Origin of the sequence: Actinoplanes flavus (genome assembly GCF_017592555.1) — a bacterium.
Taxonomy (GTDB): Bacteria; Actinomycetota; Actinomycetes; order Mycobacteriales; family Micromonosporaceae; genus Actinoplanes; species Actinoplanes flavus.
Window position 1 is genome coordinate 289,152 of record NZ_JAGFNS010000004.1, and the last position, 56,327, is coordinate 345,478.

Sequence of the window (56,327 nt, forward strand, 5' to 3'; positions counted from 1 at the left end):
CAACGTGCCGGACGGGCGGGTCGACGTGACGACCGGCACCGAGGACGGCCGCGGCTTCCTGAAGGTGACCAACACCGGGCCACCGGTCCCGCCGGAGATGGTGGACCGGCTGCTCACCCCGTTCCAGCGGCTCCACCGGACCGCCGACGACGGCCACCACGGCCTGGGCCTGTCCATCGTGGCGGCCATCGCGGCCGCCCACACCGCCGACCTCTCGGTGCGTGCCCGGCCCGAAGGCGGGTTCGCCGTCACCATCCGTTTCCCGCCGGAGGATGTGCCCGTCGTGTGACCGGCCGGTGCGTAGAAATCCCGGCATGACGAACACCAGAAGGACCCGGACGGCCGCCGCGCTCCTGTGCGTGACACTGCTCTCCGGCTGCGGCGGGGTGCTGGGCGGAGCGGACGAGGACAAATTCCAGCAGGCGATGGACTACGCGAAATGCCTGCGGGAGAACGGCATCCCGAACGTGCCCGACCCGGTGCGGGAGGACCGCGGCCTCAGTCAGGAACTGCCGAAGGTCGACGACGCGGTGCTGCGCAAGGCGCAGGAGGCCTGCCGCGACAAGCAACCCCAGGGCGAGGACGACGGCGGCGGCACCGTCGATCCGGCGAAGGTCACCGCCTGGACGACATGCATGCGCGGAAAGCTGCCGAAGTTCCCCGATCCCGAGGTCGAGGGCGACACCATCAAAATCGTTCTCACCGGTACGGGCATCGAGCCCGACTCCGCGCCGTTCAAGGACGCCCGGGAAGCCTGCGACTCCCAAGACCCGGGCGGCAACACGCACTTCGAGGACCTGGACTGATGGCCTCGAAACGAACCCTGCTCGTGCTGCCGGCACTGGGTGTCACGGTGATCGCCGTCGCCGCCGGCACCGGGATGCTGGGCGGCGCCGACGACACGGCCGACGTGGCGCTCGCCGGGCCACCGGCCACCGCCACCGTGCAGAAGCGCACCCTGACCCGTACCGAGAAGGTCGGCGGCGACCTCGGCTTCGGCGACACCACCGACGTGCCGGCGCCGCTGACCGGCGGCGGCATGGTCACCTGGCTGCCCGGCGACGGTGACGTCCTCGAACGCGGCGACACCGTCTACCGCCTCGACCAGCGCAGAGTCCCGCTGCTCTACGGCACGATCCCGCTCTACCGCACCCTGTCCGCCGGCAGCGAGGGCGCCGACGTCCGGCAGCTCGAACGCAACCTGCGGGCCCTCGGCTACACCGGATTCACGGTCGACGCCGACTACACCTCGTCGACGGCGGCAGCCGTCCGCGACTGGCAGGACGACCTCGGCCGCACCGAAACCGGCCGGGTCGGACTGGGCGACGCCGTGGTGTCATCGGGGGCACGTCGCGTCGCCGAGGTCACCACCCAGACCGGCGCCGCCGCGTCCGGCGTGCTGCTGCGCTGGACCGGCACCACCCGTGTCGTCACCGTCGACCTGGACACCGACTACGCCGACCTGGTCCGCGACGGCGTCACGGCGACCGTCGAACTGCCCGACGGCGCCACCGTCCCCGCGACGGTCACCGACATCGGCACGCCCACCTCGCGGGAGAAGGGCGGCGCCACCCTGCCGGTCGAGCTCGCCGTCGCCGAGCAGCAGCGGCTGGGCCGCTACCAAGTGGCGACGGTGCAGGTCGTTCTCGCCGCCGAGACCCGCGAGGACGTGCTCGCCGTGCCGGTCACCGCGCTGGTCGCCCGGCCGGGCGGCGGTTATGCCGTGACGACCGGCGGCGACTATCTGCCGGTCACCACCGGGCTGTTCTCCGGCGGCTACGTGGAGATCTCCGGCGACGGCGTCACCGAGGGCCTCCCGGTGGGGGTGCCGGAATGACTACGCCCGTAGTCGAGTTGTCCGGAGTCTCCAAACGGTACGGTGACGTGCTCGCCCTCGACGACGCCGACCTGCGCATCGAGCGTGGGGAGCTGCTCGCCGTCGTCGGCCCGTCGGGATCCGGCAAATCGACCCTGCTGCACATCATGGGCACCCTCGACCGGCCCACCACCGGGACCCTGCACATCGACGGGTACGACGTCGGCGCGCTCAGCGACCGCGAGCTCTCGGTGCTGCGCGCCCGTGCCATCGGCTTCGTCTTCCAGCAGTTCCACCTGGCCCGTGGGGTGCCGGCGATCGACATCGTCGCCGACGGCCTGCTCTACACCGGCCGGTCACGCGCCCACCGGCGGCAGGCGGCCGAGCAGGCGCTGCACCGCGTCGGCCTCGGCCACCGGATGAAACACCTGCCGCATCAGCTGTCCGGCGGCGAACAGCAGCGGGTCGCCATCGCCCGCGCCGTCCTCGGCGATCCGCCGCTGCTCATGGCCGACGAGCCGACCGGCGCCCTCGACTCACACTCCGGAGAGACCGTGATGGCGCTGCTGCGCGACCTCAACGACGCCGGCACTACGATCGTTGTGATCACCCACGACCGCGACATCGCGGCCTCGCTGCCGCGACAGGTCCGGCTCAAAGACGGCAAGATCATTTCTGGGGTACGGGCGTGAGCGCCCCGCCGCTGGTCCCGGCCCGGATGCCGGTCGCCGACGTCATCCGGGTCGGCGGGCACGGCCTGCGCTCACGTCCCCTCCGGGTGTTCCTGTCCGCGCTGGGCATCGCGATCGGCATCGCCGCGATGGTCGGGGTCATGGGCATCTCCGCGTCCTCGACCCACGAACTGGACCGGCGGCTCAGCTCGTTCGGCACCAACCTGCTGACCGTCACGGCAGAGCCGGAGTCGCACCTGCCGACCACGGCGGTCAGCATGATCGGCGCGCTGCCCGCCGTCGACACCGTCTCGGCCGTCGGGCGCACCGGCGCGCGGGTCTACCGCAACGACCACATCCCGACCGAGCGCACCGGCGGTATCGTGGTCTACGCGGCCCGAACCGACCTGCCCACGGTGGTCGGCGCCCGTACCGTCGCCGGGTCCTGGCTCACCGACGCGTACACCGCCTACCCGGCCGTGGTGCTCGGCTGGACCGCCGCGCGATCCCTGGCCGTCTACGAGACCGGCCCCGGCCAGCTGGTCTGGCTCGGCGGCCGATGGTTCACCGTGGTCGGCATCCTGGCCCCCAACGACCTGCTCACCGACCTCGACTACGGCGCCTTCGTCGGCTGGCCGGTGGCCGAACGTGAACTCGGCTTCGACGGCTACCCGACCACCGTCTACACCCGTCCACAGCAGAGCGCGGTCACCGGCGTACAGCCGCTGCTCGGCGCCGCCGCCAACCCGGAGAACCCCGGCGAGGCCACCGTCTCCCGCCCGTCCGAGGTGCTGAAAGCCCAGCTGGAGACCCGCCGTACGCTCAACGCCCTGCTGCTCGGCCTGGGCGCGGTGGCCCTGCTGGTCGGCGGCATCGGCGTGGCCAACACGATGGTCATCTCGGTCCTGGAACGCCGCTCCGAGATCGGCCTGCGCCGCTCCCTGGGCGCCACCCGAGGCCAGATCCGCACCCAGTTCCTGGCCGAGGCGCTGCTGCTGTCCCTGCTCGGCGGCGCCGGCGGTGTCGCCCTCGGCATCGGCATCACGGCCGCCTTCGCCGCCACCCAGGGCTGGGCCGCCGTCGTACCGCCGTGGGCGATGGCCGGCGGCATGGCAGCCACCCTGCTGATCGGCGGTCTGGCCGGTTTCTACCCGGCCGTGCGCGCCGCCCGTCTTCCACCCACCGAGGCCCTGGCCAACCCTTGAGGGCCGGGCGCGGCGGTCGGGCGGGTGTGAGATCGCCGCGCCGCCCCCCTGTCGCTCACCGAGGTTTCGCCAGCTCTTGGGGGTCGGGTGTGGCGGTGGGGCGTGTGTGGGAGGTCGTCTCGCCGGGTGGCTGCGGTGCCGTCGGTGTCGCTCACCGAGGTTTCGCCAGCCCTTGGGGGTCGGGTGTGGCGGTGGGGCGTGTGTGGGAGGTCGTCTCGCCGGGTGGCTGCGGTGCCGTCGGTGTCGCTCACCGAGGTTTCGCCAGCCCTTGCGGGCCGGGCGTGGCGGTCAGGTGGCGTGGGTGGTCGCCTCAGCGGGTGGTTACCGCGCCGACCTTTCCCGTCAGCCGTTTACCCGGTGACGCGGGCGGGTAGGCGATCTTCACAGAATCGGGCGAAATCGTAAGGAGGTCACCCGATGCCTATGGCAAGTATCCCGTCGAACCCTGACAAATATCCGCCCCTCGACCCGGGCGCGCCGATCCCCGACGACCCGGGCGAACTGTCTCCCGACAGCCCCGACCCGTTGCCCCCGCCGCCGCCCGATCCGGTCCCGGCCATACCGGTGCCCGCGCCGCCGGCCCCGGACGAGCCCGAAGCTGTCCCGGAGCCCGCCTGACCGCTCCGGCTCAGCGGGCCGCGGCCGAATCCAGGAAACGGGTGACGGTGTCCGTCCAGCTCTGGCGGGCCGCGTCGGCGGACTCGGGAGAGGGCAGGCCCGTCGCCGTGGCCACCAGCGCCGCCTTGCCGTTCGGTTTGGGCTCGCTGGTGACGGCGACCGCCGTACCGTCCAGGGTCTTGACCCGCCAGGTGATCCGCCGCTCGGTGCCGCTCACCCGGGGTGGGGCGGCGAGGAGCCCGGCGGTGTACGGGTCCGCCGCAGCGAACCCGGTCCACGCGTCCATCAACGCGGCCATGCCGAGACGGGTGGACCGGCTCACGCTCACCTCGAACGTGCCGTCCGCGCGCTCGCCGGGCCGCCGTCGGCCGATGTACTGCTCGTACGCCACCGTCACCGATTGCGCCCACCAGCCGGGCGAGTCGATTCCGGTGGCGTCCAGCTCCTTGTGCACCTTCGCCGCGATGGCGCGGTGGCACAGGTCCTCCGCGCCGATGCCAGCCATGAACGTCAGCCAGCCGTCCCAGCTGCGGCCCGTGGCGGTTTCGATCGGCTTGATCCGGGCGTTCGTCGCCATCTTGCCATGATGCCAGCCCGGACGGTCACTGACAGTGGCGCTGCACCGGGGCCAGCCATTCGGTCAGGTTCTGGGCCATCGTCTTGTTGACGTCCTCGGGCGTCTTGATGGTCTTGAAGAACGTGGCGTCGGCCGACTTGGTGCGCAGCTGCTCGGCGGCCTTCTTGCCGTCGGTACGCAGTTCGGCGTCCTCGCTGCCCTTCGTGGCGTCGTCGACCGCGGTGGCGAAACTGGCCAGGGCCTGCTGGGCCTTGGCCACCGCCTTGGGGTCGGAGACCGATTCGGTGAGCGCCTTGGCGAACGGCGCCATGTTGGCCCCGTATGCTGCGGCGAGCGCCTGACACCCGGACGCGACGCCCGGGGCCACGGCTGGCGCGCTGCCGGCTGGCGCGGCGGTGTCGGCGGCGGTGCCGCATGCCGTCGCGGTGAGCAGGATCCCGCCGGCGAGCAGGATGATGGCGTTGCGCATGAAAACCTCCATGGGGATGGGGGAGTGGGAGCGCTCCCATGCCGCGAGCACCATAACCTCTCCATGCGAGGCTGTCGATTCCTTAAGGCGATCTTCAGGCAGGCCGCGGGCGGAGAGCGGGCGCGGCCATCGACCGACTCCGTTCTCGTCCGGTCGGGCGAATGACAGAAATGCTATGGCGTGATGTCCACTCCGTACCGATAGCCTGTTGCGGTGAGCAGTGACTTCGCGTTCTGGAAGGCCGGTAGCGGCAACCCGGCGGAGATTTACGACGCCTTGGCCGAGGGGGTCGCCGACGCGCTCGAGCCGCATCCCGACGTCGCCACCTTTCGGAGCGAGCTTCTCGAGCGCTGGCCCGACCTGGCCGACGTGCTCGAGCCGGGCGACGGCCCCGGCGATCGGTACGTGCTGCTGACCCTGCCACTGCGGATGCTCAGCTACCTCGACGGCATCTTCGAGCTGGCCGGGAAGTACGAGCTGCATGGCTACAGCGGCGTGGCCGGCGAGCCGTTCTGACCCGGCCTCACCCTCTGGTGTGCGCAGCAGCAGCCAGGCGTCCGTGGGGAAGAGCCGGCCGGTGAGCCGTTCTGGCCCGGTGTCACCCTTCGGTGTGGTGCAGCAGCGGCCAAGGCGTCCGTGGGGAAGAGTTGGCCGGTGAGTGTCTGACCCGGCCTCACTCTTCGGTGTGGTGCAGCAGCAGCCAGGCGTCCGTGGGGAAGAGCCGGCTGGCGAGCCGTTCTGACCCGGCAACCAGGCGTCCGTGGGGAGGAGCGGGCCGGCGAGCCGTTCTGACCCGGCCTCACCCTTCGGTGCGGTGCAGCAGCAGCCAGGCGTCCGCGGGGAAGAGCCGGCCGGCGATCGCCCAGGCGGTGCGGGTGTAGTAGGGGCGCGCCTCGACGGCGTCGATGATCCGGGGATCCGTCATCGGGTGGTCGGCGCCCTTCCAGCGGATCACGCAGCCGCCGGCGGCGATCACGTTGCGGACCCAGTTGGTGCCGGCGCCCCACGGCAGGTTGATCACGAAGCCGTCCGGGGTGGTGGTGATGGCGATCGGCACCCGCAGGTCGCGGCCGCTCTTACGGCCCCGGTGATGCACCACCGCCCAGAGTGGAATGAGGCGCCGGCCGGCGAGCACCCGGACGGCGGGAGCGGTGGCACGCGCGAAACGCCAGGACGTCGTAGAGGTCGTCATGTCGTTGATCGTCCGCCGCGGAAGGGTGGTTTCGCGTCCCGGTGACCCGTCAGCCGGGATGACGGAATTCCGTCATGCGTAGCGCGTAGGCGACCGCGTCGGTGCGGCCGCGGGCGCCGATCTTGCGGTAGAGGTTGGCGAGATGGCGTTCCACGGTGTGCACCGCGATGCCCAGTTGCCCGGCGATCTCCGGGTTCGAGTCACCCGCCGCCAGCAGTCGTAACACGTCGGTCTCGCGGGGCGTCAGAGTGGCGGGAACGGTGGACGGGCGATGGATCCGGCCATGCGTCACGAAATCGGTGACCAGTTTCAGGTCGGCCGCCGGGTTCTCGACGAACAGCGTCGGGGTGGATCCGGGCAGTTCCACCAGCCGGGCGTCCGGCAGGGCCGCGGTCATCCGGCGGGCCACCTCGACCGGAATCTGCTCGGCACTCTGCCGGTGCAGGACCAGGGTGGGCGCCCGGACCCGGGCCAGTTCCGCGGTCACGTCGATCTGCCGGGCCGCCTCGAACCAGGCCTTCGCGACGGGCGCGCTGGTGGCCGTACGAAATGCCTCTGCCGTGAAACGGCCGGAAGGCGCGGCATCCCAGCCGAGCCAGGCCGTGGCCGCGGCGTCCGCGAACAGGCTCCAGTCCTGCTCGACCAGCGACAACAGCGCCTGGGTCTGCGCCGGGAGCATCGCCTCCCGCATGCGTGGCGCCCCGCCGAACAGCACCAGCCGCTCGACCCGCTCGGGTTCGCGGGCGGCGAACGCGATCGCGGTCGCCACCGAGTGGTAGTAGCCGAGCAGGGTGGCCCGCCGGATGCCCGTGTGATCGAGGACGGCCCGCAGATCCCGTAGGTGCGCGCCGACGCCGAGATCGTCGAGGTCGACGCGGCGGTCGGAACTGCCGGTGCCGCGACCGTCGTAGAGGACGACGGTCAGGTGCTTGGCCAGGCCGAGGTAGGCGGCCCGCACCGCCGGGATGCGCCACTGGGCGAGAATGTTGCTCAGCGACGGCATCCAGACAAGTGCGGGCCCCTGCCCGAAGACCTGAAAACCCAACGTCACACCATCATCGGTACGGGCGAAGCGCAGGTCCTCCACGCGCTCAGTATCACTCGCCGTCCACGCGAGCCTGAATGGACTCGGCGATCCGCTTGATGCGCTGGAGCCGGGCGTCCCATGCCGATCCGACCGCCGCGAGCTGCGCCACGGCCCTGGCGAGCTGGACGTCGTCCACCCGGTATCGCCGCTCCCGGCCCTCGGCGATGCCGTGGACCAGCCCGGCCCGGTCGAGGACGGCCAGATGTTTGGCGACCGCCTGGCGGGTGACCGGAATTCGCCGGCTCAGCGTCGTCGCGGTGCCGGCGCCGTCGGCCAGCAGCAGGTCGAGCATCCGGCGGCGGGTGGGGTCACCGATCGCCGCCCACAGGTCGTCGTCGACGGTCGCGGTGCTCACGGACTCACCCGCAGCGTGGCGACGTAGGGGGCGATCCGCGGCAGGAAGTGGCTCCAGCCGGAGACGTGGTCGTCGTACTCGTGCTGGAGGACGGCCTCCGACCAGCCCATCTCCCGGAAGCCGGTCTCGGTCATCCGCAGCAGGGTGCCGTCGCCGGAGGCGGTCAGGTCGAAGGTGACCAGCAGTGAGTTGCCGGCCGTGGCGGTCTCGCCGGCCGGGTGGATCCAGCGGAACGAGAACAGTTCCGGCGGCCGGGCGTCGACGACGGTGAACTGGACGGTCGTCCCGCCGGCGTTGCAGTCACCGAAGACGATGTGCCCGGTGGACCCCGGCGCCGGGTCGTAGCGGGCGTCGTCGGGCCACCACTGCTTGAGGTGATTCGGGCTGCTCACCACGTCGAAGACGATCTCGGGCGCGGCCTCGATGAAGATCTCGCGTTCGATGGTTCCGTACTCCATGACATCCTCCTGCAACCATTGGTTGCGTGTCACGCTACTCCCGGCCGAGTGAACTCGCAACCGATGGTTGCGCTTCGCGGACCGTGCGGCGGGCGTCGCGCCAGGTGATCAGCGCGGTACGCCAGCGGGGCGAGACGACCGGCGACCCCCGGCGCCGGGCCCGGAGGTGCGCGATGAGCCAAGGCGGCGCGGCGGCCTGCTCGATCGCCGCGCTCTTGGTGAGGAGGGTGCCGGTCCGCAGCGCGTGACGGCCCCGGGCCATCGAGGTGAGACCGAGGTCGGCGATGACCGGATCGCACCACAGCCACGGCCGGCGTGCCGCCCACGCCCAGTAGCCGGTCAGCTCGTCGCGCGCGGCGGCCCGTACCGCGTCGTCGGACATCGGCGGGAACACCTCCCGCGGCGGCCGGCCGAAGACCGTGAACCCGTGGCGTACCAGCTCCGCCCTGGTGATCCCGGACAGGACGCGCCGGACCGACAGCCCGTGGGTCCAGGTCGGATGCCGCACGTCCACGGCGGTGAGCCGCTCCACGTCGACGTAGACACACCCGAGGTTCGTGCCGCCGAAGGCCGCGTCGACCTGCCGGTGCAGGGCGGTGAGCGCCGCATCGCGCGCATCGGTCACCGGCCCGTCGACCGCGGCGACCAGATCCAGGTCGCTGACGCCGGGCCGGTAGTCGCCGGTCGCCAGCGATCCCGCCACGTACAGGCCGGTGACCCAGTCCAGCCGGGCCAGCAGCCGCCCGAATTCCGCCAGCGCGGGAACCTCGCTGATCGCGGCGGCCACCTGCCCGGGCGGGGGAATGGCGTCGACCCGTAGCCGAGGGGTTCCGGCCGGAATCAGGGCGCGTCGCCGGTGATAGTCGCTCAGCCGCCGGGCCACCGTCTCCGGGGAGTCGTCCGGGCGGCGGATCGCCTCGCCGCCGCAGCCGGGACAGACCTCGAACCGCCCGGGCCGCCCGCACGCCCGGCACATTCGGCTGCTCGTCAGGCGGTCCGTGGCCGTGGCGTCGTCCAGGATCAGCTCGACTACGTGGCAGCCCATCGCCAGCAGCGCGCCGAGGACCGGCGGGCTGGGCGACTCGGTCCAGTAAACGAATCCGGCGGCGGTGTCCGGTTCGTGCAGGCGGCGTGTCAGGGCGCCGGCCATCTGCTCCTCGGACGGCGTACCGGTCATGAAGCGGGTGGCCTCACGCGCGGAGACGCAGACCGACCCGCGACGGCTTGCCAGCACATCGGCGGTCTCCGCGGTGGCCGCGCCGGGTGGTCCGAAAAGCGCGAACCCGGTGGCCGCGCCGGGTGGTCCGAAGGGCGCGAATCCGGTTGCCGGCGGTTGATGCATGCCCCGATGATGCCGGAATGGTCGATGACGAGGTGTTCGCGGGCGGCGTCAACCAGGTGGTGCGGGTCGGTGACACGGTGTACCGGCCGACCGGGCCGTGGTCGCCGCGGGTCCACGACCTGCTGCGACATCTCGCCGATGGCGGATTCTCGGGCGCTCCACGGGTTCATGCGGTGACCGCGGACGGGTTCGAGGTGCTCGACTTCCTGCCGGGGGAGGTGTCCGACTATCCGGCCACGCCGGCGGCCGCCTCCGAGGAGGCCCTGATCAGCGCGGCGGAGCTGTTGCGCTCCTATCACGACGCCACCGCGGTGTACGCCCGGACGGCGCCGCGAGCGGGCTGGCAGGAACCGGTCGTCGAGCCGGTCGAGGTCATCTGTCACGGCGATTTCGCGCCGCACAACTGCGTTCTCGCCGGCAACCGGGTGACCGGCATGATCGATTTCGACCATGCCCGTCCCGGGCCCCGGATGTGGGACGTCGCCTACGCGGCCTACCGGTGGGTGCCGCTGACCGCGCCCACCAACGCGGACGGCTTCGGAACCACCGCCCAGCAGGCGGCCCGCCTGCGGCTGTTCTGCGACCGGTACGGCCTGGGCCGCGCCGACCGCACCCGCCTGATCGACATGGTGGCGGCGCGGCTGCACGCTCTCGTCGACTTCATGCGCACGCGGGCGGCCGCCGGAGACGAGGCGTTCGCCGGCCATCTCGCCGACGGCCACCATCTTCTCTACCTGGGTGACGCCGCCTACGTGCGCGAGCGGCGATCGATGCTGGAGGCCGACCTCCGCCGTTGACCGGCGTGACGGAGGACCGGAGTGGGTCGCGCGGCCGGATCGACCTGATCAGCGAGGGAGATCGGCTGGGCGTGGCGGGGGACGGGATTGGGTCGGGCGGCTGGATCGACCTGATCAGCGGGGGAGACCGGCTGGGCGTGACGGAGGACCGGAGTGGCCGCGGCTGGATCGACCCGATCGGCGGGGGACCCGCTGGGCGTGACGGGAACGGGAGTGGGCCACGCGCCCGGATCGACGGGAAGACCGGCCAGTCGATCCACAGGTGGCGTGGTGCGTCCCGGAAGCCGGGCCGGTGGGTGCCTCGCCGGAGGAGCGTCAGCTCTCCGCGGGACGAGTGGGTGGCCAGACCAGGACCTCGTCCGGGATTTCGGTGCGGCACAGCGCCCGCGGATCGCGACCGGGGATGCGCCGGCTCGCGGCGACGACCAGGCGGGCGACCTCGATCGCGCCATGGGCCTGGAAGTGGGTGTTGTCGGCGACCCCGTCCGGGTAGTGGGGTGACTCGCCCGCGTCCAGCCACAGGAAGTGGTCCTTGGTCGCCTCCGGGCCCAGCTCTCCCCACAGGGCGAACGACAGGTCGGTCAGGTCGATCAGCGGGGTACGGGTGGTGGTGGCGAGATCCCGCATGGCGGCCGGGTATTCGCCGTGGGACAGGTACGGCGTCCCCTCCGCGGTGAACCGGCGCCGTTCCACCGGGGTGACCAGGATCGGGGTGGCCCGGGCCGCGCGTGCCCCGTCCAGGTAGAGCCGCAGGTGGTCCTGGAAGGTGGTCCACGGCTCGGTGTACCTGGCCGGATCCGCCGTCTTGGAGTCGTTGTGACCGAACGAGACGAGCAGGACGTCGCCCGGGCCGATCGCGGCGAGGATGCGGTCCAGCCGTCCCAGGTCCACGAAGCTCTTCGAGCTGGCGCCGGAGAGCGCCTCGTTCACCACCCGGATGTCGTAACGCAGGAACACCGGCAGGGCCTGGCCCCAGCCGGCCCGGGGGTGGTCGGCGACCGCATAGGTCGCGGCCGTCGAGTCGCCGGCCACGAACACGGTGGGGCGCGGGCGCCCGGCGGCGGCCGGTGCGGCGAGTCCGAGGGCGCCGGTGATCGCGCCGCCTGCGGTGGCGCGGAGCAACGTTCTGCGATCGATCGTCATGGCGCCACATTCAATCAACCACAATCGATCTAGGCAAGCGCTTTCCCGCAGGTCGAAGCTATGAATATGCGGGGGTCGAGGGCCGGGGCAGCGGCTGTGCGCCGAATTTGGCAAGATCCGCCGGGTGATTCGTGTCTATTCGTTGTTCGCCCTGATAAATCTGATCCTCATCGTCGTCGCGCTGATCGACTGCCTGTCCTCCGACGAGGCGCTGATCCGGGCGCTGCCCCGGGTCGTCTGGGTGCTGCTCATCCTGCTGTTCTCGCCGATCGGCGCGATCGTCTGGTTCGTCGCCGGCCGCCCGCCGAGCCCGGTTCGGCTGAGCAACGGCACCACCTGGCGTCCCGGCAGCGGTTTCCCGGAGAGCGAGCGCCCGCGGCGTTCGACGGCTCCTGACGACGACCCCGCGTTCCTTCGCGATCTCGCCGCCCGGCACGCCAGGGAGAAGGCCGAGGATCAGAAACTGATGAAGGACTGGGAGGCCGATCTGCGCCGCCGTGAGGAGGATCTGCGCCGTCGTGAGGATGGCGAGAAGGAGGGCTGACCCGGCGTCGGCGCCCGCCGGTTCCCGGTGTGACGCGTCCGGCGGGCGGCAGAGTGGATTCCGCGCGCCCGCCGGTCCGGTCGTGGGGCGTCTGCGCGATTCAGGCGCAGAACCAGTCGACGCAGGCGAGCGAGCGCAGCCGGGGAACGTTCGCGAAGGCGAGGGCCCGGCTGGCCGTGGGGAGCACGCCCGTGTCGTACCCGTACTTCACGCGGGCGGCGCCGGCCTGCGGGCCGGAGGCGGCCTGCGGGCCGTAGTTCTGCGGGCCGGAGGCGGTGCTGCCCTGCTGTGCGGGCGGCGGCGGGGACGCCAGCGCCGGGCTCGCCGCGAGCGCTCCCCCCGCCATGGCGAGAACGATCAGGCCGCCTCGAATCGTGCCTCGGGTGCTCATCGTGTGCCACCTTTCATAGCCGGTCGGCTGCCGCGGACTTCGCGGCGCTCCGGCCATTCTGCGCGTAATGTCCCAGAAAGTGCAAAACGGGCATAAAACGCCGCATGGCGAGAATCCGGCGGTCACGTACGGCCGAGACGCTCCTGGGCCTCCCGCAGCGACCTCTCGTAGGGCACCCAATCGGCCAGCCGTACCGGGAATCCGTCCCGTTTCAGCCGGGTGACCACCGCCGGATCGTCGTCGACGACCAGCGCGATCGTGGCCGCGGCCGCCAGTCGCCGCAGACGGTCGCTCTTGTAGTCGCGGGCCGGCCGGCGATCCGTCTCCGGGCGCATCAGTAACCGCCCCTCCGGCAGGCCGTGCTCGGCGAACCACCGCTCGGTCACCACCCGCAGATGCTCGGGGCGCCCGGTCAGCCACACGAGATCATGGTCGTGGGCGTACTCGTGAACCAGATCGACGCCGGGCGCGAGTGGCCGGTCCCGGCCGGCGGCCGCGAAGAAGGCCGCCCAGTTCTTCGGCCGGCGGGCCACATGGCGCAGCCGGTGCCGCACGTCGGCGACCACCCCGTCCACGTCGAAGACCGCCAGCGGCCGCACCCCGTGCCCAACCATCCGGGCATGCTACGTCAGGCCGGGATCGGCACAGCGAATACTGTGGCGTGTCATCAATCGGCGCCCGTGGAGGCGTTTCCCTGCCGTGACGTTCGAAGAGTTCGTATCCGCCCGCCTCGGCGCCCTGGTGCGCTACGCGACCGTGGTCACGTGGGATCCGCACCTGGCCGAGGACATCACCCAGAACGTGCTGGTCCGCGCGCAGGCCCGCTGGGCGCGAATCAGCCGCATGGACGCGCCGGAACTCTACGTGAAACGCATGGTGGTCAACGAGTTCCTGTCCTGGCGGCGGCGCCGGGCGGCTCAGTCGATCCCGCTCGCCACCGACACGCTGGCCGGGCACCTGCCCGAGGCGCCCGACCCCAGTGTGCAACGTGACGAGAGGGACGCCATGTTGCGCCTGATCGCCACCCTGCCACCCCGGCAGCGTGCGGTCATCGCGCTGCGCTTCTACGAGGACCTGGCGGTCGACCAGATCGCGGAGGTGCTCGGATGCCGAACGGTCACCGTCCGTACCCATCTCATGCGTGCGCTGGCCGCGTTGCAGAACGCCCTGCCCGCGCCGCTCGTGCCCACGGGGGAGAAGCCGTGACCAGGGACATCGAGGAACTCATCCGGGCCGCGCAGGAACTGCGCGCCGACCAGGCCCCACCGGCCGACCGCGTCCGCGCGGCGTTGCCGCGGCGCACGGCCCGGATCCGCAAACAGCGACGGTACGGCCTGGCCGGCGCGATCGTGGCGGCCGCTGCCGTTGTCGCCGCCGTCACCGTGCCGTCGCTGGCCCTGCGCGACGACACCGGGATCGCGGCCACCGTGCAACCGGCCGCCCCGGGCACCGCGCCCACCAGCGCCCCGGCGTCCCCGGGTGTTCCCCCGCAGGAGCCCGTGCCCGCCGAGGTCGGCCTCGGCTTCCGGCCCACCTGGGCGCCGCCGGGATTCGCCGAGCACATCCGGATGGCCAGTGCCGCCGACCCCGGCGACGGCTTCGGTCCCGTGCTGCGCCGGGTCTGGAAACAGAACGTCGGCACCGGCGACCCGTGGACCGGCGCCGAGCTGTCGCTGTCGGTCTTCTCCGAGATGACCGGCGCCGACATCGACCGCAGTGGTCAGCGGGTCGACGTGAACGGCGTGCCGGGCTACTACTCGCCGTCGCACAACGACCGCAAGTCGTCGGTGGTCTGGCATCCCGCCCAGAACACCGTCCTGCTGTTGAGCGCCGGCAAGCTGGACATCAGCAAGAACGACCTGCTGCGGATGGCCCGCTCGGTGCGGCCGGACACCGGGGTCACCGGCGCCCCGGCCCGCCTGAACTGGCTGCCCGACGGATGGATCACCACCAGCGCGACCGTCAGCGGACCGTCGCCGTCGCAGTGGCGGGCGGAGTTCTCCGCGGTCAAGAACCAGCTGGTCACCGACACGGAGAAGCAGCGGAAGGAGAGCAAGGACGGACACCTCCAGGCGACCGGGCAGCTCTCCGTCGTGGTCGGCCTCACCACCGACGCGCCGTCCGGTGGCACCGAACTGACCGTCGGCGGCCGCCCCGCCCGGATCCCGGTGCGCACCGACGAGGCCGGAAAGGACCTGCTCTACCTGGTCGTGGATCTCGGCGGGAACCGCCTGCTCACCCTCGTGGGCAGCGGCGCCGGGCTCACCACCGGCGACCTCCGGAGGATCGCCGAACAGGTCGAGATCGATCCGGCCGGCCTGGACTGGCTCGGCCGGTAGCACCGTCGCACGGCGGCGGGTCTCGCCACGGGGGAGGCCCGCCGCCGGCTTCGGGGAGCGTCAGCGCGCCGCGACGGCATCGACCGGAACCGGCCGGTGTTGCGGCTGTGGCGACTGGGCACCGCCGGGCCGACGGAATCCGTCGTTTCCCAGGTCAGAGCACCTAAGCGGGTCCATCCTCGGAAGGTGAGTCTGCTGGCGGCGGCCCGGCAGACCTCCCGCCACCGACCGAGGGATCCGATCATGACCAACACCGAGCAGAGTGCCCCCTCCGACGTTTCGATCATGGTGGACGCGCTGGTCACCGCCGGGCTGAAGGCACTTACCGACTACGAGGGCTTCGACCAGGAGCGCATCGATCACATCGTCAAGAAGGCATCGGTAGCCGCTCTCGACAAGCACGGCGCGCTCGCGAGATTCGCCGTCGAGGAGACCGGGCGCGGCGTCTTCGAGGACAAGGCGGTCAAGAACATCTTCGCCTGCGAGCACGTCACGAACAGCATGGCGAAGCTGCGTACGGTGGGCGTGATCAGCGAAGACGACATTACCGGCCTGATCGAGATCGCCGACCCGGTCGGCGTGGTCGCCGGCATCACCCCGGTCACCAACCCGACGTCGACGGCGATCTTCAAGGCGCTGCTGGCCCTCAAGACCCGCAATCCGATCGTGTTCGCGTTCCATCCGGCGGCCCAGCGGTGCAGCGTCGAGGCCGCGCGGATCGTCCGGGACACGGCGGTGGCCGCGGGCGCGCCGGAGAACTGCATCCAATGGATCGACCGGCCGTCGGTGGAGGCGACGACCGCGCTCATGCACCACCCGGGGATCGCCACGATCCTGGCCACCGGTGGCAACAACATGGTGCGGGCGGCGTACTCGACCGGCAAGCCCGCCCTGGGTGTCGGCGCCGGCAACGTGCCGGCCTGGATCGAGTCGTCGGCGAAGCTGAAGCGGGCGGTCAACGACATCGTGCTGTCGAAGTCGTTCGACAACGGCATGATCTGCGCCTCCGAGCAGGCCGCCATCGTCGACGACGAGATCTACGACGCCGCGCTCGACGAGTTCCGGGCGCTGCACGCCTATCTGGCCTCGCCGGACGAGAAGCGGATGCTGGAGGAGTTCATCTTCGGCGTGACCGCCTACGGTACGGCGTGCAGCGGCGCCCGCCTGAACGCGGACGTGGTGGGCAAGTCGCCGGCGTGGATCGCCGAGCGGGCCGGTTTCAAGGTGCCGCCGACGACGTCGATCATTCTCACCGAGGTCGGCGAGGTGGGCCCGAACGAACCGCTGACCAGGGAGAAGCTGTGCCCGGTACTGGCCCTGATCCGGGTCGGCTCCCGGGAGGAGGGCCTGCGGGCGGCCACCGAGATGGTGGAGTTCCACGGGCTCGGGCACAGCGCCGCCATCCACACCGAGGACCGGGATCTGGTCGTGGAGTTCGGCAAGCGGGTCAAAGCGGTGCGGGTGATCTGGAACTCGCCGTCGTCGCAGGGCGGCATCGGCGACATGTACAACGCGTTCGTACCGTCGCTGACGCTGGGCTGCGGCAGTTACGGCAGCAACTCGGTGTCGAACAACGTGTCGGCGGTCAACCTGATCAACATCAAGCGGATCGGGCGGCGCAACAACAACATGCAGTGGTTCAAGGTGCCGTCGAAGATCTACTTCGAGCCGTACGCGATCCGCTATCTCGCCGACATGCCGGACGTGAACCGGGTGACCGTGGTGACCGACGCGACGATGACCCGGCTGGGCTTCGTCGACCGGATCAGCCGGGTGCTCCAGCGGCGATCGAACCAGGCGGTTCTCCAGATCATCGACGACGTGGAGCCGGAGCCCCGGATGACCACCGTCGACCGCGGCGCCGAGTTGATGCGCTCGTTCCGGCCGGACACGATCATCGCGCTCGGCGGCGGCTCGGCCATGGACGCGGCGAAGGTGATGTGGCTCAAGTACGAGCACCCGGAGATCAACTTCTCGGACATGCGGGAGAAGTTCTTCGACATCCGCAAGCGGGCGTTCCGGTTCCCGACGCTGGGCGAGAAGGCCCGCCTGGTGTGCGTGCCGACCACCTCGGGCACCGGGGCGGAGGTCACCCCGTTCGCGGTCATCACCGACCACCGCACCGGCAAGAAGTACCCGCTGGCCGACTACGCGCTCACCCCGACGGTCGCGATCGTCGACCCGGCGCTGACGGCCAGCATGCCGCGGTCGATCGCCGCCGACAGCGGCTTCGACGCGCTCACCCACGCGATCGAGGCGTACGTGTCGGTGTACGCCAACGACTTCACCGACGGTCTCGCCCTGCACGCCATCCGCCTGATCTTCGCCAACATCGAGAAGTCGGTGATGCACGGCGATCCGGACGCCCGCGAGCGGATGCACAACGCGGGCACGATCGCCGGCATGGCGTTCGGCAGCGCGTTCCTCGGGATCGTGCACGCCATGTCGCACACGCTGGGCGCCACCTTCCACATCGCACACGGCCGTACCAATGCGGTGTTGTTGCCGCACGTGATCCGGTACAACGGCAGCGCCCCGTCGAAGCTGTCCGGCTGGCCGAAGTACGAGAACTACCGGGCGCCGCAGCGGCTCGCCGAGATCGCCGCGATGCTCGGGCTGTCGGACGGTGACCCGGATGCGGACGCGGCGGTGGAGGCACTGGCCTCCGCGGTCGAGCGGCTGCGCTCCAAGGTCGGTATCGAGCCGTCGTTCGCCCGGCTCGGCGTCGACGAGCAGGCGTTCCTGGCCGCGATGCCACAGCAGGCGCTCAACGCGTACGAGGACCAGTGCGCCCCGGCCAATCCGCGGATGCCGATGCTCGACGACATGCAGGAACTGATGCGGGCCGCCTACTACCAGCAGGACTGAGCCCCGCGAATCCGAGTCGTGGGCTCAGGGCGGTGCGGTCCCCGCCGAATGTCGTTAATGAGGACCGCACGGAGAGGGGGACTCGAGATGAGCACAACCGTGACCGGCCTCGACGCGTGGCGGGGATTCGCCGGTGACACCTGGCGCGCCGGTGTCGCCGTGCGTGACTTCATTCAGGCCAACTACGAGCCGTACACCGGTGACTCCTCGTTCCTGTCCGGTGCGACCGACCGTACCCGGGGCATCTGGCAGCGGCTGACCGCGATGTTCCCGGCCGAGCGCGAGCGGGGGATCTACGACGTCGACGCGGTCACCCCGTCGACGATCACCAGCCACAAACCGGGCTACATCGACGAGGCCAACGAGCTGATCGTCGGGTTGCAGACCGACGCCCCGCTGCGCCGCGCGATCATCCCGAACGGCGGCTGGCGGATGGTGGAGGGCGGCCTCAAGGCGTACGGGTACGCGCCCGACCCGCGGGTGGCGGAGATCTTCACCAAGTACCGCAAGACCCACAACGCCGGCGTGTTCGACGCCTACACCCCGAACATCCTGGCGGCCCGCCGCTCGCACATCATCACCGGCCTGCCCGATGCGTACGGCCGTGGCCGGATCATCGGTGACTACCGGCGGGTCGCCCTCTACGGCGTGGACATGCTGATCGCCGCGAAGCAGGCCGACAAGGACGCGTGCGCCGGCGGGGCGATGACCGAGGAGACGATCCGCCGCCGTGAGGAGCTGTCCGAGCAGATCCGTGCCCTCGGCGAGTTGAAGGAGATGGCCGCCGGCTACGGCTACGACATCTCCGGCCCGGCCACCACCGGCCGTGAGGCGATCCAGTGGCTGTACTTCGCCTACCTGGCCGCGGTGAAGGAGCAGAACGGCGCGGCCATGTCGCTCGGCCGCACCGCCACGTTCGTCGACATCTACCTGGAGCGCGACATCGCCGAGGGGATCCTGACCGAACAGCAGGCCCAGGAACTGGTCGACGACTTCGTCATCAAGCTGCGCATCGTCCGGTTCCTGCGCACGCCGGAGTACGACGAGCTGTTCTCCGGCGACCCGACCTGGGTGACCGAGTCGATCGGCGGGATCGGCACCGACGGGCGGCCGCTGGTGACCCGGACCAGCTTCCGCTACCTGCAGACGCTCTACAACCTGGGCCCGGCGCCGGAGCCGAACCTGACCGTGTTCTGGTCACCGAAGCTGCCGCAGGGCTTCAAGGACTTCTGCACGCAGGTCTCCATCGACACCAGTGCCATCCAGTACGAGAACGACGAGCTGATGCGACCCCAGTTCGGCGACGACACCGCGATCGCCTGTTGCGTGTCGGCGATGGCGGTCGGCAAGCAGATGCAGTTCTTCGGCGCCCGCGTCAATCTGGCCAAGACCCTGCTGTACGCGATCAACGGCGGCCGTGACGAGATCTCCGGCGCCCAGGTCGGCCCGCAGTTGCCGCCGCTGGACGGTGACGTGCTCGACTACGGGCAGGTGGCCGAGCGGTTCGACGTGATGATGGAGTGGCTGGCCGCCACCTACGTCAACGCGCTCAACATCATCCACTACATGCACGACCGGTACGCGTACGAGCGCATCGAGATGGCGCTGCACGACACCGACGTCCTGCGCACCCTGGCGTGCGGCATCGCCGGCCTGTCGGTGGCCGCCGACTCGCTGTCGGCGATCAAGCACGCGACCGTCCGGCCGGTCCGCGACGAGCGTGGCCTGATCGTGGACTACACCGTCGAGGGCGAGTTCCCGACGTACGGCAACAACGACGACCGGGCCGACCTGATCGCCGCGGGCCTGGTCGAGACGTTCATGGCGAAGATCCGCAAGCACCCGACGTACCGCGGGGCGGTGCACACCCAGTCGGTCCTGACGATCACCTCGAACGTCGTGTACGGCAAGCACACCGGCAACACCCCGGACGGGCGGCGGGCCGGGCAGCCGTTCGCCCCCGGCGCGAACCCGATGAACAGCCGGGACTCGCACGGCATGGTCGCGGCCGCGCTGTCGGTGGCGAAACTGCCGTACGGGGACGCCCTGGACGGCATCTCGCTGACCACGACGGTCACCCCGAACGGCCTCGGCAACAGCCGCGAGGAGCGGGTCCGCAACCTGGTCGGCGTGCTGGACGGCTACTCGACGGTGGACGGTTTCCACATGAACGTCAACGTGCTGAACCGGGACACCCTGGAGGACGCGATGGCGCATCCGGAGAACTACCCGCAGCTGACCATCCGGGTCTCCGGGTACGCGGTCAACTTCGTGCGGCTCACCGAGGAGCAGCAGCGCGACGTCATCTCCCGTACCTTCCACGGCGCGCTGTGACCGGAAAGGTCGTCATCCAGCGCCCTGACCTGGGCATCACCCCGGTCGGGGCGCATCCGACGGCCGGAGAGCCGGTCGCGTCGGTGCACTCGTGGGACGTCGTCACCGCGGCGGACGGCCCGGGCACCCGGTTCGTCACGTTCTTCGCCGGCTGCCACCTGCGCTGCCTGTACTGCCACAACCCGGACACCTGGGAGGGCCGCAACGGTCAGCAGGTGACGCTCAGCGCCCTGGTCGCCAAGATGCTGTCGTTCCGGGGGTTCATCCAGGCGGCCGGCGGCGGGGTGACGGTCTCCGGTGGGGAGCCGCTGCTGCAGAACCGGTTCGTCGAGGCGTACCTGCACCGCTGCAAGGAGGAGGGGATGCACACGGCGCTGGACACCGCCGGGTTCCTCGGCGCCCGCGCCACCGACGAGCTGCTCGACGACACCGACCTGGTGCTGCTGGACGTCAAGTCCAGCGACCCGAACACGTACCGCAAGCTCACCGGCGTCGCCCTGCATCCGACCATCGTCTTCGGCGACCGGTTGGCCGCCCGCGGCAACCGCGCCCGGATCCGGTTCGTGCTGGTGCCGGGGCTGACCGACGACCCGGCCAACATCGAGGGCGTCGCCGAATACGCGGCCCGCTGGGGTTCGGTGGACGACGGCGGCATCATCGAGCAGGTCGACATCCTCAGCTACCACCGGCTCGGCGTCGCCAAATACCGCGAGCTGGGGTTGCGTTACCCGCTGCCGGACACCGTCCCGCCGACCGCGGAGCAACTGGCCGCGGCGGCCGAACACTTCACCCGCCGCGGGTTGTGGGTGACCACCGCCTGAGAGAACCGTCCCGGCCGGGCGGCACCCGGCCGGGACATCGGCGTCTCAGTAGCCGTAGCGGCTCTTCAGGTGCCGCCACCAGTCACGCAGCATCCACGCGTCGAACTCGGTGATCGAGGTGGAGCTGCCGGCGCGCATGATGAAGTTGCTGACGCCGGACGGGGTCCAGTCGTAGAAGTCGTCCAGGCCCCAGGTATGGCCGATCTCGTGCAGCAGGATGTGCATGTTCGCCGCGTTGATGTTGTTCATGAAGTACTCGCGGCCCATCCGCTGGCCCCAGTCGCCGCCCGCGCCGCCGCCGAAGCCGTCGGTCAGCCACAGCGACTGGTCGTAGTGGCGGGCGTAGCCGCCGGGACAGTTCGGGTACTGGCCGTTCTGGTTGAAGAACCGCCCGCACGGCACCGAGCACTGCGGGGCGTTCTCGCGGATGTCGCCCACGTAGACGGCCACGCTCGTGTCGGTCCACTGCAACTGCGAGCGGTTGCGCACGGCCCAGCCGACGACGCGGACCGGCACGTCACCGTACGGCCAGGCGTTGTGCCCGACCAGCTCGTCCATCCACTTCTTGTGCTGCCGGGCGAGAGCGGCGTGGATCTGGTCGCGCTGGGCGGCGGTGACGGTCGCCGACGAGTCCCAGCGGACGCAGTAGTTGATGTAGCCACGGTTGGCCATGATCTGGTCCCAGCCGTAGTTTCGGAACCCGTACAGATTGCCGTTGTTGTAGGTCTGCTCCTGGTGCTGCCAAACCTGGGCCAGCGGCGTGACCAGGTTGGCGGGCGGGCTCCAGGTCGGGGGAGCGGCTTGCGCCGACGTGGGTACGAGGATGATCGCCAGCAGTGCGGCGACCAGTGTGACCAGGCGTTTCGTTCGCACGGAACCTCCACGACAGTAGTTCCTGAGGATGGGTTTTCGTCCGGTCGGCTCCGTGCATGGGACATCACCGGACGGACCACACGCATCAGCCCCAATCGATGCGTATCGTCTCCGGCACAGGCTGCCTTACGAAAACGTTTTCGGCAAGACGTGCGCGTGACCGGCGTTACTGAATCCCTCGAGCCGGAAGATCCGCGCAGCGGCGCGACTTGTCGCAGAAGTGCCTGTGACCCCGCCTCGAAGCCGCTTCCGCATCGTTCTCGTACTCGGACTTCTCTCCGCGCTCGGGCCGCTGACCATCGACATGTACCTGCCGTCGCTTCCGGCCATCACCGACGACCTGCACACCACCGCCGCCGCCGTGCAGCTCACCCTCACCGGCACCCTGGCCGGCCTGGCGTTCGGCCAGTTGCTGATCGGCCCGCTCTCTGACGCGTTCGGCCGCCGCCGCCCACTTCTCGCCGGCACCGCCGTGCACGTGATCTCGTCGGCGCTCTGCGTCGTCGCCCCCGGCGTGATCTCCCTCGGGATCCTGCGGGTGCTCCAGGGCCTGGGCGCCGCCGCCGCGTCGGTGGTGGCGATGGCCATGGTGCGCGACCTGTTCTCCGAGCGTGACGCGGCGCGGATCTTCTCCCGGCTCATGCTGGTCATCGGCGTGGCCCCGGTGCTCGCGCCGACCATCGGCGGCCTGGTCCTGAACTGGACGTCGTGGCGCGGCGTGTTCGTGGTGCTGGCCCTCGCCGGTGTCGCGATCATGGCGGTGTCCGCGTGGGTGCTGCCGGAGACGCTGCCGGTCGCCAGGCGCCGCAACGAGGGGCTGATCGGCACGGCCCGCGACTACGGGCGGCTGCTCACCGACCGGGTGTACGTGGGGCTGATCCTGGTGGCGGGGCTCGCGTTCGCGGCGCTGTTCGCCTACGTGAGCGGGTCCTCGTACGTGTTCCAGGACGGCTACCACCTCAGCGAGCAGCAGTTCGCGCTGATCTTCGCGGGTGGCGCGATCGGCCTGATCGGGGCGACCCAGGTCAACGTACGGCTGCTGCTGCGCTGGACACCGCAGCAGATCATGAGAGTCGCGCTGCTCGCCGGCGTCGGATTCGGCGCGGTGCTGGTGCTGACCGCGGTCACCGGGTTCGGTGGTCTGGCCGGCATTCTCGTCCCGCTCGGCCTGGTTCTCGCCATGGTCGGCCTGGCCATGCCGAACGCCCCGGCGCTGGCCCTGTCCCGGCACGGTGAGGCGGCCGGCACGGCGGCCGCCCTGCTCGGCGCGGTCCAGTTCGGCGTGGGCGCGCTGGCCGCGCCGGTGGTCGGGCTGCTCGGCGCCGGCGCGGTCGCGATGGCCGTCGTCGTGGCCGGCGGGATGGTGGCCGCCACCGCGGTGTTCTTCCTGGTGGTGCGACCCCACCAGCTTCCGGTCACCGACCCGGAGCCGGTGGCGGCCCTGGTGCACTAGAAATCCTTCGTGGCCGAGGTCCGCGTTCCGTTCCTTTCCTGGTACGCGTGTCCTCGTCCCGCGTTTTCAGGGCCGTCCCGTCCGGTCGGCGCGTGCTCGCTGCCCACTGCGGCCTGTGCCGCGCCCGCCGGGCTGAGATCGGTGCCCGGGCAGGCCGGCCGCCCGTCACCTCCGCAGGTGCCGCCGGTTACGGTCGCCCGCATTCCGGCCAGGCCTGGCGCGAGTGGCGTGGTGGCCGAGATCAGCACTCCGGTTTCTTGGCGGGCACGACCGCAAGCAACCGCTTGGCGCGAGTGGCGTGGTGGCCGGGATCAGCACTCCGGTTGCTTGGCGGGCGCGACCGCAAGCAACCGCTTGGCGCGAGTGGCGTGGTGCCGGGATTGGCGTCGCGGTTGCCTGGGCGAGCACTACCGCAACCATCGGCCTGGCGCGAGTGGCGTGGTGGCCGGGATCAGCGCCCCGGTTGCCTGGCAGTCACCACCCACCCGGCGCGAGGGGTGGCACGCGCGGGGTATCCAACCGATCTACGCCCGGCGGGCGCGGCACGGGCCGGAGCGGGCAGTGAGCACGCGCCGACCGGACGGGACGGGGTGGATGCGACGGGAGCGAGGAACACCCGTACCGGAAAAGGAGCCGGAACCGGGACGCGGACCTCGGCCACACCGGTTTTACAGCGCCTGCCTCGGACGGGACGGCCGTCCGAGACAGGCGCTGGATCATTCGGCCCGGACGTGGTCGATGTCGACGGTGCCCGGGTTGATGTAGATCCACAGGATCCGGACGTCGGCCAGCGCCGTGCTGTCACACGACATCGCGGACAGCAGGTCGATGGTCGCTGTCGTGGTCGAGTCCTGGTTGACCCAGGTGAAGTTCGACTGGCACCAGGCGAGCCCGGAACCGGTCTGCACCGCGATCGCCGCGTTGGTGCCGGCCGTCGGGCTCGTCCGCAGGTCGTACTTGAGCGCGGTACGGGTGGACAGGTCGATCGGCTCGGCGAAGGTGACGCCGAACCACCCGCCGTCGGCCGCGTTCACCCGCAGCCCGTGGGTGCCGTGCGTGGCGAACGCGGTGGTCTGCTCGACCGTGCCGCCGTTGGCCTGCCACGGCGCGGACGCCCACCCCTCGGTGCCGGTCTCGAACGAGGCGAGCACCGCCACCGCGGCCGGATCGGGTTTCACGGTCACCGTCACGGTCGCCACGTTCGACGTGCGGCCGGCCTGGTCCTTGACCGTGTAGGAGACGGCCGCGCGTCCCACGTACCCCGGATCGGGGGTGAAGGTGAGGTCGCCGGAGGCGGCCGCCGCGAACGTCCCGCCGGGGACCGTCCGGGTCGTCTGGCGCTGCGGTGTGGCCGGATCCAGGTCGATGCTGGCCGGCTGCACCTTGGTGCGGTAGGCGATGTCGTTCGCGGCCGGCCGCAGCGTGACCGGGGTGTCGAACTCGGTCACCGCGGTGTCGTGGTCGGCGACCGGTGGCAGCGATCGCTGCCCTGACGCGATCTCGTGGGAGGCGTTGGTGATGGTCGTGCACACCGGGCTCGGGCAGTAGACGGTGAAGCCGTCGTAGTCCGGGTACAGGGTGCCGTCGTCCTGCGATCCGGACAGGATCCAATACAGGAAACCACTTCCACCGGTACGGGTGAAGTCGCTCATCCACTGCTGGTAGACGGGGTTGCGGGTGCTCTTGTTCTTCCAGCCGAACTCGCCGAGCATCGAGGCCTTGCCCAGTTCGCGGGCCGCCCGGTTGTGCCGGGTGATGTAGTCGGAGCCCCACTGCGCGGTGCGGTTGCCCCAGCCGTCCGGGTAGAGGTGGTACGACATCACGTCGATGGCCGGCAATCTGGTCAGCGCGATGGTGTCGATGCCCTCGCCGCAGTTGTCGATCCAGTCCGGGGCGTCCGGCCCGTCGCAGAAGAAGCCCTCGTCGCCCACGCTGGCCAGGTGCTTCGTGTCGATGCTCTTGATGTGCCGGGACATCTCGTCGGCCCACGCGGTGATCGTCTGTGTGGTGCATCCGGTGCTCTGCGGGTAGACGCCCGAGCCCTTGCAGCGCGGCTCGTTGCCCAGCTCCCACGTCATGATCGTCGGGTCGTCCCTGTACTTGACCCCGGTGATCGTGTTGACGCGGTTCAACACGTGATCGATGTAGTCGCGGTACCAGCCCTTGATGACGGGATCCGTGTAGAAGTCGTCATGATATTGACCGCCGCGCCAGCGTACATATTGATCGATGCCGCCGAAGTCGGACCAGTTGTTGGTGAGCGGCAGCACGAGCTTGATGCCGTGGCGGCGGGCCGCGTCGATGACGTAGTCCAGCCGTTCGAGGCCGTTCGGGCCGTCGTTGAAGGCGGGCTTCTCGCCGTCCCAGTACTGGAAGTAGACGCCCTCGGGGGCCGGCGCCACCGAGTTGCTGCCGTCGGCGTTGCCGATCAGGCCGAACGCCCAGGTGCGCAGCACGGTGAAGTCGGCGGCCCGGGCGTCGGCGAACACGTCGTCGACCATCGCCCGGCTCTTGTAGAACAGGTAGTAGTTGTTCGTCCCGCCGAACCGGAACGACTTCCCGTTCAGCTCGAGCCGGTGGCCGTCCCGCACCACGAACCCGGCCGACGGCGATGGCGTTTCCGGCGCCGCGACGGCCGGTGCGGTCGCGGCGAGCGAACCGAGCACGGCCGCCAGCACGGCGACGATGCGACTCCTCATGCGCGTTCTCCTGGCTACATCGAGTGTGATCGATGTCACCGTATGGCCGCGCTCCCAGCGGGTCAACCAGCAAAGTTAGCGAGTTTAAGAAACGCAGGATAGATGACGATCACGCAATTCGGCCAGAATCGGCACCATGAGTGACCATGCCGCGACAGTGCAGGACTACGACCCGTTCACTCCCGAGGCGATGGCGAACCCCACCGGCTACCTGCGCCGGATCCAGACCGAAAGCCCGCTCGCCTGGCTGCCCCCGCTCGACGCCTACCTGCTCACCCGGTACGCCGACGTCAACGCGGCCCTGCGGGACAAACGCATGGACAGCGCCAACATGGCCCGCGCCCTCCAGCACGAGGAACTCGGCCCGGCCCGCCGTGCTGTCGAGATGTGGATGGGCCACACCGTTCCCGCCGACCACGTCCGCTTCCAGCAGCTGCTCAAGCGCTACTTCACCCCGGCGATGGTCGACCGCCTCCGGCCGCGGGTGCGCGAGTTCACCCACGAACTGCTCGACGCCGTCGCCGCGAAGGGCCAGATGGACGTGGTCCACGATCTGGCCTACCCGCTGCCCGCCAACGTGATCGCCGAACTGCTCGGCATGCCGGTCAGCGACCGCGAGCAGCTCCAGGCCTGGTCCCGCGACCTCCTGCCGATCTTCGGCAACGGCGACCTGCAACAACTGCGCGAGACGCAGCGCAGCATGCTCGAATTCCACGACTACCTGCGGGACCTCGCCGCCGACCGGCGCCGCGCGCCTCGCGAGGACGTGCTCAGCATGTTCATGGCCGCCGAGGCCGAGGGCGTCCTCACCGAGGAGGAGGCGGTCGCCAACTGCGTCCTGCTGCTCTTCGCCGGCCACGAGACCACCGCCAACCTGATCGCCAACGGGCTCCTGCTGCTCTTCGACCACCCGGACCAGTTCGACCGGCTCCGCCGGAATCCGGACCTGATGCCCTCCGCCGTCGAGGAGATGCTGCGCTGCGGCGGCCCGGCCGGCGTCATCGGCCGCATCACCAGGGAACCCGTCGAACTGGCCGGCCAGACCGTGCCGGCCGGGCAGCACATCTACCTCGCGCTGACGGCCGCCAACCGCGACCCCGCCGTCTTCGCGGACCCGGACGTCTTCGACATCACCCGCGAACGCAATCGGCACCTCTCCTTCGGCATGGGCACCTATTACTGCCTGGGCGCTGCACTCGCCCGCATGGAGACCGACGAGTGCCTGCGGATCCTGCTCGACCGCTGCCCGGACCTGCGCCCCGCCTACCGGACCCCGGACCGGCAACCGACCCCGCCGTTCGGTCACCGGCTCCTCTCCCTGCAGGTGGCCTTCTGACCCGGTCTATCGAAGGCATATCGAAAATCGCATACGGCACCGCAACAGGCGTACGTCTTGAGTGGACACATGGATACTTCGAGACGTGGCATCGACCGGCGGCGCGTGATGACCTGGGCCGGTGTGGCGGCCGGCGCGCCGTTCGTGAGCACGGGATCCGCCCAGGCCGAACCCGCGGGGCGGATCCCGCCGGACACCCGGCCCGGCGGAGCCTACGACCGGTACGTGGCCGGGCTGGCCGCCGAGGGCAAATTCTCCGGTGTGGTGCTGCTGTCGTACCGGGGCCGGACCTTGCTGTCGCGCGCCTACGGTTGGGCCGACCAGGAACGGGGCATCCGCAACCACGAGGGGACCGCGTTCAGCCTCAGTTCGGCGGGCAAGCCGTTCCATGCGGTGGCCATCCTGCAACTGGCGCAGCAGGGGCGGCTGCAACTCACCGATCCGGTCGGCAAGCACCTGACCGGCTTCGCCGCGGACGTCGCCGAGAAGGTGCGCATCCACCACCTGCTGTCCGGCGCCTCCGGACTGGACATGCCGGCCGAGGAGGTGGACCGGGTCTTCGGCAGCCGTGACGAGGTGCGCCGCTACCACGAGCAGCGGGTCCGGCAGGCGAGGCTGGCCGGCGTACCGGGGGTGCCCGGCACCACCCACGCGGAGGCCGAGACCACCATTCCGGCGCTGATCGTGGAGGCGGTGAGCGGCCGGACCTACTGGGACTACGTCGAGGAGAACATCTTCCGGCGGTGCGGGATGACCGGGGCGGCGTTCCACACCCGGCCGCGGTGGCTGACCCGGGCCGACGTCGCCCATCCGTACATGCGGGTGGAGGGTGGGCGGGTGGTGGACGCCCTGCGCCATCTGGAACTCGGCAGCTCGTACCCCTATGTGGCCGGAAAGAACCCGGGCCGTGCCTTCATCGACGCCCCCGGTGACGGTGGCTTCGCCACCGCGCCGGATCTGGTCCGGTTCGCGCGGGGTCTCTACGACGGTACGGTGCTCGACCGGCCGTGGGCCGGCGTGTTCACCTCGGCGAAGATCCCGCACGGGCCGTCGTCGTTCGGGGCCTACGGGACGGTGATCGACATCCTCGGTGGCCAGCAGTCGTTGCAGCGGGCCGGCGGCAATCCGGGGGTCGGCGCCAACTGGAGCATCTATCCGGACACCGGCTGGGTGGGCGTGATCCTCGTGAACCGCGACGCCGACGGTGTGTCGCTGATGGACCTCATCGCCGAGGAGACGCGGGCGATCACCGGTGTCGCGCCCGGCGGCGGTGCGGGCGGTTGAGTTCACCGCGGCGGGGGGGGGGGGGGGGGGGGGGGGGCGCGCGGGGCCGGGGGGGGGGCCGGGCCCCCCCCCCCCCCCCCCCCCCCGCGACACTACTTCTTCTTGCTCTTCTTACCCTTTTTATCCTTCTTGTCCTTCTTCTTGTCCTTCGCCATGACGCCTCCCATCCAGCGCAATGCTCACGGAAAGTGAGCGGTCCGACACTCGGTGAACCGGTTGCGAGACTAGGGGACAAGAGTGAACGGATTGTCCAGTGTCGAACCGGCGGTGGCGCCATGGGTGGCTGTGACCTGGGCTAATGGATGGCGAAAGCGTTGCTTTGAGATGTACGTCACACAAACGGAAGGTATACTCGGGTGACCGAAGCCTCAACCGGTGGGGGCCTTGACCCCAGCTTCACATCGGGGAGGCCAGTATCGCCCGGATGGGGAACACGAGGACTATTCGTGCGATAACCGCGGCCGGCATGGCCGCGCTACTGGCCGCCTGTTCCACCGGCCTGACCCCGCCGGTCATGCCGTCCTCAGCGCCCGCCGCCCTCACCGCGTCGCCGGCGAGCGCCGCACCCACCCTCGAGTCCACCCGGTCGGCCCAGCGCGCACGCTACGGCATCCCCGACTTCGCGCCCGCCCCGGAACCGCAGCCCATCACCCTGCCGTCCGGTGACAAGGTGGAGTACCTGCGGCGCATCCCCACCACCCAGAAGGTCGCCTTCCTGACCATCGACGACGGCTACCTCAAACTGCCCGAGGGCCAGGAGCTGATCGCGGCCGCGGGCGTGCCGGTCACGCTCTTCCTGACGACCGACGCCGTCAAGGACGACCCCGGCTACTTCAAGCCCATGCTCGACGCCGGGGCCACCATCGAGGCGCACACCGTCACCCACGCCAGCCTGCGCGGCCGCTCCTACGACTTCCAGCGCCGCGAGATCTGCGGCTCGGCCGACCGGCTGGGCGCCTGGTTCGGAAAACGGCCGACCCTGTTCCGGCCGCCCTTCGGCAACAAGGACGGCACCACACTGCGGGCGGCCAAGGACTGCGGCATGACGGCCGCGTTCATGTGGACCGAAACCGTGCACAAAGGCAAGGTCCGCTACCAGGAGGGCAAGCGCGTCCAGCCGGGCGACATCATCCTGATGCACTTCCGCGAGGCCTTCCGCGACGACTTCGTCTCCGCGCTCAAGGCCATCCACCGGGCGGGCCTCACCCCGGCCCTGCTCGAGGACTACATGCCGGCGGGGCCCGCGCAGTCCGCCTCCCCATCCGCGCCGCTCGGCGCCCCCATTCACCCTGTCCGGAAAGACCCGTTCCGGTACGGCAGTGAGCACCCGTAGCACCTTCCCCGCCGACCGAGCTCGTTCCGCAACCCCCGCCGCGGGGTCTGGCCCGCTTCCTGCGGCGGCCCGCTGACGCGCCGATCCGATGGGCCCGGGCCACCACCGCACCGGCCGGATAACGCTGTGTGACAGCCGCAGGGGGCGCGGTTTCGTCCACTCAAATAGTGTTCGCCGGGTGCGGCCCAGTCGTGAACAATCGTGAACCCGGGGCGGAATATTGCCGTTACCAGAGATCTTTCGCCCGCACGGAGAGCGCGACTAAAAGCGGCCAGGACCCGACGGTTTCCAGCCGCATTTCCTTGATTCCGTAACCCTGTGGCATCCGCCGTATAGAGTTTCGCCGCAGCTACTATCCGAACCGGTGGTAATCGTTCGAAAAAGAATCGGCGACCCGGACAGGCGATTCCGATTGCGCGGGCGAGTTTCCGAGTCGCGGCCCTCCGATGGGCCGCGCCGACGAACGGAACGGCGGCGGGGTCGCATTTGAGGGAGTGTTGGCGCGGCGTCGGCGGTCGCGGTGTTTCGGTCTTTGCGGTTGGTTTCTGGGTCGGGGTTTCCCTTTGGGTCGTGTCGGCGTAGGGAGGGTTGGCTGTGTTGCGTTTGAGGGCGTGTTGGCGCGGGGTCGGCGGTCGCGGTGTTTCCGGTCTCCGCGGCTGGTTATCGGGCGGGATTTTCCGTTGGGCCGCGCCGGCACAGGGACGGTTGGCGGTGTCACGTTTGCTGGCGGACGGTGCGGGCCTGTAGTCGCGGTGCTTCCGATCTCCGCCGAACTGGCGGCTGGAATCCAGCGGCCGGCATGAGTCTTCCAGTGTCGGCGGTCGCTGGGCTGAGGTTGATCTTCCCGAGTGTCTGGGTCGGCATGGGTGCGATTGCGGTGGTTGTCGCCGGTCGCAGCGCCGGGATTGCTCCTCCCCGGGGCCGCCGGGCGGACGTGTGATTTCGTGACGGCGACTGCCCTCGGGTGATCCAGCGGTGTGGGCGACCGCCCCACCTGCGGCGATGAGTCAGGCGCTGTCGGTGGGCCTGGCGAAGTCGCGACGGTGCGGCAGTTTTCAGCCATGGGAACGGCTGCCGTGCCTGCGAGGTGCGCCGGACAGGACGTGCGGGGTGCGGGGCGGGAGTCACAGGCTGTGGGGCGGGTGCTGTCGGCTGTGGGGCGGGAGCTGCCGACTGTGGGGCGGGTGTCGTCGGCAGTGGGGCGCGCGCTGCCGGCTGTGGGGCGGGTGCCGCGGGCTGTGGGGCGGGAGCCACAGGCTGTGGGGCGGGAGCTGCCGGCTGCGGGGCAGGCTTTGTGGGGTGGACCGGATCGCGCACGTCTTGGGTGCCGGTGCTGTTGTCCTGCAGCCGGCGAAGCTTTTCGGCGTGGCGGCGCTCGAGCCCGAAAGCGCGACGCCGTTGCTGGCCGCGACGGAATTCCTCACGAGCCGGTGAATGGTTGCGCGACCTGGTCGGATCGCGCATATCGGCAATCATCCTCCGACTGAACAATGCCCCTTGTGCCATGCATTAATACTTCCGCACCCCGGCTCCGAAGTGTAAGCGGATGATCATGCCAGATCATATTTTACAATCCCCTTGCAGGGCGCGGGTGCCGGTTCGGACTGATCACCGCGAGGGTGGAATAGGCCCCCGAACTGAGCCGGTCAAGATGGGTTCAATGCTTCCGGCTGTCGCCTCATGTTCACCGGAATGGAGGAGACCGGATGGTTGGTTCCTTTGATCTTCGGTTGAAGACGACGAGCTACTGGATGAGCTCGGAGTCCATCCACCTGTGGGCTTCGGGCTACATCGCGTAGTCAGAGGGAGTTGAGCAGTCTCCGGCTTCGCCGGGCAGGCAGGAACGACTTTGCGCCGCCGAGGATCAGTTCCAGCAGGAGGTGGTGCAACCGGGACACGATCTCGGTGCGGTGCGGTGCGGTGCGGTGCGGTGCGGTGCGGTGCGGTGCGGTGCGGTGCGGTGCGGTGCGGTGCGGTGCGGTGCGGTGCGGTGCGGTGCGGTGCGGTGCGGTGCGGTGCGGTGCGGTGCGGTGGAGGCAGATACCGGTGGTTGTGGAGCGCGGTAGAGGCGGAGGTAGGTGCCGACGGGTGGTGGGGGTGTACCGGTCGCGGCGGTGGAGGTTGGGGTGCCGGTGGCGGCGCGGTGAAGGTGGACGTAAGTGGCAGTGGTCGCAGTGGCGTTTGGGGTGCCGGTGGCGAGGTGGTGGGTGCCGGCCAGGTGCCGGCGCGGGTGCGTTTGTGGGTGTGCCCGTGTTGGTTGCGTCGGTTGACCAGCAGCCGCTACGCCGCCGTGGTGTCGTCGACGGTTACCTGCCGCTGGTCCGGGGTTTGCAGAGGGACGACGGGATCGGCTCGCGGCTTTCACGGAGGAGAACGCCCGGGACGGCGGACAATCTCGCGGCCACGTCCACGATGGTCTTGCCGGCGGCGACCAGACGCTGGGCGGCCGGTGCCGTCGCGGCCCTCGGCCCCTCGGATCCGGTGGCAGCTGTGCCGGCTGGGGTCGGTGGTGGAACGCCGAACCGGCAGCGAGTCCGGCCTCGGTGAGGCCGGACTCGCTGCATGGCGGGGTCAGGAGGCGGCCAGGACGTCCACGACGAAACGCAACGTGCCGGCCGGCTGGCCGCCGCTCGGCTTCTCGCCGTAGGCGAGGGCGGCCGGGATGTCGAGCTGCACCCGGCTGCCGATCTTCGCCCCGAGCAGGCCCTGGTCCCAGCCTTTGATGACGTTGCCCGCCCCGACCTGGAAGCTGAACGGCTCGGACCGTTTCCAGGAGGAGTCGAACTCCTTGCCGTCGGCGTAGGTCACGCCGACATAGTTCACGTCGACCGTCTGACCGGACTGGACCGCCGCGCCCGTGCCCTCGACGAGGGTGGTCGACTTGAGCTCGGTGACGGTGCCGGTGCCCTTGGACACGGACGGCTTGGTACCCAGCGCGGGGTCGGCGCCCGGGGGCAGCGGCGGGAAGGCCGGGCTGGTGTCGGCGGGGTTCGCGCCGGCGTCGATGCTCGTGCTCGCGGTGGGCGACGACGACGGCGACGGTGTGCTGCCGATCCACACGATCAGCCCGACGACCAGAGCCAGGACGCCCGCCGCGGCGCCGGCCATCGACAGCACCTCACGGCGTTTCCGTGCCGCCTGAGCGCGGGCTTTGGCGACCTTCGCCTCGGCCCGCTTCTCGGCCTTGGTCTTCAGCGGTGGTCCGCTCTTGCGGGACGGACCGGGGGCGGCGGCTTTGACAGCCGCGCTACCGCGGCTCGGTACGGATTCAGGCACCGACCGACAATACGACAACTTGCTGTGTGCGGCCGACCGCCGTGGGTCAGGGCCGCCACCAGTGGTCGAGGGGGGTGACCGGCAGGGCTCGCTTGTGGCGGGTGGCGAGGTAGAGCGATTCGAGCCGGCTCGCCACCTCCGGGGTGACCTCCGCGCCCTCCAGGTAGTCGTCGATCTCGCCGTAGGTGATGCCGAGCGCCGCCTCGTCGGGCAGGGCCGGGCGGTCGTCCTCGAGGTCGGCGGTCGGCACCTTCTGCCACGTTGCCGGCGGCGCGCCGAGTTCGCGCAGGAGGGCGGCGCCCTGCCGTTTGGTCAGCCCGGTCAGCGGCGTGACGTCGACGCCGCCGTCGCCGTACTTGGTGAAGAAGCCGGTCACCGCCTCGGCGGCGTGGTCGGTGCCGACGACGAGCATGTTCAGCTGCCCGGCGATCGCGTACTGGGCGACCATGCGCTCGCGGGCCTTGACGTTGCCGCGTACGAAGTCGCGCAGCGGCTCGAAACCGGCGGCCACGGCACCGGACACCGCGTCGACGCCCGGTTTGACGTTCACCTCGATCGACCGGTCCGGGCCGATGAAGTCGAGCGCGATCCGCGCGTCCTGCTCGTCGGCCTGGACGCCGTACGGCAGGCGCACCGCGACGAACGTGGCGTCGTGGCCCTCCGCGCGCAGTTGCTCGCAGGCGAGCTGGCACAGCTTTCCGGCCAGCGTGCTGTCCTGTCCACCGCTGATGCCCAGTACGTAGCCGGTGGCGGGTGTGGACCGGAGGTAGTCCTTGAGGAACCCGACGCGTTCCCGGATCTCGTCCGCTGGCGCGATCGACGGATTCACGCCGAGTTCGGCCACGATCTGTTTACGCAGGTTCGTCATTGTCGCACTGTACTTGGCGCGGAGTCCGCCTCGCCGGGGACTCCGCGCCGGCGTGGATCAGGTGGCCGCCGGGATCGGTTCGCGCAGCCGGTGGATGAGCGCGTCGCCCACCCGGGCGGTCTCCCGCTTGTACGGCGTGTCGGACAGGACGAAGTGGCTGATGCCCAGGTCAGCGTACTTTCGCAGGGCCGCGGCCACGTCGTCGGCGGAACCGACCAGCCAGGTCGTCCCGGCGCCGCCTCCGCCGTACCGGCCGGGGGCCGTGTAGAGGCAGCTGTCCAGCACGTCACCACGGTCGGCCAGGTCGAGCAGCCGCTGCTGGCCGACCGCCGCGCGGCGCAGCAACTCGGTGCTGCCGGTGCGGCTCGCCATCTCGGCGACCTTCTCCTCGGCGTCGTGCCAGGCCTGCTCGGTGGTGTCGCGGACCAGGGTGGTGATCCGCAGCCCGAACTCCAGCGGCGGCAGATCCCGGTCCAGGTCCCTACTGAGCGTGCGGAGCCGGTCGATGCGCTCGGCGACGCCGTCCAGCGGCTCGCCCCAGAACAGCTGCACGTCGGCCTCGGTCGCGGCGACCTTCTCGGCGGCGGCTGACGCGCCACCGAAATAGAGGCGAGGACCTTTCCGGTACGGGCGGGGCGTCACCGTGGCATTCGTGACGCTGAAGTGCTCACCCGCGTACGTCACGTTCCGTTCGGTCCAGAGTCGCCGCGCGATGCGCATGAACTCCCTGGTCCGCGCGTACCGCGTGGCCTGATCGACCTCGATGTCGCCGTAGGCGGCGAGATTGTCCTGCCCGCTCACGATGTTGATCAGCAGGCGGCCGCCGGACAGCTGGTCGAGGGTGGCGGCCGCGCTGGCGAAGTGTGCGGGCCGCCAGTAGCCGGGCCGGATCGCGGCGAGTGGCTGGAACGTGGTGGTCCGGGCGGCGAGTGCCGTGGCGACCGTGAACGTGTCCGGCCGGCCCCAGCCGGTGCCGATCAGCGCGCCGGACCAGCCGTGGCGTTCCGCGGTGACGGCCAGGTCGACGCTGTGGTCGAGGGTGCCGTAGCCGGCCACCGCGTCGTCGCCGCGATGGCCGGGGTCGACGGTGTTCGGGATGTACCAGAGGAAGGTCGGGCTCATGCGGTCACCGCCGGTTCGCGCCGGCGCCGCCATGAGATCGGGACGGAGCCTGATGATTCGCTTGCGAGCTGGCTCATGCGGGACTCCGGCGGCGGCGGGCCGGGTCGATCACCGACGGCGGCTGGTAGCCCTGGTCGCGGGCGGACAGCGTGACGCCGGGCGGCACGATCTTGTCGATCTCGTCGAGCACGTCCCGGCTCAACCGGACCTGGGCGGCGCCGAGCTGGTCCTCCAGCTGTTCCAGGGTGCGCGGGCCGATGATCGGCGCGGTGACCGCCGGGTGTTCCAGGACGAAGCCGAGCGCCAGGTGGATCAGCGACAGGCCGGACTGTTCGGCCAGCAGCGCGAGGGCCTCGACGGCGGCGAGCTTGCCGGCGTTCTCCGGCGCGCCGATCTCGAACCTCCCGGGCTGGCGGCCGCCGCGGCTGGTGGCGGGTTGCGGGGCGCCCGCCCGGAACTTGCCGGACAGCCAGCCGCCGGCCAGCGGGCTCCACGGGATCACGGCAAGGCCGTACTTCTGGGCGATCGGCAGGACCTCGCGTTCGATGCCGCGGGCCAGGATCGAGTACGGCGGCTGCTCGGAGACGACCCGCTCCCGGCCGCGGCGTTCGGCGATCCACTGGCCCTCGACGATCGCCGACGGCTCGAACGTGGAGGTGCCGATGTAGCGGATCTTGCCCTGGTGGACGAGGTCGGACAGGGCGCCCAGGGTCTCGTCGAAGTCGGTGTCCTCCTCCGGGCGGTGCACCTGGTAGAGGTCGATGTGGTCGGTGCGCAGCCGGCGCAGGCTGTGCTCCACCTCGCGGATGATCCAGCGGCGGGAGTTGCCGAAGTGGTTCGGGTCGGTGCCGATCTGGCCGTGGAACTTGGTGGCCAGAAAGACGTCGTCCCGCCGGTTCTTGAGCGCCTTGCCGACGATCTCCTCGGATTCGCCCTGGCTGTACACGTCGGCGGTGTCGACCAGATTGATGCCGGCGTCCAGAGCCCGGTGGATGATCCGGATGCTGTCGTGGTGGTCGGGGTTGCCGCGTTCGCCGAACATCATGGTGCCCAGCGCCAGCGCGCTGACCTTGACGCCGGTCCGGCCGAACGGCCGCAGGGGGATGGACATCGTTCTCCTCAGACGGCCAGAAGGGTGTTGGCCGGGCGGGGCAGCCCGTAGTGTTCGCGCAGCGTGCGGCCGGTGTATTCGGTGCGGAACAGGCCGCGTTCCTGCAGGATCGGCACGACCTTGGCGGCGAACGCCTCGATGCCGGACGGCAGGACCGCCGGCATGATGTTGAAGCCGTCGGCGGCGCCGTTCTCGAAGTAGTGCTGGATCGTGTCGGCGACCTGCACCGGCGTACCGGTGAAAGTGCGGTGACCACGTCCGCCGCCGAGCTTGCCGATGAGCTGGCGGACCGTCAGGTTGTCGCGCCGTGCCCACTCCACGACCAGGGTGCGCCGGCTCTTGTGGCCCTCGATCTCGTCCTCGCCCGGCAGGTCGGTGGGCAGCGGCTCGTCCAGGCGCAGCCGCTCGACGTCCACGCCGAGGACGGTTGCCAGCGTGCCGACCGCGTACTCGGGGCTGATCAGCCGTTCCAGCTCGGCCTCCTGTTCCCGCGCCTCGGCCGGGCTGTCGCCGATCACCGGGACGATGCCGGGCAGCACGACCACGTGGTCGGGGTCGCGGCCGGCCGCCACGGCACGGCGTTTGATGTCGGCGTAGAAGGCCTGGCTCTCGGCGAGGGTCGGGTTGGCCACGAAGATCGCCTCCGCCCACTTGGCGGCGAACTCCCGGCCGTTGTCCGAGGAGCCGGCCTGTACCAGCAGCGGCCAGCCCTGTGGGGAGCGTGGCACGTTCAGTGCGCCCTGCACCTGGAAGTGGGCGCCGTGGTGGTCGATGTCGCGGACCCGGTCGCGGACGGCGTGGACCCCGGACTCCTTGTCGGCGATCACCGCGTCGTCGGTCCAGCTGTCCCACAGTTTCGTGGAGACCTGGAGGAACTCGTCGGCCCGTTCGTACCGGGTCTTGTGCAGGGGCTGGTCGGTGAGGCCGAAGTTGCGGGCGGCGGCCTCCCCGGCGGTGGTGACGATGTTCCAGCCGGCCCGGCCACCGGACAGGTGGTCCAGCGAGGCGAACCGGCGGGCCAGGTTGTAGGGCTCGTTGTACGAGGTGGACGCCGTCGCGATGAGCCCGATCCGGGTGGTGGTCGCGGCCAGCGCGGCCAGAAGCAGGGTGGGTTCCAGCTTTCCGGCCGGCCGGCGGCCCGGGTCGCTCCACAGCACCGGGCTGTCGGCCAGGAACACCGAGTCGAACTTGGCGTCCTCGGCGACCCGGGTCAGGTGCTGGTGCGCGGCGAGCGACAGGTTGGCGTACGGATCCGACTCGGGCAGCCGCCAGGATGCCTCGTGGTGGCCGGTGTCGTGCAGGAACAGGTTGAAGTGCAGTTGCCGGGTCATGCGGAAGTCAGCTCCAGGCTGTCGGCGGGACGGGGGAGGCCGTAGTGGTCGCGCAGGGTGGTGCCCTCGTAGTCGGTGCGGAACAGACCCCGGGCCTGCAGGATCGGTACGACGTGGTCGACGAACGCGGTCAGCCCGGACGGCAGGACCGCGGGCATGATGTTGAAACCGTCGGCGGCGCCGCTGTGGAACCAGTCCTCGATGGTGTCGGCGACCTGCTCCGGGGTGCCGGCGAAGGTGCGGTGGCCGCGGCCGCCGCCGAGCCGGCCGATCAGCTGCCGGACCGTCAGGTTTTCTCGGCGGGCCAGGTCGACGATCAGCGTGAAGCGGCTCTTGGCGCCCTCGATCTCGTCCTCGGTCGGCAGGTTCGCCGGCAGCGGTTCGTCCAGGGGCAGGTCGGCCGGGTCGAGCTGGAAGCGCTCGGCGAGCTGCCGCCGGGCGTACTCGGGGCTGATCAGCCGTTCCAGCTCGGCGTCGAGTTTCTGGGCCTCGGACTCGGTGGCGGCGATGACCGGCACGATCCCGGGCAGGATCTTGATGCCGTCCGGGTCGCGGCCCAGCGCGGCCGCCCGCTGTTTGAGGTCGGCGTAGAAGGCCTGGGCCTCGGCGAGGGTCTGCTGAGCGGTGAACACGGCCTCGGCGTAGCGGGCCGCGAACTGCCGGCCGTCCTCCGAGGAGCCGGCCTGCACGAGCAGCGGCCAGCCTTGCGGGGAACGCGGCACGTTGAGCGGCCCGTCGACCCGGAACCAGCGGCCCCGGTGGTTGATCGGCCGCACTTTCGCGGCGTCGGCGTGCACGCCCGCGGCCTTGTCGGCGATCACCGCGTCGTCGGTCCAGCTGTCCCACAGTTTCGTGGTGACCTCGACGAACTCGGCGGCGCGTTCGTACCGGTCGCGGTGTGCCGGAACGTCGTCGAGGCCGAAGTTGCGGGCGGCGTCCGCGCCGGCGGTGGTGACGATGTTCCAGCCGGCCCGGCCGCCGGAGACGTGATCGACCGAGGCGAACCGGCGGGCCAGGTTGTAGGGCTCGTTGTAGGAGGTGGAGGCGGTGGCGATCAGCCCGATGTGGTCGGTGACCGCGGCCAGGGCGGTGAGCAGCACGGTCGGCTCCAGTTTCCCGGCCGGCCGCCGGCCGGGGTCGCCCTGCAGCACCGGGCTGTCGGCGAAGAAGACCGAATCGAGTTTGCCGCGCTCGGCGATCCGGGCCAGGTTCTGGAAGTGCTTGACGTCCCAGCTCGCGTACGGGTCCGACTCCGGCAACCGCCACGACGCCTCGTGGTGGCCGACGCTCATCAGGAACGCGTTGAGGTGCAGTCTCTTAGGCATCGGCGGCCACCCCCAGACGGTCCAGCAGGAGGGTGCGCAGCTCGGCGAACCCGGCGTCGGAGCGGGAGCGGTTCGTCAGCTCCACCCGGACGTCGGTGTCGACCACTCCGGCGTCCAGCAGGATCACCCGGTCGGCGAGCACGATCGCCTCGTCGACGTCGTGGGTGACCAGCAGCACCGCCGGCCGGTGAGCCTCGCACAGCTGGCGCAGCAGGGCGTGCATCCGGATCCGGGTGAGCGCGTCCAGCGCGCCGAACGGCTCGTCGGCCAGCAGCAGCTGCGGCTCGCGGACCAGCGACCGGGCCAGTGAGGCCCGCTGCTGTTCACCGCCGGAGAGCTGGTAGGGCCAGGCGCGTTCCCGGCCGGCGAGACCGACCTCGGCCAGCGCTTTGCGGCCCCGGTCGGCCGCGTCGGCGCCGCGCAGCCCGAAGATCACGTTGTCCAGGACCCGTTTCCAGGGCAGCAGCCGGGAGTCCTGGAAGACCACCGACACCGACTCCGGAACCTGGATCCGGCCGTGCCCGGCGACGTCGCGGTCCAGGCCGGCCAGTGCCCGCAGCAGGGTGCTCTTGCCGGTGCCGGAGCGGCCGATCAGGGCGACGAACTCGCCCGGGGCGATGTCCAGGTCGAGGCCGTTGAGGACACCTCCGTCCTTGGTGAAGCTGCGGTGCAGGTTGCGGACGCGTACCGCCGGTTCGGTGGTCAGCCCTCGAGTGTCTGTCGCCACGCCAGCACCCTCCTTCCGGTGAAGCGGACGGCGCTGTCGGCGCAGTAGCCGAAGATGCCGTAGATGACCAGGCCGACCACGATGACGTCGGTCTGCCCGTACTGTTCGGCCAGCGTGATCATGTAGCCGATGCCGGCGACCGCGTTGTAGTGCTCGACGACGACGAGGCCGAGCAGCGAGGAGGTGACCGCGAACCGCATGCCGAGCAGGAAGCCGGGCAGCGCTCCCGGCAGCACCACGTGCCGGACGAACTCGCCGTGGTTGATGCCGATGGTCTCGGCCAGTTCGGCGTACTTGCCGTCGATGCTGCGCAGCCCGTTGTGGGTGTGGATGTAGATCGGGACCAGGCTGATCAGCGCGATCGTGATGACCTTCATCTCCTCGCCGATGCCGAACCAGGCGATGAACAGCGGGATGATCGCGAGCGTGGGGACGGACCGCTTGATCTGGATCGGGCCGTCGATCAGCGACTCACCGAACCGGGACAGTCCGGAGATCACCGCGAGGACGGCTCCGGTCACCACCCCGAGGGTCAGGCCGACCAGTGACCGCTGGAGCGAGGCGAGGATGTTGCCGAGCAGGTCGTGGTTGACCCACTGGTCCTGGAAGGCCACCACCACGTCCCACGGGGCGGACAGGATGGCCGGTTTGATCAGGCCGGTCGCCGAGCCGATCGACCAGATGGCCAGGGCGAGCGCCGGGCCGAACCAGAACGAGAAACGGATGCGGTGGCCGGGGCCGAGACGACGGCGTACGACGCGCTGGTCGGTGGTGTCCGCAACGGTCACCGGGGCGGTGTGCAGGGTGGCGGTCATGACGCGTCTCCCGTGACGACCCTGTCCCCGGCGGTGTCCGCCTGGACCTTCTCGAACCGGCGGTCGACCAGCGTGGTCACGTCGAGCTTGTCGTGCTTCTGCTCGGTGGCCAGCAGGTCGGCGGTCTCCTGAAGCCGTTTGATGGCGTTGTCCCAGGTGGCCGGGATGCCCTTGTCGCCGTTGATCTCGACGACCGCCTTGGCGTCCGCCTCGTTGAGTTTCTGCGAGTCCTGGTAGTAGGCCTTCGCGAACTCGTCGGGGTGATCGTTCGCCCAGAGCAGGGCCTTGGTGCGGATGGCCACGTAGACCTTCAGGGCCGCCGCCTTGTCCGCGTCCTCCACCGCCGTGGTGAGGCAGTACAGGGTGGACGCGTCGTCCCGGATGCCGGTGTTGATCGAGGTGGCGCCCGGGTACTTCGCCTCGTACAGCTTGATGTTCTGCGCCCCGATCGGGGCGACGTCGACCGCCTTGGTGCCGAGCGCGGTGACGTACGAGTCGCCGGTGCTGGTCAGCTCGATCAGCTGGACGTCCTTCTGGCTCAGCCCGGCCTTCTGCAACACCCGCAGCACCAGCGCGCCCTGGGCCTGACCGGCGCTGTAGGCGATCTTCTTGCCGCGCAGGTCGGCCAGCGAGGCGACGTTCACGCCCGGCGCGACGCCCAGTTTGTAGATCGGGTGGTCGAGCGGGTCGAGGGTGACCGACTGGAACACGATCTTCGTGGAGGTGCCGGTCCAGGCGGCGAACAGTGACGGGATGTCGGCGACCGAGCTGCAGTCCAGCTTGTCGGCACGGAACGCCTGGATGCTCTGCGGGCCGCCGCTGATGTTGGCCCACTCGGTCGTGACGCCGGCGTCGCTCAGTTCCTTGTCCAGGCCGGACGCGCCGAGGATCGCCTGGATCTGCGGGTCGCCGATGCGCAGCGTGGCGCCGCTGGGGACCTTGTCGGGCAGGGCGGCGGACAGTTCCAGTTTGGTGGCGGCCTCCTCGCCGCCGCAGGCGGCGACGCCGGTGGCCAGGACCGTCGCGAGGACGGCGAGGACGGCTTTCCGGGTAATGGTGATCATGGCGTCCTTCTCAGAGGGCGTGGTAGTGGCCGGCGTGGTAGAGCAGGGGAGCGCCCTCCTCGGCGAGCTCGGCCTCCTCGACCCGGCCGATGACCAGGTGGGAGCCGCCGGCCGGGTGGCGGTGCTCGATCGAGATCCGGAGCCAGGCGGCGGCGTCCTCCAGCACCGGTTCGCCGGTGGGCAGCCGGCGCCAGCGGGTCGGGGCGCCGAACCGGTCGATGCCGCTGGTGGCGAAGGTCTGTGCCAGCGCGGTGTGCTCGGCGCCGAGCAGGTGGATGACCGCGGTGTCGGCGTCGCGCAGGTGCGGCCAGACCGAGCCGCTGGCGGCGACGCTGAACGACAGCAGCGGTGGTTCGGCGGAGAGCGACGCGAGCGAGGTGACGGTCACGCCGGCCGCGCCGCGCCCGGCGTCGGTGGTCACGACGGCGACACCGGCGGCGTGACGGCGGAAGGCCTGGCGGAACAGGGCGGCGTCGACCGGGGTCGGCCGGGAAACGATGACGGTCATGTGCGGGCTCCGTTCGATCGGGCTCGCAATCCATACTAATCCGCTAGGCTTAGCAGGCAATATTGCGCCCCACTGAAGTTAGTAATCCCAGCTAGATCGGGGGGTCCGCGTAGACCTGATCCAGAGCGACCGCCCCGCCGGCGACCGCCAGAACGTTCTCCGGGAAGCTCGACGGGTGCACGGTGGTGGTCATGTCGGCGCCCGCCGACGACCACGCCGCCACCTCCGCGCGCAGTGCCGCGAGACAACCCGGCACCCGGTTCGCGCCGGCCTCCGACACCAGCAGCACGTCCGGGTCGAACAGGTCCAGCAGCAGCGCGGCGGCCCGGCCCACCCGGCGGGCCCGCTCCTCCAGCAGCGCCACCGCCCCCGCGGAACCGGCCAGCGCGGCGTCCACCACGGCGTGGATGTCCGGGCGTTCGATCAGGCCGGCGGCCAGAGCCCGGCGGACCAGCGCCCGTTCGCCGACCGCCGCCTGCAGGCAGCCGATCCGGCCGCAGGAACACGGTTCGTCGCAGCCATCGACCGGCAGATGGGCGACCGCGCCGGCCGCCGACCGGGGGCCCTGATGGATCACGCCGCCGGTCGCGAACGCCACGTCGACGACGTTGCCCACGAAGATCTGCACGGCACTGCGGCGGGCGTCACCGGCGACCCGGCCGAGCAACTGTTCGGCACGCAGCAGTGCCCGGGAGTTGCTGTCCACCCGGACCGGCAGCCGGGTGGCGGCCGACAGGATCGCGGCCACCGGCACGTCGCGCCAGCCCAGCACCGGGTGCTCGACGACCGTACCGTTGACGCCGTCCACCCAGCCGCCGGTGGCCAGACCCAGGCCGAGGATCCGGCGGCGGCGCCCGAACTCGCGGCGGATCGCCGCCACCCGGTCGGCGACCGCCGCCAGCACGCTCTGCGGATCACGGCCCCGGTGCGGATTCTGATGGCGAACGAGCACCCGGCCGCGCAGATCCAGCAGCGCCACCGTGGCGCGGGGAACCGCGATGTGCACCCCGATCACGCCGATCGCCGCGGAGTCCACGTCCAGCGGCACGTGCGGGCGGCCGACGCCCGGCCGGACCACCGCCTCCGGAACCTCGCGAACCAGGCCGCGCTCCTGCAACGACGCCGCGATCCCGCTGACCGTGGCCGCGGACAGCCGGGTGGCCCGGGCGATCGAACTGCGCGCGATCGGTCCATGATCGAGGACGGCCCGCAGCACCGCCGCCGTGGAGTCCGGCGACCGGCGCGCGGCCGGCAGCGGCAGGTCACTGCGCCGAGTCGTGCGCTGCACGCCGCGAGATTATCCCGCCGTAGGCCGCGTGGCAGCTTTCCGTTACCGGACGTTTTACGGCCGGTAACACTGCTGGATCAGGTCGCCTCGCGCAGCCAGGTGCGGCAGAGCCACCAGGCGTTCGTGGCGCCCACGGTGCCGGCCGGGTCGATGCCGGTCAGCTCGGCGAACCGCCGGACCCGGTTGCGCACCGTGTTCGGGTGCACGAACAACCGCCCACCGGCGACGGTCACGTCCCGGTCACTCTCCAGCCAGGCCAGAACGGCGTGGGCCACCGGTTCCGCGTTCGGGCCCAGCGCCGCCCACGCCGGTCGGTGCCGGTCGAGCAGCACGGCGGCCAGATCCGCCCGATCGGTCAGCGCGGCCTGCCAGGCGACGTCGGCGATGTGGGCGACGCCGGTACGACCGGTCGACTCGGCGACGGTCAGCGCCGCCACGGCCAGCCGTTTGACCGGGGCCAGCCGGTCCGGGCCGTCCGGGCCGGCCAGCCCGGCGGTGCCGAGCCGGGCGGACGGGACCCGCGACAACACGGCCACGAACAGGCCGTCCACCTCCGCACACACCACCGGCGGCTGGTCGCGCAGCACCCGGTCGTCGAATCCCGGACGGGCGACCAGCACCCACAGGCCACCGGCGGCCGGCAGACCCGCCTCGGCCACCGCCAGCGCGGCCGCCGACCCACCCTGCAACAGCCGCCGCAGGATCGCCGCGTCCCGGTCGTTGCGCCGCGGATCCGCGTCGGCCCTGGTGACCCGGTGCGCGGTGATCAGGCGGCCGCGGACGGCGTCGGCCCAGTCGTCGTACAACTCGCGGGCGTCCAGCAGCCGATCCGCGCTGACCCCCTCGGATCTGGCCACCTCCCGGGCCCGCGCCCAGATGGCGCGTTCGGCGACGTGAATGGCGCCGAGCACCGCCTCGATCGGGACGCCCTGCCGGGCCCGGGTCACCCCGAGTTCGGCCACGAACGACAGTTCGGCCTCGGTCGGCCCGCGCCGGTCGGCCAGCGCCCGGGTCGCCGCCGTGAGCAGGGCCCGGGTATGCCCGGCGACGTCCGACGGAGGCAGCACCGACACCTCCCGCACGGTGGCGCGAACCCCGGCGGTCACCGACGGCAACAGGTCCTCGTCGCCCATGACGCGTTCGATCAGGTCGACCACGGCGGTCCAGCCGTCAGACGGGTGCATGCGGTCATGCTGCCGTGCGTTGTGGTGGCCCACAACCTCCGGCCACAAACACGTGCTCCACGCCATGTCCAGCCCGGCTGCCAGCGCTTACGGTTTGGCAAACACCACAACCCGGCTAGGAGATCCATGCGTGTCGCCGTGATCGGCGCCGGAGCGGCCGGACTGGCCGCGGTCAAGGCGCTGCTCGATGCCGGATGCGAGGTCGTCGCCTACGAACGGCGGGACCGGCCCGGCGGCCTGTGGACCGAGACCTACGCGTCGCTGCACCTCAACACCAGCCGGGGGCGCACCGAGTTCGCGGACTTCCCGATGCCCGCCGACTGGCCCGACTACCCGTCGGCGGAGCGGGTCGCCGGATATCTGGCCACCTACGCCGACCGGTTCCGGTTGACCGACCACATCCGGTACGGCGAGACCGTCACCGCCGTCGAACGCGGCCAACGCTGGACCGTCACCACCGACCGCGGCGGTGCCGGCGAGTTCGACGCCGTCGTGGTCGCCAACGGCCACAACTGGGCGCCGCGGCTGCCCGACCCCGGCTATCCGGGCACCTTCGACGGGATACAGATGCACGCCCACGACTACCGCACCGCCGACGTCTTCCAGGGGCGGCGGGTGCTGGTCGTCGGCATGGGCAATTCAGCCATGGACATCGCCGTGGACGCCTCCCACACGGCGAGCGGGCCGGTGCTGCTGTCCGCCCGGCACGGCGTCCACATCGTGCCGAAATACCTGTTCGGACGGCCGTCCGACGCCACCGGCGGCGCCCTGTCGGTGCTGCCGTGGCGGGTACGGCAGCGAGTCGCCGAGACGATGCTGCGGCTGGCGGTCGGCACACCACAGCGATACGGCCTGCCCGCCCCGGCCGGCGGGCTGTTCCAGAACCACCCGACGATCAGCGACACCATCCTGCACCGGCTCACCCACGGCGAGGTGGCCGCCCGCCCGGGCATCGAGCGCCTCGACGGCACGAAAGTGGTCTTCACCGACGGGACCTGCGACGACGTCGACGTGATCGTGTGGGCGACCGGATATCGCGTACAGATCCCGTTCCTGCCGTCGAAATGGCTCGGCGAGGGACCGGAACGCCTGCCGCTCTACCGCCGGGTCTTCCACCTCGACGACCCGACCCTCGCGTTCGTCGGGCTGATGCAGTCCACCGGATCGGCGTTCCCAGTGGTGGAGGTGCAGGCCAAGCTCGCCGCCGCGTACCTCTCCGGCTCCTATGCACTGCCGCCGGCCGCCGACCAGCGGCGCGCCGTCGACCGCGACCTGCGCGCGGCCATAACCCGGTGGGGCGCCCACGGCCGGCCACACATGCGCATCGACTTCGACCGGTACGTCACCGCCATGACCCGCGAGATCGCCCGAGGAGCGTCATCATGAGCAGTCGTGACCCCCGCGGCATGCGCGTCCTGGTCACCGGCGCGTCCGGGACGTTCGGCCGGGCGATCTGCACCCGCCTGGACGAACTCGGCGCCCGCGTCGTCGGCCTGGACGTCGCGCCCCGCGTCAACGATCCGGTCGAAGTGCTGCCATGCGACCTCACCGACGACAGCGCCGTGGCCGCCGCCGTCGCCGAGGCGATCGAACTGCTGGGCGGGCTCGACCTGCTCGTCAACAACGCCGGCATCGGCGGCCCCGCCCCGGCCGAACTGCCCCCGGGCGCCGAAGTACGCCGGCAACTCGACATCAACCTGCTCGGCGCGTGGCGGGTGACCTCGGCCTGCGTGGACGCCCTGGTCGCCTCACGTGGCCGGATCGTGATGCTCAGCTCCCGAATGGCCGTCATGCAGCTTCCGCTGGCCGCCGCCTACGGCGCCTCCAAAAGAGCGCTGGTCGCGTACGCCGACGCGCTCCGCCTGGAGATCGGCACCCACGTCGGCGTCACCTGCGTGTACCCGTCCGCGGTCCGCAGCCCCATCCACGACTCGACGGCCGCCGCCGGGCTGTCGCTGGAGGGCATGAGCCGCTACGAGCCGCTCGACGGCGTGGTCCGCGCCGTGCTGCGGGCCGCCCTGAGCCGCCGCCGCCACCGGGACCTGCCGACCACCTTCCGCGGGGCGGTCGAGTTCTTCCTGGCCCGCCATTTCCCGGCGCTCACCGACCGGATCGTCGCCCGCACCCTCGCCGGACGGGTCCGGTCCGGGGCGTTCCAAGGTGCCGACCTGGCCGCCGGTGTGGTGACGCGCCACGGGGACGCCCGATGACCACCCAGCGGACCGAGACCCACACCCGGACCGGCGACCTGATCGCGTACGCCACCGGCTCGATCGGGATGGGCGTCTGGGTGACCGTCCCCGGCCTGCTATTGCTCTACTTCCTCACCCACACCCTCGGGGTGACGCCGACCCTGGCCGGCCTGACCCTGCTGCTGCCGAAGATCATCGACGTGGTGGTGCACCCGTATCTGGGCAGCCACTCGGATGCCGCCGCGCGCCGCAGCGGGCACCGGCTCGGCCTGCTACGCGTAGGCCTGCTGCTCGCGATCGCCATGACCGGCATGTTCACGGTCCCCGCCGCGCTGTCCGGGGCGGGCGCCGCGCTGTGGGTCGGAGGCTGGTTCATCGCCGGGAACCTGCTTTTCGCCTGCTTCCAGGTGCCGTACCTGACCACGCCGTCCGACCTGCGAATCGGCTACCACGAGCGCACCCGGGTCTTCATGTTCCGCATGCTGTTCCTGACGCTCGGGCTGCTCGGGGCCGGGGTGGCCGCCCCGGCACTGGTCGCGGCAGGCGAACGGGGCGACTACGCGCGGATGGCGGTGCTGCTGTCCGGGATCATGGTGGTGTCCGGGCTGATCGCGGTGACCGGGGTACGGCGGCTGACCGCGCACGCCGGATTCCGGACACCGGCGGCGGACGCCCACTCCACCCTCGGCGACATCACCGCGGCGTGGCGGGACCGGGACTTCCGGGCTCTGGTGCTGTCCTATCTGTTCACCGGCGCCACCACCCACCTGTTCCTGGCCGCGCTGCCGTTCTACACCGAGCACGTCTTCGGCGACTCCGGGCTCACCGCGGTGTTCATGGGCGCCTTCCTCGGGCCGGCCGTGGTGGCGGGGCCGGCGTGGGCGCGGGTGTCGCGGCGGATCGGCAAGCAGCGCGGCCTGGTGATCTGCCAGGCGGTGTTCGTGGCCGGATCCCTGGCGCCGCTGCTCGGGTACGGGGTGGCGCCGGCCGTCGCGGTCGTCGTCGTGCTGGGTGTCGCCTTCGCCGGGCTGCAACTGTTCGCGTTCTCGATGGTCCCGGACGCGGTGGCGGCCGCCGAGGCCCGTGGCGCGGCCCGGGCGGGCGCCTACACCGGGGTCTGGACCGCCACCGAGGCGACCGGCACCGCCGTCGGGCCCTACGTCTACTCGGCGGCCCTGGCCCTCGGCGGCTTCATCGCCACGACCGAGGGACAGACCGTGGTGCAGCCGGCGTCGGCGCACACCGCCCTGCTTCTCGGCTTCACCGTGGTCCCGGCCGCGTTGATGGCCGCGGCCTGCCTTTTCCAGCTCCGCTGGACCCTCGACCGCTCGCGCGACCCTTCCACGCCGATCTAGGACGATCGACCACCACACAGGGTGGCAAATCGTCCAAGATCAGCGCCGGGAAGCGGGAGGCGGTTCGTGTGGCCTCGCCGCTGGGGATCTTGGACGGTTGACCACCGCGGTGGGTGGCAGAACGTCCAAGATCGGCGCTGGGAGGGGGAGGCGGCTCGCGCGGCCTGTCTGCGGGGGATCTCGGGCGGTTGACCACCGGGGAGGGTGGCAGAACGTCCAAGATCGGCGCTGGGAGGGGGAGGCGGGTCGCGCGGCCTGTCTGCGGGGGATCTCGGGCGATTGACCACCGCGGAGGGCATTCTGGCGGACACGCGAGCGGCGAGCACATCGCGATCGACGAGCTGGTGGCGGCGTGCGCGATCCTGTTGACCATCGCCATCCAGCACCAGTGAGGGAGCCTTCATGTCAGGTCACATCGTCCCGATGGGCGCCGGCCGTGCGGTGATGGACCGCCGCGACGATCCGCTGCACGACTACGTGCTGGAGCTCACCGGCAAGGACGATCCGGTGGTGCTGTTCCTGCCGACCGCGACCGGGGACGACGCGAGCTACATCGTGTCGTTCTACGAGGCGTTCCACTCCGGCCGGTGCCGACCGCGGCATCTGCGGTTGTTCCACCGCGACTTCGACGACCTGTCCGACATCGTGCTCGGCGCTGACGTGATCCATGTGGGTGGTGGCAATACCGCCAACATGCTGGACGTGTGGCGGCGGCAGGGCGTGGACACGCTGCTGCACCGGGCGCTGGCCGGCGGGGCGGTGCTGACCGGTGGCAGCGCCGGTGGGCTGTGCTGGTTCGAGGGCGGGACCACCGACTCGTACGGGCCGACGCTCCAGCTGCTGAACGAGGGCCTCGGCATGATCAAGGGCAGTTACTGTCCGCACTACGACGCCGAGGACCAGCGCCGCCCGATCTTCCACGCGGCCCTGCTGGACGGCACGCTGGGGATGGGGTACGCCTCCGGCAACCGTGTCGCCATCCGGTTCACCGCCGGCGGCGAGTTGGTGGAGGCGGTCACCTCGGAGCCGGGCGCCCAGGCGCTGAGGGTGTACGCCCGCGACGGACGGGTCGTCGAGGAGGAGATCCCGTGCCGCCTGCTGGCCGGGCGGGTGCCCGGTCGCAGCGTTTCGACCTGAGCACCGAAACGGCCGGCGGCCCGAGCCGCCGGCCGTTCTCCGCTGTCCTGAACCGGGAACAGGATGCGTTCCGGTCAGCTGTTTCCGGCGAGTTCGCGCAGCGCGCCGACGATGGCCTGTTGCAGTTCGGCCGGGGTCAGATCGTCGCGGTCGCCGGGCAGCGCGGCCGCGAGCATCGGGGCCAGGGCGCCGGCCAGCGCGACCTCGTCGACCTGGTCCCGGGTCGCGAGGGTGGTGATCGCGGTGCGGGCGTCGATCAGATGCCGGTACGTCCATTGGGCGTACGAGGCGAGCGACCAGTGCGTGTTGGCGGTGCCGTCCGGGTTCTTGTTGCCGGGTGGCGCCGGGATCAGTCCGTCGGTCTGGAGCATCGCGCCGGCGAGGGCGGCCCGGATCTCCTTGTCCTTGAGCATCGCGAGGAACTCGGCCTTGGTCATGGTGTCCTCCTCGGGGAGCAGCTGGATGTGCCGCAGCCACCGTGTCGCCAGCCGGACCATGCGGTGGCCGTCGGCGTCACGGTGTTCGGACAGATGGGTGTGGGTGCGGTGGCTGTCATCTCCGGTGGTGCGCCGGCCGAGCCGGTCCCAGCGGCGTACCGTTCGGCCGTCCGGGCTGTAGATGACTTCACGCAGGTCGCGGGTGTCCGGGTCGCCGGCTTTGCAGAGCGGGATCAGCCAGGCGTTGAAGTCGTAGAGGTCGAAGGTGCCGCGTGGGGTCTTGAGGCGGAAGTATCCGATGTCCATGGCGGAGGCGTGGTCGTCGAGGCCGTTCCGGTCGCGGGGGGACTCGTCGACGGAGTAGCGGTTGCGGTTCGCTCGGGCCCGGATCTGGTCCTTGCCCAGGTGGTAGGAGTCGCCGCCGGCCGCGTGGTCGGTGTCGCCGACGATTCCGGCCTCGAGCGGATCCAGGTCGTCGCCGACGGTTCGGCCGGGGTGTATGTCCAGGTGGTCCAGCAGTAGGCGCCGTGCTCGAAGATGGTTCGGTTTCGCGGCCGTCAATGCGGTTTCCTCCCTGCCGGTGGGGGGCGGACCGGTGTTACTCCGGATAACGGAGGAGATACCCGCTGTGGCACGCCACGATTGGCCGTCCTCAGATCGAGTGAGGGGGAAGGAGGTCGTGTCCCTCCCACGGGTCGACGGCTTCCGGGTAGGCGGGATCGGCGCCTCGCGGTGGCTCGATCCGGGTGGGTGCCGGAGGTTGCGGTCGGGGTGGCTCGACGCTGGTGGGTGCCGGAGGTTGCGGTCGGGGTGGCTCGATCCTGGTGGGCGCCGGTGGCGGCGGGGGCGGCGGGGGCGGCGGAGGTTCCGCTGGTGCCGGCCGGGACGGTTCGTCGCCGGCCGGGACGGCCAGCAGTTCGGAGGCGGTGGCGCGCTCCTCCTTGAGGCGGGCGCGGGCGGAATCGAACACCCGCCCGGTCAGGCCGGCCATCGGCTCGCCCTGCCACAGGTTGAGGTGACGGCGGATCTCGTCGGTGCCCGTACCGATGTCGCCGGTTCGATGCTCGGCGCGGGCCTGCTCCAGCGCCGCCCGGAAGAGGCCGGTGTCGAGGGTGTTCTCGCCGACCCGGAGCACATATCCCTCGTTCGTGAACGTCAGCAGCGACGTGCGTCCCGGATCGAGGGCGCGGCGCAGCCCGCCGATGCACCGCTGCACCACGTCGACGCCGTTCTCCGGCGGGTCCCCGTTCCACAGCGCGGCGACGATCTCCTGGACCGGCACCGGCCGGTCGGCGTGCAGCAGCAGAACGGCGAGAACCGCCCGCTGCACGAGCGGCCCGAGGTCCACCGGATCGTCGCCCCGGAACGCGCGAACCGGGCCGAGGAGCTCGAACCGCAGTGTGCCGGCGGACGAGCCGTCGATCATGTGTCCTACCCCCCAGGTTCCCCGCCGTGGCGTTACGGCAGGTCACGAGCAGCATAACGACGGCCGGCGGCGGCGAGGTTGACCGGGCGGGCGACTATCGGGTCTTGAATGCCGACCAGTTTCACGCGTTCGCCCGGACGGTGGTCATCCGGGCGAAGGAGGGTGTCCGGGGATGGCGGATGGCGTACCCGGCCGCGCGGTTGATCCGGGCCGGGGACCGCGGCTCGCGGATCGCCGTCGACGCCGTGTGGGAGGCCTGGCTCTGCGACGGGCATCCGCGGTGGTGGGCCGCTCTGCGACGGTGGCGTCGGCCGGCCCGGCGCGGATCCGCGTTGAACACCGGAATTCATGACGCGGACCTGGTGCACCACCTGAGTCTCGCCGCGCTGGACGACCCGGAGATCGGCTGGTCGCCGACCGGGATCGTGCACGCGGCGGAGATGACGGGGCATCCGATCTGCCGTATCGCGCGGCGGCGGATCCTCGACTTGGGCGAGAACCTGTGGATTGACGACATCTGCCTGGCCGCCGTCGGCCGTGACGGCGCCATCGCCTTCCTCGGCGACCACCGTCTGGTGCCCGTCGAACCGCCGGCGCACGCGGCCTACCTGCTGCTGACCGGCCAGCAGCAGCGTTACTGGGAAGTCGACCCGGACCAGCGGCTGCTCGTGCGGGCTTACCGGGAGCGGCCGGATCTGCGGCCGGCGCTGCGGGAGGCCATGCCGGGGTTCGGCGATGTCAATCCGGTGCGAACGATGGGTGCGGCGCTCACCGGCGTACGCATGGATCGCGACGAAGTCGCCTTTCTCTCCCGGCGCCTGGCCGAGGACCGCGACGAGGACGGGTTGTGGCGGCTGGCCGGGAATCTGCCACCGGCCGACGCCGTCATGGCGCTGCGGAGGGCCGATCCGGACTGGCGGCCGCCCGGCAGCGCGGACGCGGACCTTCACGCGCTGCTGCGCACGGCCGATGAACAGCGGTTGCGTGACCGCATCGAGTCGCTCACCGGCCCGCGGACGCTGCACGTGGGCGGGATGGTGGTGCACGGTGCTTTCAGCACCGACGACCGGATGCTGGCGGTGGTCACCCTCGCGATCGGCGCCCGGCTCTGGGTCTTCGACCTGGAGAGGGGTACGCCGCCCGCCGAGTTCCCGCTCGACGGCTACGGTCCCGCGCTCGTCTCCTTCGAAGGTCACCGGCCGATGGTCAGCCAGTGGTGGCCGGACGGCGACCCGACACGTTCCACGCTCTGGCGCATCGACGCCGGCCGGCGCACCGGCCGGACGATGCCGGGCTGGCCGCATCAGTTGCTGCCGGTCACCGTGGACGGGACCACCCAGGTCACGTTGTCGCGGTTCGACCCGTCGTCGCAGACGAACACGTTGATGCTGGCGCGCCGCAACGGCCCACCCGCGTTCCGGCCACCGGAGATCACCGTGCCGCGGGGCGCGCCGGCCTGGGCCGGGGACCAGGCGATCGGCCGGCTCCTGGCCACCGATCCGCTGCGCCGGCGGGTGGCGTTCGCCAACACCCGGATCATGGTGGCCGAATTGGCCCGGGGCAACCGGTTGCGGGGCCTGGCGGTGTCGGAGATCGGCACGTACGCCCCACAGGCACTCTGCCTCGGCGGAGGCGATCAGGTCTTCACCAGCGATCACCGCCGGACCACCCGCTGGCTGATCAACGGTGGGCGTCTGGAACAGGGCGGCAGCACGGATCTGGTCAGTGGCCGGCTCGTCTGGGTGCCGTACCGCGACGCCGTCCTCGTCGACGGCCGTGGCCGCGGCTTCCGCTATCTGGACGCCGAGACCTTGCGGCCGTTGGAGCGGCCCGGCGGTCTCGACGGCATGCGCGGGGACGCGCTGCTGTGGGGTGCGGCGAACGGGTCGCACGCGGCCGGGCGCACCGGCCGGGTCGACGTCGTCCTCGCCTCCGCGGTGGCCCTCGCCGACCTGGCCCGCCGGCCGATGTCCGAGGCGACCGCGGCGGACCACGAGACGCTGGCGGCCGCCCGCCGCAGCCCGGTCCTGCGGGAACAGGCCGGAATACTGCTGGACGTGCTCGAAGCCAACCATCTGCGCCGCACCGGCGGCCCACCCCCGGTCCCCGACGACCGGTGACACCCCCACCGCCGGGTATCGGATAGCGTTCCGGAGGTGAACCGAGATCTTGAAGCGGCCCGGGACCTCACCGTCGACCTGGCGGTTCGTGCCGGACGGTTGCAGCTGGAACGGCGCGACACGCTGCGGATGGGCGCGCCCAAGGCGCACGCCAACGATGTCGTCTCGGACGTCGACATCGCCAGTGAGCGCCTGATCGTCGACGGGATCCTCGCGGCCTGGCCGGACGACGCCATCCAGGCGGAGGAGGGACACGGGCGGTCCGGTGGGAGTGGCTGGATGTGGGTCGTCGATCCGCTGGACGGCACGCGCAACTACGTCAGCCGTACCGGGCCGTGGTCGGTTTGTATCGCGCTCTACCAGGGGGAGCAGCCGCGGATGGCGGTGGTGCACGACCCCGCCGGGAACGAGACGTTCAGCGCGGTCGACGGCGGTGGGGCGTTCCTGAACGGGCAGCCGATCGCGGTGTCGAGCGGGCCGCCGCTGGCCGAAGCGCTCGTCGGCGTCAGTTTCCAGCCGAACCCGAAGACCAAGGAGCGCACCGGAAAGCTGGTTCGCGAGCTGCTGCCGCTGGTCGGCGACATCCGCCGGATCCCGGCCGCGCTGAACCTGGTCTACCAGGCCGCCGGCCGGCTGGACGGCGGCGTCGCCCTCGACACGAACCTGTGGGACATCGCCGCCGGCGCCCTGATCGCCCGGGAGGCCGGGGTGACCCTCGGCGGCCACGGCCCGGACTTCTCCACCGAGCTGACCATCGGCGCCGCCCCGGCCCTGTGGGAGGCGCTCGCCCAGCGGGTCCGCGCCGCCGCCTGACCTACGCGGCGATGCGGTAGGGCTCGGGGACGGGGGCGGTGCGGCGGAGGTCGTAGCCGGGTTCCAGGGTGTGGAACAGGCGGTCCCAGACGGTGGTGTAGAAGCCGAGGTTGTAGCGCGGCTCGGCGTGATGTCCGACGTGCATGGTGGGGGTGGCGATCCACCGGAAGACCGCATGGCCGCGTACCGCCGGGGGCAGTGGTTCCACGCCGAGGTGGCCGAGGATGCCGAAGATGAGGTTGAGCGCCGTGTAGGCGGCCAGCGCCCACACCGAGAACGGGTGGGCGGCCAGGACCAGCAGCCACATCGCCCCGAAACCGATCGCCTCGAACGGGTGCAGCGCGAACAGGGTGATCGGGCGGGCGTCGGCGAAGACGTGGTGCAGCCGGTGCACCCAGGGGAACAGCACGCGAAGATGGACGGTCGCGTGTCCCGCGTACATCAGCACGTCCATCACCATGACCAGCGCGACCAGTTCGGCGAGTGTGGCCGGGCCGAGATCGGTGGTCAGGACGATGGCGCCGGCCTTCCACAGCCACCACCCGGCGACGGTGACCGCCGTGTTCAGGACGGTGGTGCCGGCGACCAGCGCGAGTTCCTGCCCGCTGACAGGCCCCGGATCGGGGGTGAGCCGCTGTGCGCCGGGCAGCCGCAGCGCCACGTGCCCGAGCAGCGCGCCCACGCCGACCAGCAGGATGTTCTCCGCCAGGGCGAGCAGGGCGAACCAACCCGGGTGCACGGTCTCGAGAAACTCCAGCATGCCGTCCCCTCCGCCGACGCACGATGACGCCCGCGAGCGTACGCGGAAAGGTCAGGAGTCCGGTTCGAGGAGCGGCCTCAGCAGGGCGGTGAGCTGCTCGCGCTGGTCGGGGCGCAGCCGGTCCAGGTCGGGGGCGAGGAAGTCGCGGGCCTCGCCGTACAGCCGCCGGGTGAGTTCGTGGCCGGCCGGAGTGAGGAAGACGTCGACGGCGCGGCGGTCGGTCGGGTTCTTCTCGCGGGCCAGCAGGCCGCGGCGTTCGGCGCGGTCGATCAGGCCGGACATCGTGGACTTGTCGAGGCCCAGGTAGGCGGCGAGTTCGGTGACGCGGGGACGGCGGTCGCGCAGGATGCCGAACACCCGTAGCTGGGTGAGGGACAGGTCGTTCGCGGCGCCGATGCGGGTGAGCACGCCGGTCACCTGGAACGTGTAGCGGACCAGGGCGTCGAGGAGGGTGTCCACGGAGTCCTCGGAAGTCATGTCGCCATCCTAGTTGACATGGTTGGTAATCCCAACCATTCTGGAGGTCGTTGGTAATACAAACCATCTTCGGAGGTTCCCGTGCGCGCCGCAGTCCTGAACTCGTTCGACACCCCGCCCGCCTACCGCGACCACCCGGATCCGGCCACCACCGGTGACGGCGAGATGGTCGTCGAGGTGCTCGCGGCCGGTCTGCACCACCTGACCCGGTCCAAGGCCACCGGGGCGCACTACAGCAGCAACGGCGTTTTCCCGCTGGTCCCCGGCGTCGACGGGGTCGTCCGCGACCCGGCCGGCCGGCTGCGCTACGCGGTCCTCGACGACACCAGCCTCGGCACCTTCGCCGATCGGACCGTCATCGACGTACGCCGCAGTGTGGTCCTGCCGGACGGTGTCGATCCGGTCCGCATCGCCGCCGCGATGAACCCGGGAATGTCCTCGTGGGTGGCCCTGCGCCGCCGCATCGCGTTCCAGCCGGGCCAGCGGGTCCTGATCATCGGAGCCACCGGCAACGCCGGCCGGATGGCGGTCCAGATCGCGAAACTGTTCGGCGCCGGTCACGTGATCGCCGCCGGGCGCGACGCGGCCCGCCTGGCCGCCCTCACCGAGCTCGGCGCTGACGAGATCCGCACGTTCGACGAGATCCAGCACGCGGCGGACGTCGACGTCGTCCTCGACTACGTGTGGGGTGAGCCCGCCGCCGGCGCGATGATCCCGATGCTCACCGCGCGCGCCGACCGCACCGCGCCGCTGACCTGGATCCAGATCGGGTCGATGGCCGGCGCGGACGCGCCGATCCCGTCGGCGGCGCTGCGAGCCGCCCGGCTGGAGATCATCGGCAGCGGCATCGGTTCGGTGCCGGCCCGCGACTTCCTCGCCGAGCTGCCGCAACTCGCGGCCGCGGTCGCCGGGGACACCATCGAGGTACGGGCGAAGGCCGTGCCGCTGGCCGACATCAGCCGGGCCTGGACCGCCGCCGACACCGG

At 71.0% G+C, this 56,327-nt stretch carries 54 protein-coding genes (2 of these 54 cut by a window edge); 26 read left to right on the forward strand and 28 right to left on the reverse strand.

The genetic code is table 11. The annotated features are described in order from the left end of the window. The 6 genes from J5X75_RS08520 to J5X75_RS08545 form a co-directional block, all read left to right on the forward strand. Positions 1 to 289 carry the 3' portion of a sensor histidine kinase gene (locus J5X75_RS08520; protein ID WP_443607139.1) on the forward strand. It extends 893 nt beyond the left edge of the window, so the window shows 289 of its 1,182 coding nt (coding positions 894–1,182); its start codon lies off the left edge, out of view; its stop codon occupies positions 287 to 289. A gap of 25 nt (positions 290 to 314) precedes the next feature. Beyond that, complete coding sequence (locus J5X75_RS08525; RefSeq protein ID WP_208466761.1) at positions 315 to 806, forward strand: hypothetical protein; 492 nt, start codon at positions 315 to 317, stop codon at positions 804 to 806. Further along, complete coding sequence (locus J5X75_RS08530; RefSeq protein ID WP_208466762.1) at positions 806 to 1,837, forward strand: peptidoglycan-binding protein; 1,032 nt, start codon at positions 806 to 808, stop codon at positions 1,835 to 1,837. The genes J5X75_RS08525 and J5X75_RS08530 overlap by 1 nt, the downstream gene beginning before the upstream one ends. Further along, positions 1,834 to 2,508 carry an ABC transporter ATP-binding protein gene (locus tag J5X75_RS08535; RefSeq protein WP_208466763.1) on the forward strand — a complete coding sequence of 225 codons (675 nt, stop codon included), beginning with the start codon at positions 1,834 to 1,836 and terminating at the stop codon, positions 2,506 to 2,508. Before J5X75_RS08530 ends, J5X75_RS08535 begins: the two co-directional genes overlap by 4 nt. Next, a complete protein-coding gene (locus J5X75_RS08540; protein WP_208466764.1) occupies positions 2,505 to 3,692 on the forward strand; it encodes an ABC transporter permease in 1,188 nt (395 codons plus the stop codon). Before J5X75_RS08535 ends, J5X75_RS08540 begins: the two co-directional genes overlap by 4 nt. Positions 3,693 to 4,109: 417 nt before the next feature. Continuing rightward, the gene (locus J5X75_RS08545) at positions 4,110 to 4,310 is read left to right on the forward strand and encodes a hypothetical protein (protein ID WP_238487526.1); all 201 of its coding nucleotides are present in this window, start codon (positions 4,110 to 4,112) and stop codon (positions 4,308 to 4,310) included. 10 nt (positions 4,311 to 4,320) lie between these two features. Here J5X75_RS08545 and J5X75_RS08550 read toward each other — a convergent pair whose 3' ends face one another. Beyond that, positions 4,321 to 4,887 (reverse strand): hypothetical protein, encoded by a 567-nt coding sequence (locus J5X75_RS08550; RefSeq protein ID WP_208466765.1) that lies wholly within the window; start codon positions 4,885 to 4,887, stop codon positions 4,321 to 4,323. Positions 4,888 to 4,912: 25 nt separating this feature from the next. Then, positions 4,913 to 5,356 carry a hypothetical protein gene (locus J5X75_RS08555; protein ID WP_208466766.1) on the reverse strand — a complete coding sequence of 148 codons (444 nt, stop codon included), beginning with the start codon at positions 5,354 to 5,356 and terminating at the stop codon, positions 4,913 to 4,915. A 213-nt stretch (positions 5,357 to 5,569) separates the two neighbouring features. On the opposite strand from J5X75_RS08555, the gene J5X75_RS08560 reads away from it, so the two are divergent. Then, positions 5,570 to 5,872 carry a hypothetical protein gene (locus J5X75_RS08560; RefSeq protein ID WP_208466767.1) on the forward strand — a complete coding sequence of 101 codons (303 nt, stop codon included), beginning with the start codon at positions 5,570 to 5,572 and terminating at the stop codon, positions 5,870 to 5,872. Between the two features lie 283 nt (positions 5,873 to 6,155). Here the strand turns inward: J5X75_RS08560 and J5X75_RS08565 are convergent, their stop codons facing one another. From J5X75_RS08565 to J5X75_RS08585, 5 genes are read right to left on the reverse strand one after another with little or no spacing between them, the layout of a single operon-like run. Next, positions 6,156 to 6,548 (reverse strand): PNPOx family protein, encoded by a 393-nt coding sequence (locus J5X75_RS08565; protein ID WP_208466768.1) that lies wholly within the window; start codon positions 6,546 to 6,548, stop codon positions 6,156 to 6,158. Positions 6,549 to 6,597: 49 nt separating this feature from the next. Next, positions 6,598 to 7,635 carry an alpha/beta fold hydrolase gene (locus J5X75_RS08570; RefSeq protein ID WP_307797985.1) on the reverse strand — a complete coding sequence of 346 codons (1,038 nt, stop codon included), beginning with the start codon at positions 7,633 to 7,635 and terminating at the stop codon, positions 6,598 to 6,600. A 10-nt stretch (positions 7,636 to 7,645) separates the two neighbouring features. Continuing rightward, positions 7,646 to 7,990, reverse strand: coding sequence for an ArsR/SmtB family transcription factor (locus J5X75_RS08575; RefSeq protein ID WP_208466769.1), 345 nt, complete (start codon positions 7,988 to 7,990; stop codon positions 7,646 to 7,648). Continuing rightward, positions 7,987 to 8,448: an SRPBCC family protein gene (locus J5X75_RS08580; protein ID WP_208466770.1), complete on the reverse strand. Its 462-nt coding sequence runs from the start codon at positions 8,446 to 8,448 to the stop codon at positions 7,987 to 7,989. The genes J5X75_RS08575 and J5X75_RS08580 overlap by 4 nt, the downstream gene beginning before the upstream one ends. Before the next feature lie 34 nt (positions 8,449 to 8,482). Continuing rightward, on the reverse strand, positions 8,483 to 9,205 hold the full coding sequence (locus J5X75_RS08585) for a nucleotidyltransferase domain-containing protein (protein ID WP_238487588.1): 723 nt from the start codon (positions 9,203 to 9,205) through the stop codon (positions 8,483 to 8,485). Positions 9,206 to 9,807: 602 nt separating this feature from the next. On the opposite strand from J5X75_RS08585, the gene J5X75_RS08590 reads away from it, so the two are divergent. After that, positions 9,808 to 10,587 (forward strand): phosphotransferase enzyme family protein, encoded by a 780-nt coding sequence (locus tag J5X75_RS08590; RefSeq protein ID WP_208466771.1) that lies wholly within the window; start codon positions 9,808 to 9,810, stop codon positions 10,585 to 10,587. 315 nt (positions 10,588 to 10,902) lie between these two features. On the opposite strand, the gene J5X75_RS08595 is transcribed toward J5X75_RS08590, so the two are convergent. Then, positions 10,903 to 11,730: a rhamnogalacturonan acetylesterase gene (locus J5X75_RS08595; RefSeq protein ID WP_208466772.1), complete on the reverse strand. Its 828-nt coding sequence runs from the start codon at positions 11,728 to 11,730 to the stop codon at positions 10,903 to 10,905. 124 nt (positions 11,731 to 11,854) lie between these two features. On the opposite strand from J5X75_RS08595, the gene J5X75_RS08600 reads away from it, so the two are divergent. After that, positions 11,855 to 12,274, forward strand: coding sequence for a PLD nuclease N-terminal domain-containing protein (locus tag J5X75_RS08600; RefSeq protein ID WP_208466773.1), 420 nt, complete (start codon positions 11,855 to 11,857; stop codon positions 12,272 to 12,274). Positions 12,275 to 12,374: 100 nt separating this feature from the next. On the opposite strand, the gene J5X75_RS08605 is transcribed toward J5X75_RS08600, so the two are convergent. Together J5X75_RS08605 and J5X75_RS08610 are read right to left on the reverse strand one after the other, a co-directional pair. Beyond that, complete coding sequence (locus J5X75_RS08605; RefSeq protein WP_208466774.1) at positions 12,375 to 12,665, reverse strand: hypothetical protein; 291 nt, start codon at positions 12,663 to 12,665, stop codon at positions 12,375 to 12,377. A gap of 122 nt (positions 12,666 to 12,787) precedes the next feature. Further along, a complete protein-coding gene (locus J5X75_RS08610; protein WP_208466775.1) occupies positions 12,788 to 13,279 on the reverse strand; it encodes a phosphatase domain-containing protein in 492 nt (163 codons plus the stop codon). Positions 13,280 to 13,364: 85 nt separating this feature from the next. Here J5X75_RS08610 and J5X75_RS08615 point away from each other — a divergent pair, with 85 nt between their 5' ends. From J5X75_RS08615 to pflA, 5 genes are all read left to right on the forward strand, one after another. Next, positions 13,365 to 13,871, forward strand: a complete 507-nt coding sequence (locus J5X75_RS08615) for a SigE family RNA polymerase sigma factor (protein ID WP_208466776.1) — start codon at positions 13,365 to 13,367, stop codon at positions 13,869 to 13,871. After that, positions 13,868 to 15,004: a hypothetical protein gene (locus tag J5X75_RS08620; RefSeq protein ID WP_208466777.1), complete on the forward strand. Its 1,137-nt coding sequence runs from the start codon at positions 13,868 to 13,870 to the stop codon at positions 15,002 to 15,004. The genes J5X75_RS08615 and J5X75_RS08620 overlap by 4 nt, the downstream gene beginning before the upstream one ends. A gap of 243 nt (positions 15,005 to 15,247) precedes the next feature. Next, positions 15,248 to 17,872, forward strand: coding sequence for a bifunctional acetaldehyde-CoA/alcohol dehydrogenase (gene adhE, locus J5X75_RS08625; RefSeq protein WP_208466778.1), 2,625 nt, complete (start codon positions 15,248 to 15,250; stop codon positions 17,870 to 17,872). Positions 17,873 to 17,959: 87 nt separating this feature from the next. Beyond that, on the forward strand, positions 17,960 to 20,206 hold the full coding sequence (gene pflB, locus J5X75_RS08630; protein ID WP_208466779.1) for a formate C-acetyltransferase: 2,247 nt from the start codon (positions 17,960 to 17,962) through the stop codon (positions 20,204 to 20,206). Then, positions 20,203 to 21,027: a pyruvate formate-lyase-activating protein gene (gene pflA, locus J5X75_RS08635; RefSeq protein WP_307797986.1), complete on the forward strand. Its 825-nt coding sequence runs from the start codon at positions 20,203 to 20,205 to the stop codon at positions 21,025 to 21,027. Before pflB ends, pflA begins: the two co-directional genes overlap by 4 nt. Positions 21,028 to 21,072: 45 nt before the next feature. On the opposite strand, the gene J5X75_RS08640 is transcribed toward pflA, so the two are convergent. Next, positions 21,073 to 21,900 (reverse strand): hypothetical protein, encoded by an 828-nt coding sequence (locus tag J5X75_RS08640; RefSeq protein WP_307797987.1) that lies wholly within the window; start codon positions 21,898 to 21,900, stop codon positions 21,073 to 21,075. 226 nt (positions 21,901 to 22,126) lie between these two features. On the opposite strand from J5X75_RS08640, the gene J5X75_RS08645 reads away from it, so the two are divergent. Then, positions 22,127 to 23,353, forward strand: a complete 1,227-nt coding sequence (locus J5X75_RS08645; RefSeq protein ID WP_307797988.1) for a multidrug effflux MFS transporter — start codon at positions 22,127 to 22,129, stop codon at positions 23,351 to 23,353. 716 nt (positions 23,354 to 24,069) lie between these two features. On the opposite strand, the gene J5X75_RS08650 is transcribed toward J5X75_RS08645, so the two are convergent. Continuing rightward, positions 24,070 to 26,052, reverse strand: coding sequence for a cellulase family glycosylhydrolase (locus tag J5X75_RS08650; RefSeq protein ID WP_208466780.1), 1,983 nt, complete (start codon positions 26,050 to 26,052; stop codon positions 24,070 to 24,072). Positions 26,053 to 26,188: 136 nt separating this feature from the next. On the opposite strand from J5X75_RS08650, the gene J5X75_RS08655 reads away from it, so the two are divergent. The 4 genes from J5X75_RS08655 to J5X75_RS45375 all read left to right on the forward strand — a co-directional run bounded on the left by J5X75_RS08655 (position 26,189) and on the right by J5X75_RS45375 (position 31,439). Further along, positions 26,189 to 27,388, forward strand: coding sequence for a cytochrome P450 (locus J5X75_RS08655; protein ID WP_208466781.1), 1,200 nt, complete (start codon positions 26,189 to 26,191; stop codon positions 27,386 to 27,388). Between the two features lie 69 nt (positions 27,389 to 27,457). Continuing rightward, the gene (locus J5X75_RS08660) at positions 27,458 to 28,672 is read left to right on the forward strand and encodes a serine hydrolase domain-containing protein (protein WP_208466782.1); all 1,215 of its coding nucleotides are present in this window, start codon (positions 27,458 to 27,460) and stop codon (positions 28,670 to 28,672) included. 424 nt (positions 28,673 to 29,096) lie between these two features. Then, a complete protein-coding gene (locus J5X75_RS08665) occupies positions 29,097 to 30,005 on the forward strand; it encodes a polysaccharide deacetylase family protein (RefSeq protein ID WP_208466783.1) in 909 nt (302 codons plus the stop codon). A 1,299-nt stretch (positions 30,006 to 31,304) separates the two neighbouring features. After that, positions 31,305 to 31,439, forward strand: a complete 135-nt coding sequence (locus tag J5X75_RS45375; RefSeq protein WP_274383455.1) for a hypothetical protein — start codon at positions 31,305 to 31,307, stop codon at positions 31,437 to 31,439. Between the two features lie 1,137 nt (positions 31,440 to 32,576). On the opposite strand, the gene J5X75_RS08670 is transcribed toward J5X75_RS45375, so the two are convergent. From J5X75_RS08670 to J5X75_RS08725, 12 genes are all read right to left on the reverse strand, one after another. Beyond that, a complete protein-coding gene (locus J5X75_RS08670) occupies positions 32,577 to 33,281 on the reverse strand; it encodes an FKBP-type peptidyl-prolyl cis-trans isomerase (protein ID WP_208466784.1) in 705 nt (234 codons plus the stop codon). 46 nt (positions 33,282 to 33,327) lie between these two features. Beyond that, the gene (nadE, locus tag J5X75_RS08675; protein WP_208466785.1) at positions 33,328 to 34,149 is read right to left on the reverse strand and encodes an NAD(+) synthase; all 822 of its coding nucleotides are present in this window, start codon (positions 34,147 to 34,149) and stop codon (positions 33,328 to 33,330) included. 57 nt (positions 34,150 to 34,206) lie between these two features. Next, a complete protein-coding gene (locus tag J5X75_RS08680; RefSeq protein WP_208466786.1) occupies positions 34,207 to 35,271 on the reverse strand; it encodes an LLM class flavin-dependent oxidoreductase in 1,065 nt (354 codons plus the stop codon). 73 nt (positions 35,272 to 35,344) lie between these two features. Beyond that, positions 35,345 to 36,376, reverse strand: a complete 1,032-nt coding sequence (locus J5X75_RS08685; protein WP_372450854.1) for an aldo/keto reductase — start codon at positions 36,374 to 36,376, stop codon at positions 35,345 to 35,347. 14 nt (positions 36,377 to 36,390) lie between these two features. Continuing rightward, positions 36,391 to 37,713: an LLM class flavin-dependent oxidoreductase gene (locus tag J5X75_RS08690; protein ID WP_208466788.1), complete on the reverse strand. Its 1,323-nt coding sequence runs from the start codon at positions 37,711 to 37,713 to the stop codon at positions 36,391 to 36,393. Further along, on the reverse strand, positions 37,710 to 39,038 hold the full coding sequence (locus tag J5X75_RS08695) for an LLM class flavin-dependent oxidoreductase (protein WP_208466789.1): 1,329 nt from the start codon (positions 39,036 to 39,038) through the stop codon (positions 37,710 to 37,712). Before J5X75_RS08695 ends, J5X75_RS08690 begins: the two co-directional genes overlap by 4 nt. After that, on the reverse strand, positions 39,031 to 39,765 hold the full coding sequence (locus J5X75_RS08700; protein ID WP_307797989.1) for an ABC transporter ATP-binding protein: 735 nt from the start codon (positions 39,763 to 39,765) through the stop codon (positions 39,031 to 39,033). The genes J5X75_RS08695 and J5X75_RS08700 overlap by 8 nt, the downstream gene beginning before the upstream one ends. Beyond that, a complete protein-coding gene (locus tag J5X75_RS08705; RefSeq protein ID WP_208466790.1) occupies positions 39,741 to 40,580 on the reverse strand; it encodes an ABC transporter permease in 840 nt (279 codons plus the stop codon). Before J5X75_RS08705 ends, J5X75_RS08700 begins: the two co-directional genes overlap by 25 nt. Beyond that, the gene (locus tag J5X75_RS08710) at positions 40,577 to 41,644 is read right to left on the reverse strand and encodes an ABC transporter substrate-binding protein (protein ID WP_208466791.1); all 1,068 of its coding nucleotides are present in this window, start codon (positions 41,642 to 41,644) and stop codon (positions 40,577 to 40,579) included. Before J5X75_RS08710 ends, J5X75_RS08705 begins: the two co-directional genes overlap by 4 nt. Before the next feature lie 10 nt (positions 41,645 to 41,654). Then, entirely contained in the window at positions 41,655 to 42,152 is a 498-nt protein-coding gene (locus J5X75_RS08715; protein ID WP_208466792.1) for a flavin reductase family protein, read from the reverse strand. Positions 42,153 to 42,243: 91 nt separating this feature from the next. Then, positions 42,244 to 43,440: an ROK family transcriptional regulator gene (locus J5X75_RS08720; RefSeq protein WP_208466793.1), complete on the reverse strand. Its 1,197-nt coding sequence runs from the start codon at positions 43,438 to 43,440 to the stop codon at positions 42,244 to 42,246. A 77-nt stretch (positions 43,441 to 43,517) separates the two neighbouring features. Beyond that, positions 43,518 to 44,624, reverse strand: a complete 1,107-nt coding sequence (locus J5X75_RS08725; RefSeq protein ID WP_238487528.1) for a helix-turn-helix domain-containing protein — start codon at positions 44,622 to 44,624, stop codon at positions 43,518 to 43,520. 126 nt (positions 44,625 to 44,750) lie between these two features. Here J5X75_RS08725 and J5X75_RS08730 point away from each other — a divergent pair, with 126 nt between their 5' ends. The 4 genes from J5X75_RS08730 to J5X75_RS08745 all read left to right on the forward strand — a co-directional run bounded on the left by J5X75_RS08730 (position 44,751) and on the right by J5X75_RS08745 (position 49,308). Next, positions 44,751 to 46,010 (forward strand): flavin-containing monooxygenase, encoded by a 1,260-nt coding sequence (locus tag J5X75_RS08730; protein ID WP_238487529.1) that lies wholly within the window; start codon positions 44,751 to 44,753, stop codon positions 46,008 to 46,010. Further along, complete coding sequence (locus tag J5X75_RS08735; protein ID WP_238487530.1) at positions 46,007 to 46,834, forward strand: SDR family NAD(P)-dependent oxidoreductase; 828 nt, start codon at positions 46,007 to 46,009, stop codon at positions 46,832 to 46,834. The genes J5X75_RS08730 and J5X75_RS08735 overlap by 4 nt, the downstream gene beginning before the upstream one ends. After that, positions 46,831 to 48,171 carry an MFS transporter gene (locus J5X75_RS08740; RefSeq protein WP_208466796.1) on the forward strand — a complete coding sequence of 447 codons (1,341 nt, stop codon included), beginning with the start codon at positions 46,831 to 46,833 and terminating at the stop codon, positions 48,169 to 48,171. The genes J5X75_RS08735 and J5X75_RS08740 overlap by 4 nt, the downstream gene beginning before the upstream one ends. A 402-nt stretch (positions 48,172 to 48,573) precedes the next feature. Beyond that, positions 48,574 to 49,308: a Type 1 glutamine amidotransferase-like domain-containing protein gene (locus tag J5X75_RS08745; protein ID WP_208466797.1), complete on the forward strand. Its 735-nt coding sequence runs from the start codon at positions 48,574 to 48,576 to the stop codon at positions 49,306 to 49,308. A 74-nt stretch (positions 49,309 to 49,382) separates the two neighbouring features. Here the strand turns inward: J5X75_RS08745 and J5X75_RS08750 are convergent, their stop codons facing one another. Together J5X75_RS08750 and J5X75_RS08755 are read right to left on the reverse strand one after the other, a co-directional pair. After that, a complete protein-coding gene (locus J5X75_RS08750; RefSeq protein WP_208466798.1) occupies positions 49,383 to 50,306 on the reverse strand; it encodes a hypothetical protein in 924 nt (307 codons plus the stop codon). Between the two features lie 91 nt (positions 50,307 to 50,397). Beyond that, positions 50,398 to 51,171 (reverse strand): AfsR/SARP family transcriptional regulator, encoded by a 774-nt coding sequence (locus tag J5X75_RS08755; protein ID WP_208466799.1) that lies wholly within the window; start codon positions 51,169 to 51,171, stop codon positions 50,398 to 50,400. Positions 51,172 to 51,275: 104 nt separating this feature from the next. Between J5X75_RS08755 and J5X75_RS08760 the strand changes: the two genes are divergently transcribed. Beyond that, on the forward strand, positions 51,276 to 53,291 hold the full coding sequence (locus J5X75_RS08760) for a hypothetical protein (RefSeq protein ID WP_208466800.1): 2,016 nt from the start codon (positions 51,276 to 51,278) through the stop codon (positions 53,289 to 53,291). A 36-nt stretch (positions 53,292 to 53,327) separates the two neighbouring features. Next, complete coding sequence (locus J5X75_RS08765) at positions 53,328 to 54,104, forward strand: inositol monophosphatase family protein (protein WP_208466801.1); 777 nt, start codon at positions 53,328 to 53,330, stop codon at positions 54,102 to 54,104. 1 nt (position 54,105) lies between these two features. On the opposite strand, the gene J5X75_RS08770 is transcribed toward J5X75_RS08765, so the two are convergent. Both J5X75_RS08770 and J5X75_RS08775 read right to left on the reverse strand, forming a co-directional pair. Further along, on the reverse strand, positions 54,106 to 54,864 hold the full coding sequence (locus tag J5X75_RS08770; RefSeq protein WP_208466802.1) for a sterol desaturase family protein: 759 nt from the start codon (positions 54,862 to 54,864) through the stop codon (positions 54,106 to 54,108). Positions 54,865 to 54,915: 51 nt separating this feature from the next. After that, positions 54,916 to 55,341: a MarR family winged helix-turn-helix transcriptional regulator gene (locus J5X75_RS08775; protein ID WP_208466803.1), complete on the reverse strand. Its 426-nt coding sequence runs from the start codon at positions 55,339 to 55,341 to the stop codon at positions 54,916 to 54,918. An 81-nt stretch (positions 55,342 to 55,422) separates the two neighbouring features. On the opposite strand from J5X75_RS08775, the gene J5X75_RS08780 reads away from it, so the two are divergent. Beyond that, positions 55,423 to 56,327 carry the 5' portion of a quinone oxidoreductase family protein gene (locus J5X75_RS08780; RefSeq protein ID WP_208466804.1) on the forward strand. 25 nt of this gene lie beyond the right edge of the window, so 905 of the gene's 930 nt are visible here — the first part of the coding sequence; it begins with the start codon at positions 55,423 to 55,425; the stop codon falls past the right edge of the window.

Bases quoted from the DNA above. Each gene is read 5' to 3' on its own strand.
- J5X75_RS08525 (WP_208466761.1), top strand. From the start codon at position 315: ATGACGAACACCAGAAGGACCCGGACGGCCGCCGCGCTCCTGTGCGTG.
- J5X75_RS08530 (WP_208466762.1), top strand. From the start codon at position 806: ATGGCCTCGAAACGAACCCTGCTCGTGCTGCCGGCACTGGGTGTCACG.
- J5X75_RS08535 (WP_208466763.1), top strand. From the start codon at position 1,834: ATGACTACGCCCGTAGTCGAGTTGTCCGGAGTCTCCAAACGGTACGGT.
- J5X75_RS08545 (WP_238487526.1), top strand. From the start codon at position 4,110: ATGCCTATGGCAAGTATCCCGTCGAACCCTGACAAATATCCGCCCCTC.
- J5X75_RS08550 (WP_208466765.1), bottom strand. From the start codon at position 4,887: ATGGCGACGAACGCCCGGATCAAGCCGATCGAAACCGCCACGGGCCGC.
- J5X75_RS08555 (WP_208466766.1), bottom strand. From the start codon at position 5,356: ATGCGCAACGCCATCATCCTGCTCGCCGGCGGGATCCTGCTCACCGCG.
- J5X75_RS08565 (WP_208466768.1), bottom strand. From the start codon at position 6,548: ATGACGACCTCTACGACGTCCTGGCGTTTCGCGCGTGCCACCGCTCCC.
- J5X75_RS08580 (WP_208466770.1), bottom strand. From the start codon at position 8,448: ATGGAGTACGGAACCATCGAACGCGAGATCTTCATCGAGGCCGCGCCC.
- J5X75_RS08590 (WP_208466771.1), top strand. From the start codon at position 9,808: ATGGTCGATGACGAGGTGTTCGCGGGCGGCGTCAACCAGGTGGTGCGG.
- J5X75_RS08595 (WP_208466772.1), bottom strand. From the start codon at position 11,730: ATGACGATCGATCGCAGAACGTTGCTCCGCGCCACCGCAGGCGGCGCG.
- J5X75_RS08605 (WP_208466774.1), bottom strand. From the start codon at position 12,665: ATGAGCACCCGAGGCACGATTCGAGGCGGCCTGATCGTTCTCGCCATG.
- J5X75_RS08610 (WP_208466775.1), bottom strand. From the start codon at position 13,279: ATGGTTGGGCACGGGGTGCGGCCGCTGGCGGTCTTCGACGTGGACGGG.
- adhE (WP_208466778.1), top strand. From the start codon at position 15,248: ATGACCAACACCGAGCAGAGTGCCCCCTCCGACGTTTCGATCATGGTG.
- pflB (WP_208466779.1), top strand. From the start codon at position 17,960: ATGAGCACAACCGTGACCGGCCTCGACGCGTGGCGGGGATTCGCCGGT.
- J5X75_RS08650 (WP_208466780.1), bottom strand. From the start codon at position 26,052: ATGAGGAGTCGCATCGTCGCCGTGCTGGCGGCCGTGCTCGGTTCGCTC.
- J5X75_RS08655 (WP_208466781.1), top strand. From the start codon at position 26,189: ATGAGTGACCATGCCGCGACAGTGCAGGACTACGACCCGTTCACTCCC.
- J5X75_RS08660 (WP_208466782.1), top strand. From the start codon at position 27,458: ATGGATACTTCGAGACGTGGCATCGACCGGCGGCGCGTGATGACCTGG.
- J5X75_RS08665 (WP_208466783.1), top strand. From the start codon at position 29,097: ATGGGGAACACGAGGACTATTCGTGCGATAACCGCGGCCGGCATGGCC.
- nadE (WP_208466785.1), bottom strand. From the start codon at position 34,149: ATGACGAACCTGCGTAAACAGATCGTGGCCGAACTCGGCGTGAATCCG.
- J5X75_RS08680 (WP_208466786.1), bottom strand. From the start codon at position 35,271: ATGAGCCCGACCTTCCTCTGGTACATCCCGAACACCGTCGACCCCGGC.
- J5X75_RS08690 (WP_208466788.1), bottom strand. From the start codon at position 37,713: ATGACCCGGCAACTGCACTTCAACCTGTTCCTGCACGACACCGGCCAC.
- J5X75_RS08695 (WP_208466789.1), bottom strand. From the start codon at position 39,038: ATGCCTAAGAGACTGCACCTCAACGCGTTCCTGATGAGCGTCGGCCAC.
- J5X75_RS08705 (WP_208466790.1), bottom strand. From the start codon at position 40,580: ATGACCGCCACCCTGCACACCGCCCCGGTGACCGTTGCGGACACCACC.
- J5X75_RS08710 (WP_208466791.1), bottom strand. From the start codon at position 41,644: ATGATCACCATTACCCGGAAAGCCGTCCTCGCCGTCCTCGCGACGGTC.
- J5X75_RS08715 (WP_208466792.1), bottom strand. From the start codon at position 42,152: ATGACCGTCATCGTTTCCCGGCCGACCCCGGTCGACGCCGCCCTGTTC.
- J5X75_RS08725 (WP_238487528.1), bottom strand. From the start codon at position 44,624: ATGCACCCGTCTGACGGCTGGACCGCCGTGGTCGACCTGATCGAACGC.
- J5X75_RS08730 (WP_238487529.1), top strand. From the start codon at position 44,751: ATGCGTGTCGCCGTGATCGGCGCCGGAGCGGCCGGACTGGCCGCGGTC.
- J5X75_RS08735 (WP_238487530.1), top strand. From the start codon at position 46,007: ATGAGCAGTCGTGACCCCCGCGGCATGCGCGTCCTGGTCACCGGCGCG.
- J5X75_RS08740 (WP_208466796.1), top strand. From the start codon at position 46,831: ATGACCACCCAGCGGACCGAGACCCACACCCGGACCGGCGACCTGATC.
- J5X75_RS08745 (WP_208466797.1), top strand. From the start codon at position 48,574: ATGTCAGGTCACATCGTCCCGATGGGCGCCGGCCGTGCGGTGATGGAC.
- J5X75_RS08755 (WP_208466799.1), bottom strand. From the start codon at position 51,171: ATGATCGACGGCTCGTCCGCCGGCACACTGCGGTTCGAGCTCCTCGGC.
- J5X75_RS08770 (WP_208466802.1), bottom strand. From the start codon at position 54,864: ATGCTGGAGTTTCTCGAGACCGTGCACCCGGGTTGGTTCGCCCTGCTC.
- J5X75_RS08775 (WP_208466803.1), bottom strand. From the start codon at position 55,341: ATGACTTCCGAGGACTCCGTGGACACCCTCCTCGACGCCCTGGTCCGC.